The sequence below is a fragment of the Campylobacter sp. MIT 21-1684 genome, assembly GCF_026241315.1.
In the GTDB taxonomy this organism is placed as follows: domain Bacteria; phylum Campylobacterota; class Campylobacteria; order Campylobacterales; family Campylobacteraceae; genus Campylobacter_D.
Map to the genome: position 1 here is coordinate 1 of NZ_JAPHNA010000010.1, position 57501 is coordinate 57501.

The 57501-nt window shown below is 31.8% G+C and carries 60 protein-coding genes and 1 other RNA gene (1 of these 61 only partly in view); 33 read left to right on the plus strand and 28 right to left on the minus strand.

All coding sequences use genetic code 11. The features are described from left to right. Together tilS and rimO are read right to left on the minus strand one after the other, a co-directional pair. A partial coding sequence (gene tilS, locus OQH62_RS05050; RefSeq protein WP_266014711.1) for a tRNA lysidine(34) synthetase TilS occupies positions 1-969 on the minus strand: 969 nt, incomplete at its 3' end. After that, the gene (gene rimO, locus OQH62_RS05055) at positions 962-2275 is read right to left on the minus strand and encodes a 30S ribosomal protein S12 methylthiotransferase RimO (RefSeq protein ID WP_266014714.1); all 1314 of its coding nucleotides are present in this window, start codon (positions 2273-2275) and stop codon (positions 962-964) included. The genes tilS and rimO, both read right to left, overlap by 8 nt. Positions 2276-2340: 65 nt before the next feature. Here rimO and prfB point away from each other — a divergent pair, with 65 nt between their 5' ends. After that, the gene (gene prfB, locus OQH62_RS05060; RefSeq protein ID WP_266014717.1) at positions 2341-3438 is read left to right on the plus strand and encodes a peptide chain release factor 2; all 1098 of its coding nucleotides are present in this window, start codon (positions 2341-2343) and stop codon (positions 3436-3438) included. Between the two features lie 79 nt (positions 3439-3517). Here the strand turns inward: prfB and truD are convergent, their stop codons facing one another. Beyond that, the gene (truD, locus tag OQH62_RS05065) at positions 3518-4630 is read right to left on the minus strand and encodes a tRNA pseudouridine(13) synthase TruD (protein ID WP_266014719.1); all 1113 of its coding nucleotides are present in this window, start codon (positions 4628-4630) and stop codon (positions 3518-3520) included. Then, complete coding sequence (locus tag OQH62_RS05070; protein WP_266014722.1) at positions 4599-5420, minus strand: thiamine-phosphate kinase; 822 nt, start codon at positions 5418-5420, stop codon at positions 4599-4601. Before OQH62_RS05070 ends, truD begins: the two co-directional genes overlap by 32 nt. Positions 5421-5504: 84 nt before the next feature. Between OQH62_RS05070 and OQH62_RS05075 the strand changes: the two genes are divergently transcribed. The 10 genes from OQH62_RS05075 to OQH62_RS05120 all read left to right on the plus strand — a co-directional run bounded on the left by OQH62_RS05075 (position 5505) and on the right by OQH62_RS05120 (position 13306). Continuing rightward, positions 5505-6590, plus strand: a complete 1086-nt coding sequence (locus OQH62_RS05075) for a hypothetical protein (RefSeq protein WP_266014724.1) — start codon at positions 5505-5507, stop codon at positions 6588-6590. Further along, positions 6587-6973: a hypothetical protein gene (locus OQH62_RS05080; RefSeq protein ID WP_266014727.1), complete on the plus strand. Its 387-nt coding sequence runs from the start codon at positions 6587-6589 to the stop codon at positions 6971-6973. The genes OQH62_RS05075 and OQH62_RS05080 overlap by 4 nt, the downstream gene beginning before the upstream one ends. Beyond that, entirely contained in the window at positions 6963-7613 is a 651-nt protein-coding gene (locus OQH62_RS05085) for an RsmD family RNA methyltransferase (RefSeq protein ID WP_266014729.1), read from the plus strand. Before OQH62_RS05080 ends, OQH62_RS05085 begins: the two co-directional genes overlap by 11 nt. Positions 7614-7754: 141 nt before the next feature. Continuing rightward, entirely contained in the window at positions 7755-8801 is a 1047-nt protein-coding gene (locus OQH62_RS05090) for a flagellar basal body P-ring protein FlgI (protein WP_266014731.1), read from the plus strand. A 74-nt stretch (positions 8802-8875) separates the two neighbouring features. After that, a complete protein-coding gene (locus tag OQH62_RS05095) occupies positions 8876-9148 on the plus strand; it encodes a rod-binding protein (RefSeq protein WP_416333346.1) in 273 nt (90 codons plus the stop codon). A gap of 56 nt (positions 9149-9204) precedes the next feature. Further along, a complete protein-coding gene (locus OQH62_RS05100; protein WP_266014737.1) occupies positions 9205-9402 on the plus strand; it encodes a flagellar biosynthesis anti-sigma factor FlgM in 198 nt (65 codons plus the stop codon). 34 nt (positions 9403-9436) lie between these two features. Beyond that, the gene (gene flgN / locus OQH62_RS05105; protein WP_266014739.1) at positions 9437-9871 is read left to right on the plus strand and encodes a flagellar export chaperone FlgN; all 435 of its coding nucleotides are present in this window, start codon (positions 9437-9439) and stop codon (positions 9869-9871) included. 9 nt (positions 9872-9880) lie between these two features. Further along, positions 9881-11707, plus strand: a complete 1827-nt coding sequence (gene flgK, locus OQH62_RS05110; protein ID WP_266014741.1) for a flagellar hook-associated protein FlgK — start codon at positions 9881-9883, stop codon at positions 11705-11707. A gap of 65 nt (positions 11708-11772) precedes the next feature. Continuing rightward, positions 11773-12537: a TIGR02757 family protein gene (locus OQH62_RS05115; RefSeq protein ID WP_266014743.1), complete on the plus strand. Its 765-nt coding sequence runs from the start codon at positions 11773-11775 to the stop codon at positions 12535-12537. Further along, on the plus strand, positions 12524-13306 hold the full coding sequence (locus OQH62_RS05120) for a TSUP family transporter (RefSeq protein WP_266014745.1): 783 nt from the start codon (positions 12524-12526) through the stop codon (positions 13304-13306). Before OQH62_RS05115 ends, OQH62_RS05120 begins: the two co-directional genes overlap by 14 nt. Positions 13307-13309: 3 nt before the next feature. Here the strand turns inward: OQH62_RS05120 and OQH62_RS05125 are convergent, their stop codons facing one another. The 12 genes from OQH62_RS05125 to ruvB form a co-directional block, all read right to left on the minus strand. Next, positions 13310-14494, minus strand: coding sequence for a type II secretion system F family protein (locus tag OQH62_RS05125; protein ID WP_266014747.1), 1185 nt, complete (start codon positions 14492-14494; stop codon positions 13310-13312). Further along, positions 14491-16041, minus strand: coding sequence for a GspE/PulE family protein (locus tag OQH62_RS05130; protein WP_266014749.1), 1551 nt, complete (start codon positions 16039-16041; stop codon positions 14491-14493). The genes OQH62_RS05125 and OQH62_RS05130 overlap by 4 nt, the downstream gene beginning before the upstream one ends. 2 nt (positions 16042-16043) lie before the next feature. Continuing rightward, positions 16044-16598 (minus strand): transformation system protein, encoded by a 555-nt coding sequence (locus OQH62_RS05135; protein WP_266014751.1) that lies wholly within the window; start codon positions 16596-16598, stop codon positions 16044-16046. Positions 16599-16600: 2 nt separating this feature from the next. After that, positions 16601-17206, minus strand: coding sequence for an ATP-binding protein (locus tag OQH62_RS05140; protein ID WP_266014753.1), 606 nt, complete (start codon positions 17204-17206; stop codon positions 16601-16603). Next, a complete protein-coding gene (gene mshL / locus OQH62_RS05145) occupies positions 17203-18615 on the minus strand; it encodes a pilus (MSHA type) biogenesis protein MshL (RefSeq protein WP_266014755.1) in 1413 nt (470 codons plus the stop codon). Before mshL ends, OQH62_RS05140 begins: the two co-directional genes overlap by 4 nt. Next, a complete protein-coding gene (locus OQH62_RS05150; RefSeq protein ID WP_266014757.1) occupies positions 18593-18931 on the minus strand; it encodes a transformation system protein in 339 nt (112 codons plus the stop codon). Before OQH62_RS05150 ends, mshL begins: the two co-directional genes overlap by 23 nt. Continuing rightward, entirely contained in the window at positions 18928-22494 is a 3567-nt protein-coding gene (gene nifJ, locus OQH62_RS05155) for a pyruvate:ferredoxin (flavodoxin) oxidoreductase (protein WP_266014759.1), read from the minus strand. Before nifJ ends, OQH62_RS05150 begins: the two co-directional genes overlap by 4 nt. A gap of 112 nt (positions 22495-22606) precedes the next feature. Beyond that, on the minus strand, positions 22607-23551 hold the full coding sequence (locus OQH62_RS05160; protein ID WP_266014762.1) for an OmpA family protein: 945 nt from the start codon (positions 23549-23551) through the stop codon (positions 22607-22609). Between the two features lie 100 nt (positions 23552-23651). Then, complete coding sequence (gene rpsI, locus OQH62_RS05165) at positions 23652-24041, minus strand: 30S ribosomal protein S9 (RefSeq protein ID WP_266014766.1); 390 nt, start codon at positions 24039-24041, stop codon at positions 23652-23654. Between the two features lie 2 nt (positions 24042-24043). Then, positions 24044-24469, minus strand: coding sequence for a 50S ribosomal protein L13 (rplM, locus tag OQH62_RS05170; RefSeq protein WP_266014769.1), 426 nt, complete (start codon positions 24467-24469; stop codon positions 24044-24046). 171 nt (positions 24470-24640) lie between these two features. After that, complete coding sequence (locus OQH62_RS05175; protein ID WP_266014772.1) at positions 24641-25684, minus strand: AI-2E family transporter; 1044 nt, start codon at positions 25682-25684, stop codon at positions 24641-24643. A 27-nt stretch (positions 25685-25711) separates the two neighbouring features. Continuing rightward, positions 25712-26719, minus strand: a complete 1008-nt coding sequence (gene ruvB / locus OQH62_RS05180; RefSeq protein WP_266014775.1) for a Holliday junction branch migration DNA helicase RuvB — start codon at positions 26717-26719, stop codon at positions 25712-25714. Between the two features lie 151 nt (positions 26720-26870). Between ruvB and OQH62_RS05185 the strand changes: the two genes are divergently transcribed. Further along, a complete protein-coding gene (locus OQH62_RS05185; RefSeq protein ID WP_266014778.1) occupies positions 26871-27281 on the plus strand; it encodes a histidine phosphotransferase in 411 nt (136 codons plus the stop codon). After that, positions 27282-27640: a transfer-messenger RNA gene (ssrA, locus tag OQH62_RS05190) on the plus strand. Positions 27641-27642: 2 nt separating this feature from the next. Here the strand turns inward: ssrA and OQH62_RS05195 are convergent. The 7 genes from OQH62_RS05195 to OQH62_RS05225 all read right to left on the minus strand — a co-directional run bounded on the left by OQH62_RS05195 (position 27643) and on the right by OQH62_RS05225 (position 32481). Then, a complete protein-coding gene (locus OQH62_RS05195) occupies positions 27643-28203 on the minus strand; it encodes a ferric reductase-like transmembrane domain-containing protein (RefSeq protein WP_266014781.1) in 561 nt (186 codons plus the stop codon). Then, the gene (msrP, locus tag OQH62_RS05200) at positions 28203-29096 is read right to left on the minus strand and encodes a protein-methionine-sulfoxide reductase catalytic subunit MsrP (protein ID WP_266014783.1); all 894 of its coding nucleotides are present in this window, start codon (positions 29094-29096) and stop codon (positions 28203-28205) included. The genes OQH62_RS05195 and msrP overlap by 1 nt, the downstream gene beginning before the upstream one ends. 75 nt (positions 29097-29171) lie before the next feature. Further along, a complete protein-coding gene (gene pyrF / locus OQH62_RS05205; protein ID WP_266014785.1) occupies positions 29172-29861 on the minus strand; it encodes an orotidine-5'-phosphate decarboxylase in 690 nt (229 codons plus the stop codon). After that, complete coding sequence (nusB, locus tag OQH62_RS05210; protein ID WP_266014787.1) at positions 29858-30250, minus strand: transcription antitermination factor NusB; 393 nt, start codon at positions 30248-30250, stop codon at positions 29858-29860. Before nusB ends, pyrF begins: the two co-directional genes overlap by 4 nt. A gap of 2 nt (positions 30251-30252) precedes the next feature. Further along, positions 30253-30717: a 6,7-dimethyl-8-ribityllumazine synthase gene (gene ribH / locus OQH62_RS05215; RefSeq protein WP_266014790.1), complete on the minus strand. Its 465-nt coding sequence runs from the start codon at positions 30715-30717 to the stop codon at positions 30253-30255. A gap of 10 nt (positions 30718-30727) precedes the next feature. Further along, a complete protein-coding gene (gene kdsA, locus OQH62_RS05220; protein ID WP_266014793.1) occupies positions 30728-31537 on the minus strand; it encodes a 3-deoxy-8-phosphooctulonate synthase in 810 nt (269 codons plus the stop codon). Further along, complete coding sequence (locus OQH62_RS05225; RefSeq protein WP_266014796.1) at positions 31534-32481, minus strand: DMT family transporter; 948 nt, start codon at positions 32479-32481, stop codon at positions 31534-31536. The genes kdsA and OQH62_RS05225 overlap by 4 nt, the downstream gene beginning before the upstream one ends. Positions 32482-32579: 98 nt before the next feature. Here OQH62_RS05225 and der point away from each other — a divergent pair, with 98 nt between their 5' ends. The 13 genes from der to OQH62_RS05290 all read left to right on the plus strand — a co-directional run bounded on the left by der (position 32580) and on the right by OQH62_RS05290 (position 47526). Further along, entirely contained in the window at positions 32580-33926 is a 1347-nt protein-coding gene (gene der / locus OQH62_RS05230; protein ID WP_266014799.1) for a ribosome biogenesis GTPase Der, read from the plus strand. Continuing rightward, a complete protein-coding gene (locus tag OQH62_RS05235; protein ID WP_266014803.1) occupies positions 33916-34410 on the plus strand; it encodes a shikimate kinase in 495 nt (164 codons plus the stop codon). The genes der and OQH62_RS05235 overlap by 11 nt, the downstream gene beginning before the upstream one ends. Continuing rightward, complete coding sequence (trpS, locus tag OQH62_RS05240) at positions 34407-35366, plus strand: tryptophan--tRNA ligase (protein WP_266014806.1); 960 nt, start codon at positions 34407-34409, stop codon at positions 35364-35366. The genes OQH62_RS05235 and trpS overlap by 4 nt, the downstream gene beginning before the upstream one ends. A gap of 2 nt (positions 35367-35368) precedes the next feature. Further along, a complete protein-coding gene (gene serS / locus OQH62_RS05245) occupies positions 35369-36604 on the plus strand; it encodes a serine--tRNA ligase (RefSeq protein WP_266014809.1) in 1236 nt (411 codons plus the stop codon). A gap of 11 nt (positions 36605-36615) precedes the next feature. Further along, positions 36616-39087: a tetratricopeptide repeat protein gene (locus OQH62_RS05250; RefSeq protein ID WP_266014814.1), complete on the plus strand. Its 2472-nt coding sequence runs from the start codon at positions 36616-36618 to the stop codon at positions 39085-39087. A gap of 400 nt (positions 39088-39487) precedes the next feature. Beyond that, entirely contained in the window at positions 39488-40759 is a 1272-nt protein-coding gene (gene tcuC, locus OQH62_RS05255; RefSeq protein WP_266014817.1) for a tricarballylate/proton symporter TcuC, read from the plus strand. 20 nt (positions 40760-40779) lie between these two features. Further along, positions 40780-42180 carry an FAD-dependent tricarballylate dehydrogenase TcuA gene (tcuA, locus tag OQH62_RS05260; protein ID WP_266014820.1) on the plus strand — a complete coding sequence of 467 codons (1401 nt, stop codon included), beginning with the start codon at positions 40780-40782 and terminating at the stop codon, positions 42178-42180. Then, entirely contained in the window at positions 42177-43247 is a 1071-nt protein-coding gene (tcuB, locus tag OQH62_RS05265) for a tricarballylate utilization 4Fe-4S protein TcuB (RefSeq protein ID WP_266014823.1), read from the plus strand. The genes tcuA and tcuB overlap by 4 nt, the downstream gene beginning before the upstream one ends. Positions 43248-43485: 238 nt before the next feature. Continuing rightward, positions 43486-43800: a DUF2325 domain-containing protein gene (locus OQH62_RS05270; RefSeq protein ID WP_266014826.1), complete on the plus strand. Its 315-nt coding sequence runs from the start codon at positions 43486-43488 to the stop codon at positions 43798-43800. A gap of 216 nt (positions 43801-44016) precedes the next feature. After that, on the plus strand, positions 44017-44508 hold the full coding sequence (fldA, locus tag OQH62_RS05275) for a flavodoxin FldA (RefSeq protein WP_266014829.1): 492 nt from the start codon (positions 44017-44019) through the stop codon (positions 44506-44508). A 688-nt stretch (positions 44509-45196) separates the two neighbouring features. Further along, on the plus strand, positions 45197-46621 hold the full coding sequence (locus tag OQH62_RS05280) for a catalase (RefSeq protein ID WP_266014832.1): 1425 nt from the start codon (positions 45197-45199) through the stop codon (positions 46619-46621). Between the two features lie 23 nt (positions 46622-46644). Next, positions 46645-47121, plus strand: coding sequence for an ankyrin repeat domain-containing protein (locus OQH62_RS05285; protein ID WP_266014835.1), 477 nt, complete (start codon positions 46645-46647; stop codon positions 47119-47121). Between the two features lie 42 nt (positions 47122-47163). Then, positions 47164-47526 (plus strand): RidA family protein, encoded by a 363-nt coding sequence (locus OQH62_RS05290; RefSeq protein ID WP_266014838.1) that lies wholly within the window; start codon positions 47164-47166, stop codon positions 47524-47526. 14 nt (positions 47527-47540) lie between these two features. Here the strand turns inward: OQH62_RS05290 and OQH62_RS05295 are convergent, their stop codons facing one another. Genes OQH62_RS05295 through gap form a run of 3 tightly spaced genes read right to left on the minus strand, consistent with a single transcriptional unit; the run spans position 47541 to position 50407 of the window. Beyond that, complete coding sequence (locus tag OQH62_RS05295) at positions 47541-48215, minus strand: triose-phosphate isomerase (protein WP_266014841.1); 675 nt, start codon at positions 48213-48215, stop codon at positions 47541-47543. Between the two features lies 1 nt (position 48216). Beyond that, positions 48217-49407 carry a phosphoglycerate kinase gene (locus tag OQH62_RS05300; RefSeq protein ID WP_266014844.1) on the minus strand — a complete coding sequence of 397 codons (1191 nt, stop codon included), beginning with the start codon at positions 49405-49407 and terminating at the stop codon, positions 48217-48219. Next, on the minus strand, positions 49400-50407 hold the full coding sequence (gene gap, locus OQH62_RS05305; protein WP_266014849.1) for a type I glyceraldehyde-3-phosphate dehydrogenase: 1008 nt from the start codon (positions 50405-50407) through the stop codon (positions 49400-49402). Before gap ends, OQH62_RS05300 begins: the two co-directional genes overlap by 8 nt. Before the next feature lie 60 nt (positions 50408-50467). Between gap and nadD the strand changes: the two genes are divergently transcribed. Both nadD and rsfS read left to right on the plus strand, forming a co-directional pair. After that, complete coding sequence (nadD, locus tag OQH62_RS05310; RefSeq protein ID WP_266014851.1) at positions 50468-51031, plus strand: nicotinate (nicotinamide) nucleotide adenylyltransferase; 564 nt, start codon at positions 50468-50470, stop codon at positions 51029-51031. 9 nt (positions 51032-51040) lie between these two features. Continuing rightward, positions 51041-51358, plus strand: a complete 318-nt coding sequence (gene rsfS, locus OQH62_RS05315) for a ribosome silencing factor (protein ID WP_266014853.1) — start codon at positions 51041-51043, stop codon at positions 51356-51358. Between the two features lie 3 nt (positions 51359-51361). On the opposite strand, the gene OQH62_RS05320 is transcribed toward rsfS, so the two are convergent. Further along, a complete protein-coding gene (locus tag OQH62_RS05320) occupies positions 51362-52738 on the minus strand; it encodes a phosphomannomutase/phosphoglucomutase (protein ID WP_266014856.1) in 1377 nt (458 codons plus the stop codon). Positions 52739-52847: 109 nt separating this feature from the next. On the opposite strand from OQH62_RS05320, the gene fliL reads away from it, so the two are divergent. Both fliL and acpS read left to right on the plus strand, forming a co-directional pair. Continuing rightward, entirely contained in the window at positions 52848-53381 is a 534-nt protein-coding gene (gene fliL / locus OQH62_RS05325; protein WP_266014859.1) for a flagellar basal body-associated protein FliL, read from the plus strand. A gap of 3 nt (positions 53382-53384) precedes the next feature. Further along, the gene (gene acpS, locus OQH62_RS05330; protein WP_266014863.1) at positions 53385-53732 is read left to right on the plus strand and encodes a holo-ACP synthase; all 348 of its coding nucleotides are present in this window, start codon (positions 53385-53387) and stop codon (positions 53730-53732) included. A 3-nt stretch (positions 53733-53735) separates the two neighbouring features. Here the strand turns inward: acpS and dnaG are convergent, their stop codons facing one another. Further along, positions 53736-55535 carry a DNA primase gene (gene dnaG / locus OQH62_RS05335; RefSeq protein WP_266014868.1) on the minus strand — a complete coding sequence of 600 codons (1800 nt, stop codon included), beginning with the start codon at positions 55533-55535 and terminating at the stop codon, positions 53736-53738. 71 nt (positions 55536-55606) lie between these two features. On the opposite strand from dnaG, the gene OQH62_RS05340 reads away from it, so the two are divergent. The 3 genes in view from OQH62_RS05340 to rnc are tightly spaced (each overlapping or abutting the next) and all read left to right on the plus strand, a layout consistent with a single transcriptional unit that may run on beyond the window. After that, positions 55607-56581 (plus strand): hypothetical protein, encoded by a 975-nt coding sequence (locus tag OQH62_RS05340; protein ID WP_266014872.1) that lies wholly within the window; start codon positions 55607-55609, stop codon positions 56579-56581. Beyond that, on the plus strand, positions 56568-57008 hold the full coding sequence (gene rnhA / locus OQH62_RS05345) for a ribonuclease HI (RefSeq protein ID WP_266014875.1): 441 nt from the start codon (positions 56568-56570) through the stop codon (positions 57006-57008). Before OQH62_RS05340 ends, rnhA begins: the two co-directional genes overlap by 14 nt. Then, on the plus strand, positions 56995-57501 hold the 5' portion of the coding sequence (gene rnc, locus OQH62_RS05350) for a ribonuclease III (RefSeq protein WP_266014879.1). Its footprint extends 168 nt past the window's final position; 507 of the gene's 675 nt are visible here — the first part of the coding sequence; its start codon is at positions 56995-56997; its stop codon lies off the right edge, out of view. Before rnhA ends, rnc begins: the two co-directional genes overlap by 14 nt.

Sequence of the window (57501 nt, forward strand, 5' to 3'; positions counted from 1 at the left end):
CGAGGGAGTTTGAAATACATTCTTAGGTTTGAGCTTGTGATTGTAAAGATAGGCTCGTAAAAGTTTGGGAACTTGTGCTTTTCTGTACAATTCTTTATAAGCTTTTGGAAGTTTTTTACAATGTTCATATTTGAAAATGAAAGCCTGTTGATTTTTATATACTATTGCTATTTTTCCACTAACGACACAATCTCCTTTTCCAAGTTCCTTTCGTTGTTTAGCACTTACAACAATGCCAAATTTCTTTATGCATTTGGCAAGCAAACTTTCCTCATTTCTACAAATAACAATGCCGCCAATTTCTTTAATCTCTGTGCTGCCATAAAGCTTTTCAAAATCTCTATAAAGATAGCAAAAACTCTTCTGTACTCCTTGTGAAAATTGGGTGATAAATTGATTGCTATAATGTTTCCTTATACGATTTCTTAAGAATTTTTCATCAACATTACTCTCATCATCAAAATACAAAACTTTTTTTTGTTTTAAAAAAAACAGAATTTCATCTTTACTTGTGAAAAGTAAAGGACGTATTAGTGTATAATTTTTTCTTTGTTCAACTTCTTTCATTCCTAAAAGTTCAGCCAAACCAGCTCCTTTTGAAAATTGCATTAAGAACCATTCAAACAAATCATTAAGTTGATGTCCCATAAGAAGAGTTGTATAACCTTCTTTTTGACACAATTCTTCAAAGAATTCGTAGCGAAAGAGTCTTGCTTTGTGTTCGAAATTGCTTTCAAAAACAGGAGCTTGTTTGATAAAAATTTGTTTGTTGTATTCTAAGGCAAGTTTTTTTGCCTCAAGCTCTTCTACATCGCTTTCTTTGCGAGTCTTATAATTCACAAAGGCAAGATCAAATTCTATATTTTGAGAATGCAGGAGATAAAAAAGTGTCGTTGAATCACTTCCATATGAAAAAGCAAGAAGGTTCTTGTTTGTTTGTAAAAAGGCGAGAATTTCTTGTTTAATCATCTTTTTTTAAAGCTTTTGCTATGAGCTTTTTATCAAGACTTGCTGTAATTTCACATTCATATATTTCTCCCATTGTCAAAGTACCGCACAAGCTTTCATTAATTAAAATTTCACCATCAATATCCCTATCCCAACGTAAATCTTTACCAGCTATGAAAAACTCACCTTCGCTACTTTGTCCAGTGCATACTACTTTTCTTCTTTTTCCAAGCTCTTTAGTAAAACTTTTTTCTATGCTTTCATCGACAATTTTTTCAAAATTTTTCATTCGCAGATTAAGAGTTTTACGTCCAACTTGCTCCATAGCAAATGCAGCAGTATTTTCTTCTTGAGAATAAGCAAAAACACTTATTCTGTCAAAGTCAAATTCTTTGACAAAATCACAGAGTTCAAAGAAATCTTCATCGCTTTCACCCGGATGTCCTATGATGAAAGCTGTTCGTAAAAAACTATCGGGTGCTTTTTTCATCAAGCCTAAAAGTTTTTTAAGTTTTGCTGCATTTGTTCCTCTTTTCATAATTTTTAACATTTTATCGCTAATGTGTTGCAAGGGCATATCAAAATAATTCATAAAAACTTTTGAGGCAATAATCCTTTCTATCAGTTTTTCACTTACACTTGTTGGATAAAGATATAAAATTCTTGCAGCTCTTATACCTTCAAGCTCTTCTACTCTATCAATGAGTTGCAAAAGTCCATCTTTGACTCCTGTATCAAGAAGATAAGAACTACTATCTTGAGCGATAAAAGAGAAATCTTTATATCCTTTAGCAATGAGTGTTTCGAGTTCATTTATTATACTTGCAAGAGAACGTGAGCGAAGTCTGCCTTTAAAATTTGGAATGGCACAAAAAGAGCAGTTTTGATTGCATCCTTCGCTAATTTTAATGAAAGTATGAAAATTAGAACCTGTAATAAGACGTTGAGTATTTTTATCTTGCAGGTAGGTAGAATCTGAAAAGAGATTCGTTTTTTTTGTTAGAAGTTCATTGATTCTCTCATAATCACCGACTCCTGCAAACAAATCAACTTCGGGCAATTCCCGCAAGAGTTCTTCTTTGTATCTTTGAATAAGACAGCCAACTACCACAAGCAAAGAGTTTTTTTTTCGCTCCTGATTAAGTTCTAAAATGGCATTGATACTTTCTTTTTTTGCACTTCCTATAAAACCACAAGTATTGACTATCATCACATCGGCTTGATTTGCTTGATCTGTAAGCTCATAATGTGCGAGTTGCCCGAGCATAATTTCACTATCGACAAGGTTTTTGTTGCAACCTAGAGATTTAAGATAAAGTTTTGGCATTTTTAAATTTACTCTTTCTTTGTTATAATCTTGCTTTTTCGATCACAATTATAGCAAAGAAAATTATGGATACCTACGAATTTAGCGAACTTCTAAAAAGCTTGAAAAATAAAGTCAATAATATAGCTTCAATTATCAAACCTGATGCAATACAAATGCGACTTAAAGAAATAGAGCAGCTTGAAAATACTCCTGATTTTTGGAGTGATGTAAAACAGGCTAGCATTTTAGGAAAAGAGAAAACAAAAATCACCCATTTACTCAACAGCTATGAAAAGGCTTTGAATGCTTTAAATGATACAAGTGAGCTTTTTGATTTGGCAAATGCAGAAGATGATACTCAAACAGTACAAGCGTTGTTTGATGATGTTTTAAAACTTGAAAATACCATCACAAGTCTTGAAATTTCTATGCTTTTGAGTGGGGAAAATGATAATAAAAACGCCCTTGTTTCTATCCATCCTGGGGCTGGTGGTACCGAAAGTAACGATTGGGCTAGTATGCTTTATAGAATGTATTTAAGATTTTGTGAACGTGAGGGTTTTAAAGTAGAAACTTTGGATTTTCAAGAGGGCGATGAAGCTGGACTTAAAGATGTGAGTTTTTTAGTCAAAGGTGAAAATGCTTATGGCTATCTCAAAGCTGAAAACGGAATACACAGACTTGTGCGAACAAGTCCCTTTGATAGTGCAGGACGCAGGCACACGAGTTTTTCAAGCGTTATGGTAAGCCCTGAACTTGATGATGATATAGAGATTGAAATTGAAGAAAAAGATATACGCATTGATTATTATAGAGCAAGTGGAGCCGGTGGGCAGCATATTAATAAAACAGAATCGGCTGTAAGAATAACTCATATGCCAAGTGGTATAGTGGTGCAATGTCAAAACGACAGAAGCCAACATAAAAATAAAGCTACAGCCTTTAAAATGCTAAAATCCCGATTATATGAGCTTGAGTTTATGAAACAGCAAGATGCTTTAAATGCGACTGAAAAAAGTGAAATAGGCTGGGGACATCAAATCAGATCTTATGTGCTTTTTCCGTATCAGCAAATTAAAGATAATCGTTCTAATGAAGCTTTTTCACAGGTTGAAAGCATTTTAGATGGAGATATTAAAAAGATGATAGAGGGTGTTTTGATTGCTCTTAAAACAGAATGAATTTTTTGTTAAGTTCTTTGTTGTTTTTGAAAGCATTCTTACAAGTAAAAATTCCTAGTGAGTTTGAAAAAGCTTTTATTCAGTTTGTATGCAAAAGCTCTTCTAAAACAACTGTTGCATAGGAGCCTTTTTGCAAAAAAAATTCTATGCAAAAATGTGCTTTTTCTTCATCATAATGAAAATGTAAATTTTCTAAATACGTCCATAAAAAGCGTCTTGATCCTTGCATTTGAGAAGCAAATTTCCAACTTTCTTTAAAAATTTCATTTTCTTGTTGTAAAGCAAAGCCTTTTCCTGTTTCATAAGCTTTATATCCAAGTAAAAGCCCCATAGGACTGAGCTCTCTTTTGAGGAATCTGTCTTCTTCTTTTTGCATATTTTCACACAAGAAGCATTTGCCATAAGGATAATGCCCTAAAACTTCATTAGGTAAAAGTTTAAAAAAATGCTTTTGTTTTTGCAGTGTTTTTGCCTCTTCTTTTGAAAGTTGATACATAGTGGCAAATTCGTAAGGACTAAACTCTGCCGCAAAATGTGAAAGCTCAATTCTTTTACTAAGATATTGATTAAAGAGCTCGCTTTGAAAAGCTGAAAGAAGAAAATTTTTTATCTTTGGATTTTTTATCTTTCTTTTTCCTTGTAAAAGTTCTAATCCTTCTTTATAATTGTCTGCAAATTTCCCAAATCTTTGAATGCCAAAATAATTTGCAAAACCTTGTTTTTCAATGTTTATAAGCACTTGTTCTAATTTGAGTGCATTGAGTTTTGAAACCTTTTTTAATCGGATAAAAAAAGAATTGCCTTTTAAATGGCCTATTTTAAGTTTATTGTTATGGGTAAAACTTTCTAAAATTGTGAGTTTTGGGTGTGAAAAATTGCTTATATCTTTTTCGTATTTCTTAGGCATTGAGAGGTACTGGAAGGTAAGTCCTTGTTTATCTTTGAGTCCTGCATAGCCGAAATCTCGTATTTTTACTCCTGTATGTTCGCTTAAAATTCTTAAAGCGTCATTTGTGTTTAAATCTTTTTTACAAATATGTAAAATTAAATGTTCTCCACCACCGCTAAATTCATATAAAGCTTTTTCACGTACAACAAAATCACTACTATTTTTACTAAAGTGTGCATCAATTTGACTGTGTTTAAGAGTATATAAAAGTTTAGAAGTGGTGTTCTTTTCCATTAAATTCATATTTTCCTTTCACTGCTTTTGCAAAAATAGTTATTGGAGTTTTGTGTTTTGCAGCAATATTTTGTATGAGTTTGATTCTGTCCTGATGAAAAGCAAATAAAATTTCATATTCCTCTCCGCTGTAAAGCTCATACGAATTTAATTTTTTAAGCCATACAATCCCAAGTTTATTCAAAGCCAAAAGTCTTGAGAGATCTTTGCTTAAACCATCTGAAATGTCCATAGCGCAAGAGATATGTTCTGCAAGTTCATAAAAGAAATTTGCACGGAGTTTTGGTCGTATAAAACGGTGTTTTGGAGACAATTTTCCTCCATTTTGTAAGATTTCAAGTCCTTTGAGGCTTTGTCCTAATGTACCTGTATAAGCTAAAAGATCATTTTCACTTAAACCTTTACGATACAGAGGTTTTTTTTGAATTTTTGAAAGCAAACTTATGCTTATAGCCATTGTTTCGTTACTGATAGTATCACCACCTATAATTTTTATATTATAATTTTTAGCAGTTTTTAAAAAACCTTTTTGCAAAGCTTTAATATCCTTCAAGCTCAAGGTTTTTGGCAAAGCAAGTCCTAGAAGTGCAAATCGTGGTTTAGCATTCATAACAATGGCATCTGATATATTGACAAGGAAAGCTTTAGTAGCTATTTGTTCTAAAGTAAGCCATTGTCTTTTAAAATGCACATTTTCAAAAAACAAATCCTTGCTTATACACCATTTACCAAGCACAGCACCATCATCACCATTGTATCGGTTTAAAAAAGCTTTAATAATAAAATCTTCTTTATTCATAGTGAAAGATTTTATAGAATTTCTTTTTAAAAAGAGTGAAATTTTAGAAAATTTTTATATAATTTAAAAAATCAAGGAAAGAGAATGCAAAATTTAGAACTTCGTATTTTTAGATTTGACAGCAGCAAAGATTATGAGAGTTATTATAAACCTTATGTATATAAAGATTATGAAAATTTTTTTACTTTGTATGATGTGTTTTTGAAAATCGCAGATGATGATATTTATTTTAGTTTTGAAGACAATGAAAATAGCTATGTTTTTGTCTCTTCATATGAAAACCCGCGTAAAGAAATTTTAAGACTTAGCACTTCTTTAGACTTTGTACTTGAAAAATTTGGCAAATCTTTGATTATTGAGCCACTTAGTACAAAAAGAGCAGTGAAAGATTTTTGTATCGATAAACAAGATTTTTTAGAGAAATTTAATTGTGTGAAGAATCTTGTTGATTATAATGATGAAATCTTTTATAAGAGTTTGTCTCATTTGTATTATACAAGTGAAGTTTTATCTTTTTATCCTAAGTATTTAGGAGATTCTATGATGTATTTTTTAGCGAAAATGAGTGAAAAATATCCTGAAAAAAAGAAAGAATTTTTGCAAATTGCAAGTGATAGAGAAAAAGGCATACTCTATCATATCAAAGGAGCAAATGTTGAGCTTGAAAAAACGCTGTGTGCTTTCCAAGATGAACTTGTTAAGTCCGGTTTTCTTGATGTTGATTTATTTCAACCAACAATCTCTCTACCTTGTTTTGAAGCACCAAGAGAATTCCAAGAGCTCAAGTATGATTTTACAGGTTTTAACATAGGCTTTTATGGATTTAACTTAGAACACAAATTAAAAACAAAACTTGCAGCAAAATGTATTCATTATGAAAGTGAATATAAAAGTAGTGGTTATGAGTTTTTAGCTTTTAATCCAGATTTAAGTTACGAAATGGCTGCAAATATAGTTTTAGATGCTTATGATAGCGGTTGTGATTTTTTGGTTGTAGCTGAGGCAAAGGATTTTTATCTTTTTGACAGTTGTGCAAGAAAATTAATGCAAAAAAGTGGCAGAGAGTTTGAAGATTTTTATATTTTGCATTCTAGCGAATTTCTTGCTCTTGTTGGTGGTGAGAGAAAGCCAAGTTTGCAAAAACACGCTTTAAAAGTTGGTTTTTTATGAAAATAGCCTTAGAATGTAAGGATATTATCATAGAGAGAGCTTTAGAACTTTTTTTAAAAGAGCACTTAGTAGGAAAAAAGGATTGCGATTTTATTATTAGCGATTCGAAAATTCCAAGTGCAAAACCTTTGTTTATTATAGCTGCTAACTCACCTTTTCTTTCTGTGCCTTTTAGCAAAGAGGCATTATTTGATTCTTTAAATGAATTTAATCAAGCTTTGCAAGCTGCTATGCAAAAGCTCATTGAGGAACAAAGGAGAATGTTAGAAGCGAAAATAGAAAGCATTTCTATTGAATTTCGAAAAGAATATGAGCAAAAGATAGATTTAGCTATTCGCGATTTAAAAGACAAGCTTGTAAAAGCTTTAATGAATGAAGAATAAAATTTTAAGAGTTACAAAATCCGCATCTTCTTCATATAAGAAAAAAAGAGAAAAATACACAAAAAAACTTTTTACTTTTATAGAAAGTGGTATTTATAAGGGTAAAAAACTCCTTTTGCCAAGCTTTGAAACAACGCGAAGTACAAAAAGCATAGTAAGTACTTGTGTGTTTAATGTTTTAAGAGGACATTTGCAAGATGTTATTTTTATAGAAGCTTTTGGTGGAAGTGCTTTAATGGCTGCTCTTGCTTTGAGTAATGGGGCATTAAGAGCTTATGCTATTGAGCTTGATATGAAAGCCTATTTTATAGCCTTGGAAAATGCGAAAATATTTGAAAACACTCTTTTTGTAATAAATGGAAACACTTTTGAAGTATTGCAAAATCTTGTACAAAGCCTCGAAAAAAAGCTTGTGTTATATTTTGATCCGCCTTTTGATATAAGAGAAGGTTTTAAAGATATTTATGAGAGAATTTTTGCTCTTTTGAAAGAACTTGATTGTAATAAGATATTTATGGTTATTATCGAACACCGATCAAATAAAAAAACTCCCGAGTTTTTAGAGAATTTTGTAAGAGTGAAACTTAAAAAATTTGGTTCTAGCAGTCTTAGTTTTTATGAGAATGTAGAAAAAAAATGAATTTTTACTCGTTTATTCAGATTTTTTATTTATAAAATTACAATGCTTTTTTATTTTTTATAACACTATTTTAAAAATATAAAGTCATAGTTGGAACTTTTTTTGCTTAAGTTTGTGTAATTATTCAAAAGGATAGGTATTATGAAAGCAATATGGATATTGTGTATTCTTAATTTCAGTGTTTTAGCTGTGCAGATTAAAGACATTGCAAACACAGTTGGTGTTCGAGATAATCAAATCATAGGATATGGTTTGGTTGTAGGACTCAATGGGAGTGGCGATGGTACAAGTTCTAAATTTACTTTACAATCTATTTCAAATCTTTTGCAAGGTATGAATGTTAAAGTTGATCCCAATGATATTAAATCTAAAAATACAGCCGCAGTTATGGTAACAGCGAAACTTCCAGCTTTTGCGAAAAGTGGAGATAAACTTGATATTGTTGTTTCATCTTTAGGAGATGCAAAATCTTTACAAGGTGGCACACTTTTACTCACGCCTTTAAGGGGAATTGATGGAGAGATTTATGCTATTGCGCAAGGCTCTCTTTCTACTGGTGGTTTATCCCCAAGACCCGGTGGAGCTGGAACGCATACTACTGCAGCTGTTGTAATGTCTGGAGCAAATGTTGAGAGAGAGATTTCGCAGAATTTTAATGAGAATTCAAATTTGAAATTGAGCTTGAGAGTTGCTGATTTTAAAACAGCAAACGATATAGAGAGAGTTTTAAACGCAAATTTTGATGAAACAGTGGCAAAGGCTTTAGATTCTCGTACGATAGAACTGCAAAAGCCAGAAGAAATGTCAAATGTTGAATTTATGGCAAGAGTCTTAGAGCAAGATGTTGCTTATACTCCGCAAAATAAAGTAATTATTGATGAGAGAACAGGTACAGTGATCGCAGGTGTAGATGTTGAAGTTGAGCCTACTTTAATTACTCATAAAGATATTACTATCAAAATTGATCCAAACAACAATGCTGAGGTCCAACAGAATGAACTTGATATGAAAGATGGAGGAGTTATTGATCCTACTTCAAACACTTTAAGAATCACAAATTCCAAAACTACAGTTGCAAATATAGCAAGAATGCTTAATAAACTAGGTGCTACCCCAAATGATATTATAACTATAATGCAAAATTTAAAGAGGGCTGGCGCGATTAATGCGGATTTGGAGGTGATATGATGAAAACAGATGTTTTTTTACAGCTTTATAATACAAAGACTTTCAATGCAGCTACAAATTTTAAAGCGCGTCAAATGAGTCAAGAATTTCGCTCACATACACAAGTAAATCAGGCTTTAGAGGCTAAACAAGAGGATAAGGCTTTAAGGGAACAAACAGATGCTTTCGAAGCTTTTTTTGTGAAACAGATTTTGGATTTGTCTTTGAAAACTCAAAATGCACTTTTTGGTAAAGATGCTAGTGATGAAATCTATACTTCTATGTATAATGATACTATGAGTAAAGCTTTAAGTGGCGGTTTAGGTTTTTCGAAACTTTTATATGATTTTTTAAAGGAAAGGGGTTAAGAAAATTAATTTTTATTCGATATAGTTTGTAGAGGATTATTTTTAAGGAGGCATAAATGATAAATCCTATACAACAAACTTATGTGGCCAATGCTAGTACAAATGTAAATACAAACATTAAAGAAACAAAAACAAGCCAAACTCAAAAAATGGAGAATGAGAAGCTTTCTAAAATTGCAGAGCAGATTAAAAATGGCACCTATAAAATAGACACTCAAGCCACTGCTAAAGCAATTGCAGATTCTTTGATATAAATTTTCTCTCCTTTTTTGAGAAAGAGGAGGGTTTATGATTAAAAAATATTTAGATGAAGTGAATGCTATTCTAGCAAAACTTTTAGAACTTACAATTAAAGATATAGAGAATATTAAGGTAGCTAAACACGAAACTGTTGCAACAAGCGTTGAAGAAAAAAATAAACTTGTTGCTGAATTTACTGTTGCTAAAAAACAGCTTGATGGGGCATTAGTAGAGCTTAATAATAGTTCTGTTAAAGGTTTAAGTGCTTTACTTGATGATGAAGACAAGCAAAAGCTTGATTTGCTCAAGTATAATTTACAAGAGCTCCACAGCAAAAATAAAGAATATGCAAAATTTGTCCTTATAGTGAAAAATTTTTTAGATGGTTTAGTGAATACAATGTTTGCCACTAATGATGGAATAAATAATGCTTATGGAGATATAAAGACTAATCCAGATTCAATTTTTAAGATTAATGTATAAGGACTACAAATGGGTATTTTTTCTAGTTTGCATACAGGAGTAACAGGTTTAAAGGCAAGTGAGCTGCAAATTGCTACCACAGGTAATAATATTTCAAATGCAAATTCAACTTTTTATACAAGACAAAGAGTGGTACAAACAACTAATGGCTACTATAATACAAATTCAGTGCAAGTTGGTACAGGAACGTTCGTTGAAAGCATAGTGCGTTTGCACGATGAACATGCCTATTTTAAACTTAAAAACGCTTCCACAGGACTGGAATATACGAAATATATGGGAGATACTCTTAAAGAGATTGCCCAACGTTTTCCAGATATTCAAACTACAGGAATGCTTAATGATTTAAAAAACTACCATAAAGCTTGGAATGACTTTGCTTCAAATCCAACCGAAAGTGCTATAAAAGTTTCTTTAATTAAAGCAAGCGAAACCTTAACACAGAGTATTAATAATGCCTTTGCAACCTTGAGTCAGATTCAAAAAAAAGTTAATTCGGATATTAAATTAACGGTTGATGAAATTAACCGTATAGGTGGAGAGATTGCTCTTATTAATAAACAAATTTATGGGCAAGAAGCTATTTTCACAGATCACGCTAATGAATTAAGAGACCGTAGAGATGAGCTTGAACTTACTCTTTCAAAACTTATTGATAGTGTAGCAAGTAAAACTGAGATTGTACAGTCTAATCGTCTTGATACTACTCTTAAAAATCCCGGCAAACATTACAATCTTAGTGTAGAAGGCTATACCTTAGTAGATGGTGCTAATTTTCATCCTTTAGTTTTAGATTATGATGATAAAAATGAGGGATATAATATTTATTACAGGACTCCTGATGAAAAGGTTCGTGATATTACAAGTAAGATTACAGGCGGACAGCTCGGTGCACAGCTTGATCTTCGCGGAAGAGATTATACTAAGAGTGAGGGTAAATATAAAGATGGTATAGTGCAATCTTATATGGATTGGCTTGATACTTTTTCTAAGACAATGATTAATGAAACAAACAATCTTTATGCTTCCTCTGCAAAAAGTTCTGTTGTTTCTGATGAGCTTAAATATCTCCAAGGCGATATACCTTTACTCAATTATGACAGAACTTTACAGATAGGGAGTTTTGATATTGTTATTTATGATGAAAAAGGCAATGAGCAAGTAAGAAAAAACATTACTATTGATGTGGATACTACTATGGATGATGTTTTGAGGCAAATTACTTCAAACACTGATGATAACAATGATAACAATACACAAAATGATGTTGATGATCATATTGATGCAAGTTTCTCCTATGATCAAAGAACACAAAGTAGTTTGTTTCAAATCAATGCTAAAAATGGTTTTAAAGTAGCCATAGAAGATAATGGTACAAATTTTAGCGGGGCTTTTAGCATAGGAGGATTTTTTAGTGGTAAAGATGCTAGTACTTTAAGGGTAAAGAATTCTCTTGCTGAAAATTCAAATACATTACGAGCAAGTAAAAGCGGTGTTGATAGTGGTAATGATATGGCAAATGAGATTTTGCAACTTCAGTACGAAAAAGTGAATTTTTATAATACTGATGGTACTATAGATACTCTTACTATGGAAGAGTATTACCGAAAACTTACAGGAAAAATTGCGAGTGATGGGGAAAACAATGAGGTCATTCACGCAAGCAATGAAACTTTATATAATTCTGTCTATGCAGAATATCAGTCTAAAAGTGGAGTGAATACAAACGAAGAGCTTGCCGCACTTATTCAGTATCAAGCCTCTTATGGGGCTGCTGCAAAAGTTGTAACAACTGTTGATAGAATGCTTGATACTTTACTTGGACTTAAAACTTGAAAATATTTTCTTTTTTATTTACAATGAAAATATTTTGTGCATTGTAATCACACGCAAAAAAGAAAATGATACATTTTACTTCTTTAGAGCAAAGACTTGAACAAGAGGTCTTAGAAAAAAATACTCTTGAAAATCTGTTGAGTGCTGATGATCCTTTACAAGTAGCAAGGAGACAAAAAAATCAATTCGCAATTTTACTTTGTGCTTTATTTTCATATGGCAATGCAAAGAATATAGTTAATTTTCTACAAAAACTTGATTTTTCCTTGCTTGATTTAAGCGAAAAGCAAATTCAAAAAGCACTTACACATTTGAAATACCGTTTTCAAAATGAGGAAGATGTGAAGCAAATTTTTATTACCTTGCGTAGAATGCAAAATGAAGATTCTTTAGAGAATTTCTTTACTAAAGCTTACTTGGAAAAAGGTTGTGTGCTTTATGGGATTAAAAATTTTCTTTTTTCTGTGTGGCAAGTCAATAAAAAATACTCAAGTTATGGATATGATTTTTTCTTTGGTAGAGTATGGCGTAATGTACCGAATTCGCCTTTAAAGCGGTATAATATGTTTTTAAGGTGGATGGTGCGAAAAGATAGGCTTGATTTAGGTTTGTTTGAGAGAATTCATACGAAAGATTTGTTTATGCCCTTGGATATACATACACATAGAGTTTCTTTGAAATTAGGACTTCTTAAACGTAAAACTTATGATTTTAAAGCTGTTGTGGAATTAACGAACAATTTAAAAAAATTTGATTCAAATGATCCTCTTAAGTATGATTTTGCTCTTTATAGACTTGGGCAAAGTGGGAGATTAGATGAGTGGATTTGATGATTTGTATGTGTATATAATACTTTTTTTTGTAGCCTTTTTTGCAGGTTTTATAGATTCTATAGTTGGTGGGGGTGGGCTTATTACTCTTCCTGCTTTAATAGCCTGTGGAATTCCGCCACATCTTGCTTTAGCTACCAATAAATTGCAAAGTGTTTTTGGCTCTTTCACTGCTGCATTGACTTATTTTAGATCAACTTCTTTACCTTTTCTTGGTTTGGGTGTATTTTATACTGTATTTGGAGCCGTTTTAGGTTCTTGGACTGTGCTTTTTATAAGAGATGAACATTTAAAGCTTATTATCTTGTTTTTTCTTTGCTTAAGTTTTCTTTATACTGCTCTTAGAAAAAATTTAGGCAAAGAAGAGAGTGAGCCAAAAATAAAAAATATTAAAATTTTTTATTTTTTTTGTGGAATAGGCTTAGGTTTTTATGATGGATTTTTAGGACCAGCAACTGGTTCGTTTTGGATTTTTGCTTGTGTAGTTTTACTTGGATTTACAATGAAGCAAGCAAGTATAAACACTAAGATATTTAATTTTTCAAGTAATGTAGCTGCTCTTGGCGTCTTTCTTTGGCAGTATCAAGTTTTATGGATTCTTGGTTTGCTTATGGGAATAGGACAAATTTTAGGAGCATTTTTGGGCTCAAAACTTGTATTACAAACGAATGGAAAATTCATAAAAACCTTGTTTTTGGTAATTGTTGGTATCACAATTCTTAAGGTTGTTTGGGATTATTTGGATTCTTTTTTATTTTCTTTGAATTGAAAATTATAAATTTGATACAGCTCCAAGTTCCCACATCGGTAGAAAAATTCCTAAGGCTAAAAAGAGTACTAAAATTCCAACAAGCAAAGTCATAAAAGGCTCTATAAGGCTTAAGAATTTTTCCATCAAAGCTTCTTGTTTTTGTTGGTAATATTTAGCAATCTCTTCGCTTAAAAGTTCTAATTTTCCACTCTTCATTGCTAAGGCAAGCATAGACAGCACCACTCCATCAAAAAGTCCTGTTTTTTTAAAAGCTAGACTGAATTCAAGTCCTTGAGTAAGTGAAGAAGAGAGTTTGGAGAATTGTATATATAAAGCTTTGTTTTTTATACTTGCATTTGCTAGTTCAAAAGCTTTCGATAAAGGAATTCCACTTTTCAAAAGTAGGGAAAAAACAAGAAAAAAAGAATGTTTTTGATTGTACAATATGCTTTGTCCAAAAAAAGGTATTTTCAAAAGAATTGAATCCCAAAATAATGCAAAAATATACGATTTTTTGTAGCTTACTATGCAAATGAAAATCAAGGTAAATAGAAACCATACAAGAATGAAAAAATACGCATTTAAAGATTCATAACTTGCAAGCATAATACGAGTTATGAGAGGCAAATCTGCTCCAAAGCTTTCAAACAAATCACTAAAATTTGGTACAACAAAAAGCATTAAAAAACTAAAGGCACAGCAAACACTTACAAATACAATAAGAGGATAACGTAGAGCTTTTTTTAATGCCTTTTCATTTTGCAATCTTTTTGTTCTTAGTGTAGCAATTTGGGTAAAAACTTTGGAGATTTCCCCAGTATTTTCAGCCATTTTGATTAAAGCAAGTTCGCTATAGTGTAAAGACAAATATGAATTTTCAAATGCTTTGCTTAAATTGTGTCCTAAATCAAGATTTTCGTTAAGTCTTATAAGAAAAGAGGAGAATATTGTATGTGTGCTTTGAAGTTCTTTTAATGCTTGTGCAACACTTAAGCCAACTTCGCTTAATAAAGCGAGTTCTTTAAAGAAAAGTATAAAATTTTCATCACTTATTTTTCTTTGACGATTTTTCTTTATTTCTTTAAGGCTTATGATATGTATATTGTGTTTAAAGGCTTTTGCTTGTGCAACATTGATGTTTGGTGCTTTAATGATTTTTGTCAATTTAATGTCTTTTTTTATGTATTCTAGCTCATAAAGTTTCATTGTAAAACCCTTATGATTTCATTGAGACTTGTTACTCCTTCTTTCACTTTTTCAAGACCCATTTCAAACATAGTTTGAAAACCCTGTTTCTTAGCATAATGTAAAAGTTCTGTCCTGTTTTTTCTTTTACGTACTAATTCAGCTAAATTTTCATCAAATGGCAGAAGTTCTACAAGTAATTGTCTGCCTATGAAACCTGTGTGATTACATTCTTCGCAGCCTTTTGGTTCATAGCTTTCTTCTTTGAGTTCTTTGCTGTATATTTTTTGCTTGCATTTTGGGCAAAGTTTTCGCACTAATCTTTGGGCTACAATGAGCTTGAGTGATGAGGCAAGCAAATATGATTTGGCTTTCATATCAAGCAGTCTGTCTATGGTTGAAAGAGCATCATTTGTGTGTAAGGTACTTAAGAGTAAATGTCCTGTTAAAGAGGATTTTAACGCTATGTCAAGACTTTCTTCATCGCGAATTTCACCTACCATAATAATATCTGGATCCTGTCGTAAAATAGCTTTTAAGGTATTTGTAAAATCAAGTCCTGCTTTGGAATTAAGCAGAATTTGTTGCACGAGCGGCATTTTGTATTCTATGGGATCCTCTGCCGTAATAATTTTCTTTTCTAATGATTTAATTTCATTTAAGCAAGCGTATAAACTTGTACTTTTTCCGCTTCCTGTCGGACCTGTAAAGAGTATCATTCCATAAGGAGCTTGTAATATTTTATGGAGTAGAGTGTAATTTTTCTTTCCCAAGCTAAGGTTTTTGAGTTCTAAGAAATCAAAACTACGTTTTAAAATTCTTATCACAACACTTTCGCCATAAATCAGAGGTACAGAAGAAATTCTAAAATCATATTTTTGTTTACACAGTTCAAATTCAAAACTTCCATCTTGGGCTTTTCTGCTTTCTGCTACGTTAAGATGTGCTAAAAATTTAATATGAAACACTAAAGCTTCATAAATATCTTTTTCCAAGAGAGTGAAAAAAGTTAAAACACCATCAATACGAAATCGAATTAAAGAGTTCTCGTTTTGTGCTTCTATATGAATGTCGCTTGCACCAAGTTCTAAAGCTTGTTGAAAGATAAAATCAAAAATTTGACTAATCGAGCTCATTGCTTCTTGTTTTGTATTTTCTTTCCATTCCTGTCTTAGCTGCATACTTAAATTTTTTAATTTCTCTTTAATGCGAAGTTTTTGAAGTTCTTTTGTAATTTTTAATTCATCAGCATACACTGCTTTAATAAAAAAATCTCTACAAAAGCTTTGAATTTCTTCTATAATTTCAAAAGAACACGGCTTTGCTCTTGCAATATAAAGATGATGTTTGTCGCTTTTAATCGGCACAATTTTAAATTTTTCAAGCAGGGCAAAAGGCAGAATTTTACAGAGAGTTTCATCTATTTCTTGAAAATCTAAAAATTCAGTATTTTCATACTTTGCTAAGGCTTTTAAAAATTGCTCACTCTGAAGTCCAAAATGCAAGGAAAGTTCATCAAGGGTTATTTCATCTTTAAGATAAGAACAAAAGAGTTTTTCATCAATCATTCTTATAATTCCTCATCGAGTATTATAATGCCATAATGTTGAATATAAAGTTCTAAAATTTCTTTAGCTTCCTTCTCTTGACCTAAAGCTTTTTTCGCTTTAGCAAAATAAATCCAAGGTTCTTGCAAGCTTGTATCGAATTCATTGGCTTTTAAAGCCCAAAAAAGCGTTTTTTTATAACTTTTTTTATCATAATATATTCTCATTATTATTAAAGCCTTTTCATAGCTTGGGTTTTGGTAAAAGGCATTTTTAAGTGTTTGTACATTTAAATTGTATGAGTTAATTTGAATTTTTGCACTTTCTTCTAAATTTTCTTGGAGAGTGATTTTGTGTTTTTCTTGTTTTATTTTTGCTTCAAAAAGTTGTTTTTCTAAATCGCTTTTTGCTTTGAAAGCTTTATTTAAAATGTCTTGTTGAGTCTTATAGAGTATAAATGTTTTGTATATTGTATATGATGTAATAAGGATGACAAGAAGAAAAAAGAATACTCGGAGGTATTTTTTCTTTTGGTATTTTTTATATTTGTATTCTAATTCTCTTATTCTTTCCTCCATATTTACCTCAATAAATCATTTTCTAAGGCACTGAGTTTGAATATATATTTTTTATTTTTATTTCCTTGAAAATAGTTAGAAAGCTCTAGAAAACTTTTAAGAGTTTTATCTATATTTCTTAGATTACCTTTGGAAATTTTCATTAAAAAAGAAAGATTATTGTGTGAAAGTTCGAGCATAAATTTTTCTTTTATATACTCTTTAAGTTCTGTCTCATTTAAATTTTTAAGTTCGATTTGGGCTTGAAAACGACTTTTAAAATGTTCTTTTTTAAAAAGAGCTATCTTCTTATGGGAGCTTAAAACGAAGCTTAAAGTATCGCTATAAATTCGTATATATTCAAACAAAGGGTGCTTATACATCCCAACTTCATCAAGTAGGATAATATTGATCCCCTGTTCTTTCGCCTTTTCAATGCAGAGTTTGAGATCTTGCTCATTTGTAAAAATTTCGTTGATAAGTACAGCTTTGTGTTGTTTTGCTAGTCTTTGAAGTAAAATGCTTTTTCCACTTCCGCTCTTACCCCAAAGGAAAATTAAGGCTTTGTGCTTTAAAAGTTCGTTTATTTTAGTAAAAATGTGTTCCCTGAGTTTGACAATTTCATTCATAGTTTAAATCCTAAGTCTTTGAGACTTGGAGAATTTGTTGTATCTACTATGCTTGGAGTGATGATAAAGACAATTTCTGTTGCATTTGAATTTTGTTCATCACCTTTAAATAGAATCCCTAAAAGAGGAATTTTGGAGAGAAAATTAACAGAACTTTCATTTTGAGTTTTATTATGAGAGATGAGTCCTCCTAAGATAAGCGTTTGATTGTTTTCCATTTGTACCACTGTTGAAAGCTTTTTTTGCACAGTATCTGGGGCTATGGTTCTTGCTTCCTTTTGTTTTTTGTTGTCTTCTGGGTATTTAAAATCGCTTAAACTAGGGCTAATTCTTAACATAATTTTATTATCATCTGATATTTCTGGTAGTATATTTAATAATATACCGACAAAAATAGAATAATTTGTAAAACTTTCACTTACGACCGACCCATTTTCCGTACCTTTAGAACTTTCTTTAACTTGATAGTTGATAGTATCACCAACTGAAATAATAGCTTGTTGGTTATTTAAAGCCATAAGTTTTGGACTTGATAAAACATTAGTCTTTCCACTTTCAGAAAGAAAATTAAGTAGAGAATTAAAATTTAAATTTGCTCTAAAACCTAAGTTTTTTATAAAAGTTTTTCCATTTTGTAATTCAATAAAAGAATCGCCACCATCTTGGTTTTGCGAATGAGATAGTAGTGTCAAATTCTGCCAATTAATCCCACTTGAATGGCTTTTATTGAGACTTACAGCAAGTATATTTACATCAATAATGACTTGTTTTTTCAATCGAGTTTCAAGTTTTTGTAGATAGTTTTTCACTCTTGAAAGTTGAGAGTGTGTTCCAGTAGCAATGATGATACCGGCATTTGGATTGATAATTGGAGCTTTAGCCTCGTATTCTTCAGCAGAAGAATTTAAAAGTGCAATGAGCTCTTTTTCTATATTTTGCCAAAAGTCAAATTTTTCCATACTCTTAATCATATTGTCTTCGATGTCATCACTGATACTGTAATCAGTCTGTTTGGGTTTAGCATCTACTGAAGCTTTTGTAATGCTTTGTCCTTCGCGTATAGAAGTGATGTAACTCATCTTAAAAATTTTTGTTTCAAGAGCTGAAATTTTTAAAATTTTACCATCAAATTTATAATAGAGATTGTTTTCATTAAGAAAGAATTTAAAAATTTCATCAAGACTTGCTTGTTGTATATGAATGCTGTGCTGATTTTGACCGAGTTTTTCTTTAGCAAATTTATCTTTGACAACTATACTAAAAGAGCAGTAGTTTGCAAGTTCATTAAGGCTTTCTTCTATGCTTAATTTTTCTGAAATACTGTGAATATCAAAAAGCTTGTTTTGGCAGTCAATAGCATAAAGAATTTCAGCGCACAAATAAAAGCTAATGAATAGAAATTTTATCATCGCTTTTAAAGTATAGTATTATAGGAATTTTATCATAATTGAGTGTAACTTCCTTAGTATCGATTTTGGTAATTTGAGCTTGGTGAATTGTATCGCCTTGTTTGTACCATTTGTCATTAATCTTTACTTTCCCAAGCATTAAAGCTTGGATTGTAAGTTTTTGAATTGCGACAAAATTATAATTAAGAAAAGGATTTTCAAGCTTATGTGTTTGAATTTGAAGATTTTGCTCTTCTTTTAATTGAAAGTATTTTTCAAAAGTATCTTGTGCGAGTAAGCTATTACAACATAGTACTACACAAAGAAATTTTTTCAATTAAGACCTTCAATTTCATCGCTAAAATCAGCAATAGCAATGCGTTTAAGCTGTCTGTAACGACGTTGAGCATCTTTTTTATTGCGCTCGAAGAGTTCTTTAGCATGATTCGGATTTGCTTTTTTTAAAGAGCTGTAACGCACCTCATTCATTAAAAATTGTTCATACAGTTCCCAATTAGGCTCTCTTGAAACTATGCTAAGAGGATTTTTTCCTTGTTCTTCGAGACGAGGGTCAAAGGTATAAAGAGGCCAATAGCCACATTTTGTAGCAAGCTCACCTTGTTCTCCAGAATAACCGAGCCCACCTTTGATACCGTGTGCTATACAAGGTGAGTAACAAATAACTAAAGAAGGACCATTGTACGCTTCTGCTGCTAGTAATGTTTTGATTAAATGGGCATAGTTAGCTGTTGAATTAACTTGTGCTACAAAAATATAACCATAAGTCATTGCAATCTGTCCTAAATCTTTCTTTTGTATAGGTTTCCCAGCGGCAGCGAATTGTGCTACAGCACCTGTCCTTGAGGATTTTGAGCTTTGCCCACCTGTATTTGAATATACTTCGGTATCAAGCACTAAAATATTAACATTTTCTCCACTTGCCAATACATGATCAAGTCCGCTATATCCTATATCATAAGCCCAACCATCTCCTCCAAAAATCCAATGAGATTTTTTGCTTAAAAATTGTTTTAAATTTAAAATATCAGATACAGCTTTAATATTTTTATTCTGTTCTAAAATAGGGAGCATTTTATTTTTTATTTCAATAGACTCAGCTCCTTTATCCTTATTGGCTATCCATTCTTTAAATAAAGCTGAAAGAGCATTTGGCACTTTAGAAATATTTTCATTCATAATATTTTCAATGCGGTGTCTTGTATTTTCAGTTGCTATTTTCATTCCAAGTCCAAATTCAGCATTATCTTCAAATAAAGAATTTCCCCAAGCAGGTCCGTGTCCATTTTTTATGCTTTTTCTGTATGGAGTTGAAGGTGCAGAACCTCCATAAATCGAGCTACAACCGGTAGCGTTTGCTATGATCATTCTTTCTCCAAATAAACGTGTAATCAAAGTAATATAAGGTGTTTCACCACAACCAGGACAAGCTCCGTGGAATTCAAAAAGTGGTTGAGCAAATTGAGCTCCTTTGACATTTTCTTTGTTTAAAATATCATCTTTATACGAAATTTCTTTAAACAAGTAATCAGCATTTTCTTGTTCTCCAAAATCTATTTCCTCCTGAAGTGGAACCATAGCCAATGATTTTTCTTTTGTAGGACATTCGTGTACACAGAGCTCACAACCTGTACAATCAAGCGGAGATACTTGAATTTTGAAATTCAATTTTTCTCCTTTTGTGCCTTTAGCTTCTAAATTGTGTTCTTTTACTCCTCTTGGAGCATTGTCAAGTTCTTCGCTGTTTATTAAAAATGGACGAATAACGGCGTGAGGGCATACAGAGGCGCATTGATTACATTGAATACAGTTAGCTTCTATCCAACGTGGCACCATAACTCCAACCCCTCTTTTTTCGTATTCTGTTGTGCCGTGTTCAAAACTTCCATCTTCATAACCTAAAAAAGCTGATACAGGAAGTGTATCTCCTAAAGCTACATTCATAGGTTTAACTATTCTCTCAACAAATTCTGTGCCTTTGTAAGCGTTTGTTTGTTCTTTTTCTTTTTCTTCTAAATCTTTCCATAAAGGATCAATTTCAATTTTGACAAGTCCATCGGCTCCAACGTCAATAGCTTTATAGTTCATTTCAACGATAGCATCGCCTTTTTTGCTGTAAGATTTGTAGGCGAGTTCTTTCATATATCTTTGCGCGTCTTCATAAGGGATTATTTTTGCAAGTTTAAAAAAAGCAGATTGCATAATAGTGTTTGTACGACTTCCTAATCCTATGTCTCTAGCGAGTTTTGTAGCGTTTATGATATAGAAATTGATTTGTTTTTCAGCAAGTATTTTTTTGACTTTTACGGGAAGTTGTCTCACTGTTTCTTGAGCATTCCAAATACTATTTAAAAGAAAAGTTCCACCTTGACGAATTCCTGCTAGAACATCATAAATTTCCAAGTATGCTGCAACAGAACAAGCAACAAAATGCGGTGTAGAAACAAGATAGGTTGAACGAATAGGTTTTTTTGAAAATCTTAAATGGCTTTTTGTATAACCACCGGATTTTTTAGAATCGTAAGCAAAATAAGCTTGAGCATAGTATTCTGTATTATCTCCTATAATTTTAATAGAATTTTTATTTGCTCCAACCGTCCCGTCTGCACCAAGTCCGTAAAAAATGCACTCCACAGTGCTTTCATCTCCAAGTGAAATTTTTTCTCCTGTTTTCAAAGAAGTGTGAGTTACATCATCAACAATTCCAACAGTAAAACCGTCTTTTGGATTTTTAGAATCTAAGTTTTTAAAAACAGCTAGCATTTGAGCAGGATCTACATCTTTTGAGGAAAGTCCGTAACGTCCACCAACGATAATAGGAGTGTGCTCTTTTCCATAAAAAGCAGATTTAATATCTATATAAAGCGGCTCTCCAAGACTACCCGGCTCTTTAGTTCTATCCAAAACAGCAATTTTTTTCACTGTGCTTGGCATAATATCAAAGAAATATTTTAGACTGAAAGGGCGATAGAGATATACTTTTATAACTCCAACTTTTTTACCTTGAGCATTAAGATAATCAACTACTTCTTCAAGAGTTTGCGTTACAGAGCCCATAGCGATAACAATTTTATCAGGCTTTTTATGCCCATAATAGATAAAAGGTTTATATTCCCTACCTGTAATATGAGAAATTTTACTCATATAGTCATTAACTATATCAGGTAAAGCTGTATAAAAACGATTGTTTAATTCTCTTGTTTGAAAATAAATATCATCATTTTGTGCAGTACCTCGAGTTTTGGGATTTTCTGGATTAAGAGATGAATTTCTGAATTTAAGCACAGCTTTTTTGTCTAGAAGTTTCTCAAAATGTGAATAATCTATGAGTTCAATTTTTTGAATTTCGTGGCTTGTTCTAAAGCCATCAAAAAAATGTAAAAAAGGCACACGTCCTTTAATGGCAGCTAAATGTGCTATACCAGCTAAATCCATAGTTTCTTGTACTGAATGAGAACAGAGCATAGCAAAACCAATTTGTCTTGCAGCGTAAATATCTTGATGATCGCCAAAAATAGATAAGGCTTGATAAGCCAGAGAGCGAGCTGCAACGTGTATAACACAAGGAAGAAGTTGTCCTGCTATTTTATACATATTAGGAATTTTAAGAAGAAGTCCTTGTGAAGAGGTGTAAGTAGTTGTCAATGCTCCAGCCTGAAGCGACCCATGTACTGTTCCAGCTGCTCCTGCTTCGCTTTGCATTTCTACTAGTTTTACTGGTACACCAAATAAATTTTTTTTGCCTGAAGCCGCCCACATATCAGTATAGTCGGCCATAGGAGAACTAGGGGTTATAGGATATATTCCTGCAACTTCTGTAAAAGCATATGCTGCATAAGCAGCAGCTTCATTGCCGTCCATAGTTTTCATAATTTTACTCATTAGAGACCCTTAAATTATTAATAACTTTAATGACTATAAATTTACTACAAACCTCTTAAAAGAGGCTTAACATTTATAATTTGTTTATTTTATGTCCGTTTGTATGGAAAGATTATTGTAAGACAAAATGCACTTCCACACGTCTGTTATCAGCTCTACCTTCTTTAGTTGCATTGTTAGAACGAGGATTTTCTGCACCATAACCTTTAATTTGAATTCGTTCGTTTGATATTCCATATTTTTCTAACTCTTTGGCAACATTTGTGGCACGACGTTCAGAAAGTTTTTGGTTATAGGTTTTTGATCCTACATTGTCAGTATGTCCTTCCAAGACAGCGTTGTATCTATCGTTTTCATCTAAAATTTTTGCAATTTCTTTTATATTTTCTTGGAAAGTTGGATTGAGAGTACTTTGATCAAAATCAAAATGTCCTTCTAAATTAATGACTTTTTCACAGCCGTTTTCATCAAGAATAGCTCCTTCTTTAGGTGTTTGTGGACAGATTTGATGCGATGTGTGATTTGGTAAAAAAGTGTTTCTCTCTTTTTTACCTAAACCAAAACTCATTCCTAAAGTTGTAACCCAATTATGATTAGCGTTGTTAAAGGAAATTTGATCTCTTGTTTCAAGTTTTAAAGCTAGCGAATCGCTAAATCTATATTTTAAACCTACTCCATAATGTCCAAACCCGTCACTTTTATTTTCATAAAGTTCTTTAGAGAGGTGTTCATAACCTACACCAGCTAAACCATAAAAATAAAATTTCTCATCTAAATTAATCCCTTTAATAGCGGTAAAATAATTCCTTATCATATTTGTTTTTTGTTTGTCTGTGTAATTCATTTTTTTGTAGTATTCAAAACCAAATTCGAGTTGATCAAGCCAAAAATTATCAAAATGATAACCAAGTCTCAAACCAGGAGAAAAAGTATTTCGCATATTTAAGTTACCTTCGGGATGATTATAATTTAAAGTTGGAGTCAACTCAAATTTAATACTATCATCTGTTGCAAATAAAACACTAGCTAAACCTAAACATAAAAGCATTTTTTTCATAGAAAACCTTTCAAATAAATTACAAATCTTAATCAAACTAAATTGTAGCATATGATTTATATAAATTCCAGAGCATAAATAAAAAAAATATATTCTTTCTTTAACGTTTAGAAAATTGTGGACTTCTTCTTGCTTTTCTGCGTCCGTATTTTTTACGCTCAACACTTCTACTGTCGCGAGTAAGAAGTCCTTGAGGTTTTAATGAAGTTCTAAAAACTGTGTCCATAGCTGCTAAAGCTTTGGAAATGCCGTGTCTTAATGCTTCTGCTTGAGCACTATAACCACCCCCTAAAGTCGTGGCTTTTATATCTATGCGGTCTTGTTGTTTTGTTACAAGCAAGGGTTGTACGACTTTAAGTTTGATGGCTTCGTGCCCTCCAAGCCAAGTATTTAAGTCCATACCATTTACACTCATTTTGCCACTTCCAGGTTTTATCCAAACCTTTGCAATAGCAGTTTTTCTTTTACCTGTTGCGTATGTTGTTGCCATTATTATTTTCCTTTTTTTGGAATTTGTGCAGTGTGTGGATGTTCACTGCCAGCGTAGATTTTCAATTTTTTTAACATCGTTCTTCCTAAATTTGTTTTAGGCAACATGCCTCTAACAGCTAGTTTATAAAGTTTCACAGGATTCTTTTCAAGTAAATCACCAAATTTTTCACTTTTGACACTACCAAAATATCCAGAATGTCTATGATACATTTTATCATTAGCCTTATTTGCTCCTGTAAAAACAGCTTTGGAAGCGTTGATAATGATTACATAATCGCCACAATCAATATTTGGTGTCCAATATGCTTTATTTTTACCTCTTAAAAGAGTTGCCACTTCAGTTAAAAGGCGACCAAAACGTTTGTTTTCCGCATCTAAAACAATCCATTCTCTTTGTATTTCATTGGGCTTTATTGTTCTTGTCATAGTTTTATTGCCTTTGCCAAAAATTTTTTAAAAACTAGAATTATAATCCTTTTTTACTTATTTTTAACTTAATTTAAGAATATTTTAAACTATATTAAATCTATATTTTGAAGGTTTTTTGAAATTATATTGAAAAATAATTTCATAGTGATTGGTAAAATATTTTTTTAATTAAATCAAATTTTTATCTTTTAAGATGATATATAACCGTATGGTTGAGATGAAAAAAGTTAAAATTGCAGGTCCAAGTATAATTCCCCAAAAGCCAAAACTCGAAATTCCTGCTATCATTGCTAAAAAAATTAACAGCTCGTTAATTTTTGTTGGAGTTTTTACAAGTTTTTTGTTAATCCATTTAATAATAAGAGGTTTGATAAGAGTATCAGCCACAAAGGAAATGACAAAGAAAGAATAGGCAAAAATCCAAAGAGCCGGATACAAACCTTTTGTTGCAAATTCATATAAACTTACTGGTACATAAATCAAAGCTCCTCCTACAGCAGGAATGAGTGAGCTTATAGAAAAAATAACACCCATAAGTAAAGCATTGTAGCCGAAGATCATCACAATAATAGCAAACAAAAACCCTTGAAAAATTGCAATGATAACCATAGAGTATAAAACTACAGCCATTACATTCCCTACCTCACTTAAGACTTCATCAAGTTCTTTTTTTTCAATAGGAATTATCGATTTAAGATAAATAATAAGTTCTGTTCCATAGAGATTCACAAAGAAATAGAATATACAAATTAAAACCATATCAACAAAAAATTTAGCACTCGATTTTGTGAAGCTTGAGGCATATGTTAAGATTTGTCTTGAAAGATCATTAATATCAAGACTTGTTAGAATTTCTTTAATTTTAGGTTCTAAAAAAGCAAGAGATTGGGGTAAAGTGAATTGGTAATTCTTTAGCGAATCAATAGTTTGAGTAATAAGAACAGTATCAAAATTTTTTAAAGTTTTAAAAAGTTCTATAACTCCATATACAAATGGAGCGAAGAATAAAAGTACTATGCAAGCTGTTGTTAAACTGGCTGCAAACACTTTTTTTCCTTGAGTAAGCTGAAGGAATTTTGCATTGATATTTGCTGTAGCAACTGCCATCAAAATAGCGATGGAAATAACAAGTAAAAAATCTTTAAAAAGATAGAGCAATAAGCATAATACAATTAAAACAAAGCTTATAAAAAAGAATTTTCCATTTTTCACGATTTTCTAACTCCCAATTTTTTTATTTTATTCATCAAATAAGGTTTTTTCATAAGCAATTTTTAAAACACGGTAACTCTTCTCACTTGCAATACGTCCTTTCGCAGTACGTTCTATGTAACCATTTGCAAGTAGATAAGGTTCAATTACATCTTCTATTGTGTTTTCATCTTCGCTTAAAGCAGCAGCTATGCTTGCTAGTCCTACAGCCTTTTGTTTAGCCGCTGTTAAAAGCTCAAGATATTTTAAATCCATTGAATCAAAGCCAAGCTCATTTACTCCAAGAGAATTTAAGGCTTGTAAAGCCCTAGCTTGAGTAATGTTTTTTTCATCATTTACATCTGCAAAATCACGAACTCTCTTTAAAAGTCTCAAGGCGATTCTTGGTGTTGAACGTGAACGTTTTGCTATCTCTAATGCTGCTTGTTCATCGCAAGTTTTATCAAGTTTTTTTGCTGCCTTTTGTAAGATAAGAGCAAGTTCTTCATCCTTATAAAATTCTAAACGAAACTGCATACCAAAACGGTCTCTAAGAGGGTTGCTAAGCATACCAGCTCGAGTAGTTGCTCCAATGAGAGTAAATTTTGGCAAATCGATTTTAATAGTTTGTGCAGCAGGTCCGCTTCCTATGATAATATCAAGTCGGAAATCTTCCATTGCAGGATATAGTACTTCTTCGATAGCAGGACTGAGTCGGTGAATTTCATCGATAAATAATACATCAGCCTCATTTAAATTTGTTAAAATAGCTGCCAGATCACCGCTTTTTTCTATCATTGGTGCAGCTGTTGTTTTGATATTTGCTCCCATTTCATATGATATGATGTTTGCTAAAGTAGTTTTGCCAAGTCCAGCAGGACCGCTAAAAAGTATATGATCTAAGCATTCACCCCTTTTTTTTGCTGCATTGATAAAAATATTCAAATTTTTTTTAAGAGTTTCTTGTCCTATATAGCCTTGAAAATTTGAAGGTCGCAAGGAGCTTTCATACTGTTCATCGAAGGCAAATTTTTCTATTTCTACTATCCTATCCATTGGACAATTTTAGCTAAATTTTTGTTTAATTTTTATAAAGTTTGAAAAAAGCTTTATTTTTTATTTTAAAAAATATGGTTTATAATACAAATTGATTCGTAGCCAAGATTTGGTACAATACTCTAATAAACTATATGGAATAAACATAAATATGGGAATTTTAACTCAATTAGAATGTGAATACGACATTGATGATGTGGAAAAATTTTTAGAGTTTTTTAGAAAGATGTGTGATAGTTTTGAACCTTTAATTATTAAATTGGGTGCAAATGCATTAAAATATAAAGAAGCTGTTAATGAACTAGAAAATTTAATACATAACACAGCTTGGGCAGCCAGAAGACTTCATTTGAATGAAATAACTGATTTTTGTGTGTTTTGTGAGGAAATGATGATTCAGGCAAAACGTTTTGAAGGTCCTGCAAGTGAAGAATTTACCGATTGGATGCTTTTAGTGAGCGATCAGTTTGAAAAATATTGCCGTTCTTATGAAAATGATTCCTCTGTTTTAGCTGCTTTTAATCCTTTAATTGTTAATGTTCCAAACATTGTTTCTTTGTAAGGGGACGATTTGGCTTCGACAGGAGTAGGTCTGTTTTGATGGCATACCGCTTTGGGCAAAGCGTAAAAAGCCTGAATAAAATTAAACGCAAACAACGTTAAATTTGCTCCTGCCTACGCTAAAGTAGCATAGGTTCAGTTGAGCCTTAATTTCAAGCAATGCTATCTAGTTTGGAATTGAGTTATCTTTGATAGTGTAGTTTAAGAATTGACACATCTTAAACGAAATCTTTGTCTTAGCAAAATCAAGTAGTTTTGGAAGATGAGCTGGGTTTTGTGAATTTTTCATCTTTTCTAAGTATGTAGAGGTCTTTATAGGCTTATTTTTGGACAGGGGTTCAATTCCCCTCGTCTCCACCATATCAAATATTTTTCATTTTTTTGGTAATAAAGAGGTGTTTAAGAAAGCCAAAAGTGCAGTATCCAATTGCTACAATTATAGCACTCCATTGCCAAAACATTGGTACCTTTGCTGATAAAAAATAATGATAACTCCCAAGAAACAATGAAAGATAACTTAATTTGCGTATTTTCTCAATTTTTCTAAAAGTTTTAAAAGAGCTGATAAAAAGTATGGTCATTATTATAAAAGCTATAAAACCGCTTGCTTCAAATGTTCTTGTGCTTATACTTTGGGTGAGTCTTAAAAAACTTATATTTTGTGTAAAAACAAAATAATTTGCAAAATGCAAAATGCTCCAAAAAAATGCACAAAAACCTAAAATTTTAGGATAATTTTTACTCCATTTACAACTCCATAAAGAGAAAAAAAGGCTTAAATTTAAAAAAAGTAAAGAAAAGATGCCCGTGTAAAGAGAAGCTTCTTTGACAAAATCAAAAGCTTGAAAAACACAGTATAAGCTATAAATAAGACTCAAATAAAACAGACAATAAGCTATATCATCATAAGGATTTTTAAGCATTAAAAATTCACTTTTAAATCCATATTTGTATATAAAGATTCAACCTCTTTTTCATATCCATTAAAAAGTAATGTCGGTTTGGTAAAAAATTCTCCCAAAGCCCTTTCATTTGCTTGTGACCAACGAGGATGATGAACATTTGGATTGACGTTAGCATAAAAGCCGTATTCTCTAGGTGCGTAGTCTTGCCAAGTGCTAATTGGTTGTTTATCAACAAATTCAATTTTGACTATAGATTTAATACTTTTAAAGCCATATTTCCAAGGCACAACCAATCGTAGCGGTGCTCCATTTTGTGCTAATAGAGGTTTTTTATACATTCCAACTGCTATAAGTGTTAAAGGATGTAAGGCTTCATCCATTCTTAATCCTTCAGTGTAAGGGTAATTAAGAGTTGGGAAAAAAGCATCTTGATCGGGAAATTGTGTCTTGTCAAATAAAGTGGTAAATTTCACAAATTTTGCTTGACTTGTGGGTTTAACTTTTTCAATTAAATGTCTTAGTTCAAAACCTATCCAAGGTACTACCATAGACCAAGTTTCAACGCAACGAAAGCGGTATATTCTTTCTTCTAAAGGAAAATGAAGTAAATCTTGCATACTTAACTGAATATTTTGTTCTACTTCTCCCTCAATTTCAATTTGCCAATTACTTGTGTCAAAATTTTGTGCAAGAGCAACTGCTCTTTTTTTGTCCGTAGAAAATTCATAAAAATTTACATAATTTGTTGCTAATTCTTTATCAGTGATTTCAAGTTTGTTTTTATTTGTATCGCTTCTAAAGTTAAGTGCTTGGAGTTTAGAATGAATTAAAGTCGAGCTAAGTAAAGCTCCAACTCCAAGTTTCATAAAACTTCTTCTGTTTTTAAATAAAAATTCCGGAGTAGTTTTCATATTCTTCCTTGAATAAAAATAATGCTATTAAATCATAGAAAAATAAATAAAAAAATATTTTATAAACATCTAATTTTAGAATGAATTGAGATTTTTTAAGATTTTTTCGCATAATTCTCTGGGATTTGGATTTTCATAAATAGGACGTCCTATAACTAAGAAATCACTTTTATTTTCTTTTGCAAGATTTAAGTTTGCAACCCTTTTTTGATCGTTATTCTCTTCATTAAAAGGACGAATTCCCGGTGTAAGAGTGAGGAAATTTTCATTGGTACATTTTTTTACCATTATGCTTTCAAAAACAGAACATACCATACCATCAAGCCCACTTTCATAAGCCATTTTTGAAAATGTTTTGACTGCTTGATTAATATTTTGGTGATAGACAGATTGAAAATGTTTCTCATCAAAACTTGTAAGCGCTGAAACTCCAAGTACTAAAGGACGATTTGACAAAGAATTGAGACGTTTCATTACATATTCCATTGCTTTTTTGCCAGCACTCGCATGCAAATTTATCATTTGTACTTCAAGTTTGGCAAGCTCTTCGCACGCATCTGCCATAGTATTAGGAATATCGTAAATTTTTAAATCTAAAAAAATCTTAAAATTATCTATTTTTCTCACTTTTTCTATGAGTTGAGGTCCAGTTCGTAAGTAAGCCCTTAGCCCTATTTTTAACCATAATTCTAAGCCTTGCAACGAAGATGCAAGTTTTAAGCATTCTTCATCATTTGCTTGATCTAAGGCTACACAAAGCTTCATTTTTTAGCCTTTATAAGCGAATCTAAAACACCATTGATAAATTGAGGGGAATTTGTCAATTCCTTTCCGAGTTCAACAGCCTCATTAATGATAATAGCATCGCTTGTATCTGTGAAAAGGAGTTCATAAGTTCCAAGTCTCAATACAGCCCTTTCTAAATGTCCTAATTTTTCGACGCTGTTTTCATTTAAATGTGAATTGATTGTTTCATCAATGCGGTTCATATTTTCATAAATTCCTCGATAGAGGCTTAAGGTAAATTTTTTCTGTTCATTGCGTATTTTTTTTTGCTCTAAAAACTCATCAATGAATTCACAATTTTCTTCGTTAAATTCTAAAGCATAAAGCAAAGAAATAACAGTTTGTCTTACTTGATGTCTGGTTGCCATAATTAAAGTTGCTTGGTTACATTGAGGATTTCGATTAAAGTTGCCATCGCTTCAAAGCCTTTATTTCCAGCTTTACTTCCAGCTCTTTCTATAGCTTGTTCTATTGTATCTGTGGTAAGTACGCCAAAGCTTACCGGTGTATTATGTGCTAAACTAACGTTTGCGATACCCTTTGTTGTTTCGGCTGAAACATAATCAAAATGAGGAGTAGAACCTCTAATAACTGCTCCTAAGCAGCACACAGCATTAAATTTTTCACTTTCAAGTACTTTTTTGAGAATAAAAGGCAATTCAAAAGCACCCGGAACAAGAATAAGATGTAAATTTTCTTCTCTTCCTCCGTGTCTTAAAAAAGCGTCTTTTGCTCCTTCAATAAGTCTGTCTGTGATGATATGATTGAATCTTGCATTCAAAATAGCGATTTTTTCATCACCTTTTAAGTGTAATTTTCCTTCAATGATTTTCATTATTTCCCTTTCATAATTCTGTAATTTGTTGAATTTTTTGTAGTGTTTTTATGCATTCTTTTAATCTCTCTAAAGTAAGCATATTTTTCCCATCACATAGCGCTTGAGAAGGATTGATGTGTGTTTCAAAAAAGAAACCATCAACACCGGTAGCAGCAGCAGCTCTTGCTAAGGGCTCTATAAATTCACTTTTGCCGCTACTACTACCTTCGGCCATTCCGGGCATTTGCACACTATGTGTGGCATCGAAAATAACAGGGGCAAATTCACGCATAATAACTAAAGAACGCATATCTACCACTAAATTTCCATATCCAAAACTTGAGCCTCTTTCAGCTACAAAAACTCCATTTTTTTCTGCTACTTCTTTGCCGGTTTCATATACACCTTTGGTTTGAAGTACTTTTGCTATGCTGTATTGAATATCATTTGGAGATAGAAACTGACCTTTTTTAATATTAATTTTAGATTGTGTTTTAGCTGCTGCAACAAGTAAGTCTGTTTGTCTGCATAAAAAAGCCGGAATTTGAAGCACGTCAGCAACTTCGCTTACAGGTTGTGCTTGATGGCTTTCGTGAATATCAGTGAGAATTTTCATACCGAATTCATTTTTAATGTTTTGTAGAATTTTTAATCCCTCATCAAGACCAGGTCCCCTAAAAGAAGTAATACTTGTTCGATTTGCTTTATCAAAGCTTGATTTGAAATAAAACTCAAAAGCATTGTTGTTTGCAAATTCTTGTAAAGATTGGGCTACTTGAAAAAGGAGTTCTTTGTTTTCTATAACGCACGGCCCTGCTATGAGAATAGTTTTTTTCATCTGTGTCCTTCATTTTTTTTAGCACTAGAATTGTTTTGTGTGATGGTTAAGAGAAGCCCTCCCAAAATTATGCCCATTATACCTAAAAAAACCATAGCACTTGGTAAATTATCACCTAAAAGTATTCCAATGATAAGTGAGAAAATTACATCTAGATAACTTATTCCAGCGACAATTCCAGCTTGTTTTGCCATTTTGTAAGCTTTTGTAATATGGAGTTGAAAGACAGCACCTATGATACCCATTAGAGCGATAAAAAACCAAGCGTGTAGGCTTGGAAAAACAAAAGGAGCGAAGAGAAAATCTAAGTTTGTTGTAGAAGGAAAATATTGGGCTATTATCATAGAAAACAGAGGCAAAACTGCTCCAAAAAAGACAAAAGAAAAAGCAATTTGTTCTGAGTCGTAAAATTTTCTTAATCCTCTTACACTCACATAGGCTAAAGCTGCTAGCAGACCACTTAAAAGACCCAAAAGAGAATTTTTTAAATCAAAACCAGAATGTGAAAGGGCATTAGCCCAAGGTTGTATGATTAAAAGCACACCACAAAAAGCAAGGATTATCCCAAAAAATCCCTTAAAACCTATATTTTCTTTAAAAAGAAAAAAAGCAAGAATTGAAACAAAAATAGGTGAAATTTTTTGAAAGGCAAAAGCTCCTCCGAGTGTGATGTTTGAAACATTATAAAAGAAGAGATAGAGTGAAAGTGTACCTGCAAGACCACGAAAAAATAAAATCCAAAAATGTCCCCCTTCTTTATGGACCTTACTTTTTTTTAATAAATACAATATGAAAATAACACCTATAAGATTACGAAAAAACATAATTTCAATAGAGCTTAATTCTGTGCTTAAAATTTTTGCACAAGCTCCTATAATTGCAAAGTCCAAAGAAGCTAAAATCATAAAATACACGCCGAGATTTTGTCTGATGATTTTAAGCATTATGAATGTCCTTTATAATTTTTTTTTTATTGTAGTCTTTTTTTGTTTAATATTAAGCCAAATTTTATATAATGTTTTTTTAAACTTTGAGGAAATAAATGCAGAGCATACTACTTATAGGCAAACCAAATGTAGGCAAATCAAGTCTTTTTAACCGAATGGCAAGACAAAGGATAGCCATCACAAGTACAGTTTCAGGTACAACTAGAGATAGCAATAAAAAAGAAATACAAATTCAAAACAAGAAAGCCTTACTTATCGATAGTGGAGGACTTGATGAAAGCAATGAATTGTTTAAGGCTGTTAAAAAAAACACTTTAAAAATGGCAAAGCAAAGTGATATTTTGCTTTATATTGTCGATGGAAAATTTGCTCCTAATGATGAAGACAGACAATTTTTTTATACACTCAAGAAATTAAAAAAACCTATGGCTTTACTCGTTAATAAAATTGATAGTAAAAAAGATGAAGAAAGGGCTTGGGAATTTGTCAATTTTGGAGTTAAAGAGTTTTTTACTCTTTCTGTAACACATAATACAGGCTTGGATGAATTGTATTCTTGGCTAGAGAAACTACTAGAGAGTGATTTATTAGTTGAGAACAATTTTTCATATAATCAAAAAACTGCTTTTCATAATGCAGATGAAAAACATATACGAGTTGGTATAGTTGGACGAGTGAATGTGGGTAAATCAAGTCTTTTAAATGCTTTAGTTAAAGAACAAAGAAGTGTGGTGAGTGAATTTGCCGGAACAACCGTAGATCCTGTTAATGAAACACTCTTGTATAGAGATAAAATTATAGAATTTGTTGATACAGCAGGAATTAGAAAAAGGGGCAAAATAGTTGGACTTGAAAAATTTGCTCTCAATCGTACTGAAAAGATTTTGGAACAAGCCCAAATTGCTCTTTTGGTTTTAGATTCAAATGAAGGATTTAATGAGCTTGATGAACGCATAGCTGGACTTATAGCAAAGCATTATTTGGGTGTTATTATAGTATTAAATAAATGGGATAAAAGTTTGTATGAATTTGATAAAGTTCTTAAAGAATTAAAGCTTGACCGTTTTAAATTTTTTGCTTATGCTCCAGTTGTAAGTGTAAGTGCATTGACCGGAAAAAGAGTGCCTATGCTTTTAGACAAAATTGTGGAGGTTTTTGAAAATTATATCCAAAAAATTCCTACTGCAAAACTTAATGAATTGATTCAAGAAGCTCTTACGACCCATCCTTTACCACATCAGCGTGGAAAAGGAGTGAAGATTTATTATGCTGTTCAATATGATTTTTCACCTCCTAAGATTGCTTTGATTATGAATAGACCAAAAGCTTTACACTTTAGTTATAAAAGGTATTTACAAAATAAACTTCGCACCGTTTTTCAACTTCAAGGAGTACCTTTAATTCTCTCTTCTCGTAAGAAAGGAGAGAAAGATGAAGGTTAAAAATGTTGTTTTTATAGGTTTTATGGGATGTGGAAAAAGTACTCTTGCAAGGAGGGTTGCAAGGGAACTTGACCTTGTATTTTTAGATAGTGATGATTTAATTGAAGCAAAATTTCAGAAGTCTATTCATACTCTTTTTTGTGATTTTGGTGAGGAGTTTTTTCGAAAAGAAGAGCAAAAAATGGCAAATTTTTTTAGCACTATACAAGGAGCAAGTATAGCCACAGGTGGAGGATTTATCTATACTTTGAATTTAGAAAAAATAGGTTTTTGTATCTATTTGAAGGCTGATTTTGAATCTCTTAAAGAGAGACTTTGTTTGCAAGAAATAGCCAAAAGACCTCTTTTTAATGATACAAATAAAGCAAAAAAATTATATAATGAGAGAGTACAAGTTTATGAAAAAAAGGCAAGTATGGTGATAGATATTAAAGAAAAAACTATACAGCAGCTTGTAGATGAAGTGAAAGAGGCGATAGAGTGAGAATTTTAACCGGACTCCAACCAAGCGGGGATTTGCATGTAGGAAATTATTTTGGAGCAATAAAACCTATGGTAGAAGCCCAAAATGAAAATGAAATGTTTCTTTTTATTGCAAATTATCACGCAATGACTTCATCACAAGATGGTGAATTTTTAAAGCAAAATACTCTCAAAGCTATTGCTGCTTTTTTAAGTTTGGGTATAGATCCAAATAAAAGTGTTTTTTGGCTTCAAAGCGATGTAAAAGAAGTAATGGAATTGTATTGGATTTTATCTCAATTTACGACTATGGGCTTGCTTGAACGTGCTCATAGCTATAAGGATAAAATTGCTAAAGGTTTTAATGCTTCACACGGACTTTTTTCCTATCCTGTTTTAATGAGTGCTGATATTTTACTTTTTGATGCACAAGTTGTACCTGTTGGAAAAGATCAGATACAGCATATTGAAATCGCAAGAGATATTGCTTTAAAAGTTAATAATGTGTGGGGAGAGATTTTTACTTTGCCTGAAGCTAGAATTAATGAGAAAATTTCGCTTATACGAGGTATTGATGGACAAAAGATGAGTAAATCTTATAAGAATACTCTTGATATTTTTGCTAGTGAAAAAGATCTCAAAAAACAAGTTGCATCAATAGTAACTGACAGCACTCCACTTGAGCAGCCTAAAGATTGGCGTAAATGTAATGTTTTCAATATAGCAGAACTCTTTTTAGATGAGAGAGGCAAGCAAGAACTTCAGCACAGATATGAAAAAGGTGGCGAAGGCTATGGGCATTTTAAAAATTATCTTTATGATATTTTTCTTGCATATTTTGAAGAAGCAAGGCAAAAATATAATGAATTTTTAAATAAACCCCAGTTTTTAAAAGAAATTTTGAGTTTTGGAAGTGAAAAAGCACGAAAAATTGCCCAAGCTAAAATACTGCAGATTTATGAAAAAATAGGAGTATAGATATGCTTAATCTAAAAAATTTACAAAAAGATTTTGATAAGGTATCCAAAAAGCTTGAAAGTAAAAAGGTGTCTAAAAAATTGCTTGAAAAATTGGCTGATCTTTTTACGCAATTAAAAGAAGAAAAGAATCTTTTGGAAGATTTACAAGCGTTTCAAAATAAATTTAGCAAAGAACTTTCTCAAAGTAATGAAAAAGAGGTATTAAAAAAAAGATTAGATGAAAATAAAGTTAAAATTCTTGCTCAAAACCAAAAAGTTATAGAATTGGAACAAGAGCTTGAAAATCTAGCTTTTTCGATACCTAATATTCCAGATGAGAGTGTTCCTATTGGGAATGATGAAGATGACAATGTTGTAGTTAAAAACGTACTTACACCTTCACAATTTCCATTTAAACCAAAGCAGCATTTTGAGCTTAATGAAAAACTTCAATGGCTTGATTTTGTACGAGGGGTGAAAATTTCAGGAAGTCGTTTTTCTGTGTTGAAAAACGAAGGAGCTTTGCTCAATAGAGCCTTGATACAGTATATGATAGATTTTAATAGGGCAAGAGGTTTTGAACTTGTTAATGTACCTTATTTGGTCAATTCTACTGCAATGTTTGGTACAGGACAATTTCCCAAATTCAAAGATGATGTGTATAAGGCAGAAGATGAGGATTTGTATCTTATTTCCACTTCTGAAATTCCTGTAACAAATCTTTATAGCGGAGAGATACTTGAAAATGATATTTTGCCTCTTAAAATGACTTGTTATAGTGCGTGTTTTCGTAAAGAAGCTGGAAGTGCTGGACGTGATACAAAAGGTATAATACGACAGCACCAATTTGAAAAAGTTGAGCTTGTGAGTATAACAAAACCTGAACAAAGCGAAGCTGTTTTTGATGAAATGTTAGAATGTGCAAGTGATTTGTTGAGCTCTTTAGGTTTAGCACACAGACAAGTTGTACTTTGCACAGGAGATTTAGGTTTTAGCGCATCAAAGACTATTGACTTAGAAGTGTGGCTTGCAGGACAAAATAGATATAGAGAAATTAGCTCTGTTTCAAATTGTGGAGATTTTCAAGCAAGAAGGGCAAAAATTCGCTATAAAAATAAAGAAGGAAAAAATGAATTGGTGCATACTTTAAATGGCTCATCTTTAGCCGTTGGGAGAACTTTAGTTGCTTTAATGGAGAATTACCAAAATGAAAATGGTACAATTGCTATCCCTGATGTGTTACGAAAATATTTATAAAAGAAAATAAAATGGCTCAAGAACAAGAAGATATAGTACTGCAATCCCAAAATGAAGGTTTGGAACAAGAAAGACTCGATGAAAGTTTAGGAGAATTTCAAGGGCAAGCTGGTCAAGCACCAGAAGATGATGAAATTACCTCTTTACCTGAAGAATTATCTGAACAAGAAAAGAGTAACGAGGGCTTTAAATTTACACGTGAGGGTATGCAAGAAGAAACAAGTACTCCTGAAGAGCCACTTGAAGAACAAAAAGCTTGGTATAAAGATCGTAAATTTATGTCTCTTATTGGACTTTCTTTGAGTATCATTTGTATCTTGACTTTTACATTATTTTATCTTAGTTTTACTCAAGACAATATACAAGTCGATATTGTAGCAACAAAACCTAAAGAGCAGGTTGTAAGTTTGCCTGATGAGTCATATCAATATAATGATGACACAAGTAAGATTGATGCAATGATAAAAAAAGCAAACACTTTATATTTGAAAGGTGAGGTAGAACAAGCCTTAAAAGTTTATCAGCAAATTGCTGTGTATAATGAGTCTTTATCAAATTACAATCTTGGTGTTTCACAGATGGAAGAAGGGAGTTTTAAAGAGGCTTTAGAGAGTTTTAGAAAGGCTATTGTTAATGGAGAAAATCAAAGTGTTTCTGCTATTAATGCTGCTGTGTGTTCATTAAAGCTCAATGATTATGAAAAATTTAAATATTATATCGACTTAGCAAGTGTATATCTTCCAAAGGAAGGTAAATCAAAGCTTTATGAATATTACTTAAGCCTTATAAATTATTATAAAGGGTATTATCCTGAAGCTTTGCAAATGTTTCAAAAAACAAATATAAAGCCTTATGCTGATACAGCAAAATATCTTTCTGCTAAGATTTATGCGAAGATGGGTTTTGATTCCAAAGCTGTTGAGCAACTTCGTAAGCAAGGGAGTTTTGAATCAAGTTTAAGTTTGGGACTTTTGTATGCTAGAATGGGACAGTATGATGAAGCAAAAACAGCATTAAACACAGCAATAAAAATCGACAGAGATTTTAATAAAAGTCTTGCCGCCTTGACTTTGATTGATATGAAAACAGGGCAGTATCAAGATATGATGGCACGTTTAAACGGTTTTTACAAAGCAGATAAAGACAAATATCAGATTTTAGATATGCACAAAATCAAAGTCGGATTAAACAAAAATTTGTTTAATATACAAATTGCTCAAGATAATTTTTTAAAAGATATATTAAAAAAACAAAAAAACCAATTTGACATACTTTTTTATTTTGCTCCTTATGAAGTTTTTGATTCCAAACAAGCTTTGCTTTATATTAAAAAGGCGAATGTAACTGACTTTGTTGATGATAGTGTAGATACTGGAAATTATTTGTCTATAAGTAAAGCTCTATCATCAGCTAATGTGAAAATGGCTCAAATCATTAATCAAGCTTTAAACCAAAAACTTAAACTTGCTAATAAGGAATTCCAAAAACTTCTCAAAGAGTATCCAGAACACAGTATTTTACATTATAATCTCGCCCTGACCTACGCGCAGCTTCAAAATTATAATCTCGCATACAGACATTTTTCAAGTGCGTATCATCTTAATCCTAAAAATTATCTTGCTGCGGCATTTGCAATGCTCTGTGCTAAATTAAGCGACATTGACACAAACAAATTTTACAATGAAATTTTGGAAAATATTGTTGCTGATACCAATTTTAAAGCTCCTCTTCAAAAGGCTATGATTTTTTTGGCTAATGGAGATTATAGTTCTACTTTACCGTATTTAGATGAGAGTAAAAGAGATACTCCCTTAAGTCTTATTTTTGAGGCTATTATTGCAAAAAACAATGGCTTAAATAATCAAGTTGATTCTAAAATTGCTAAATTAAAAGAGCAACTTCCTCAAGATGTTGTAACAAATATCTTGTATTTTAATTCTCTTAATTCCCACCTTGACATTAAAGAATATGCTAAAAATGTTCAAATTTACTTTCAAAGTTTCACATTTGATTATCGTTCTGTTTTTGGAGGAGCAAATATAGCAAAAGAATTTTATGTTTCTATAATGAATATTGCAGGTTTGCTTCATTTAGAAAGACAAAAATTTAAAGAACTTTTAAATACTACTGATGTAAAAAATGAGGATATAGTGCAAACTTTAGCTTATATGGATATTTTTGCCCAACAGTACGAAGAAGCTTATGCTTTGTATAATTCCTTAATAGATGATTATAAAAATGAAGATTCAAAAACACTTTTTTTAGCAGCAGTAGCTGCTATAGGTGCGAAGAATCCAAATTCTGCAATAGCACTTTTGCAGCTTTCTCGAGTGAGCGATCCGAGCAATAAAGAAAGCAAAGCGGCATTAGGATTACTTTACCACGAAGTGCAAAATTATGAACCGGCTTTAGTTCAATACAAAGCTTTACCAAATGATTTTAAAAGCGAGTTTTTTAGCTTTGATATAAAGAATGAACTTTAAATCTCTTTTTCAATGTCTTAATCAATAATCCATTACACGAGTTTATTGCACAGTATTTGTAATACCTAAGTAAGCAATACAGTTTATTAGACTGTCAAATATTCTTTAAGGATTGAAAATTATTCTATTTGGTTGTGAAAAGGTTCTTGTCGGATTGACATTAAAAGATATTTAATTTTTTATCTGTTAAATTCAGTCATCCTTTTGTCTATAAGATATGTAGTAGCAGTCAATTGCACTGTCTCTTATGTTTTTTATTTTCTTGAGTTTAATTTTATAACTAAATATTAATTAGAGTTTTAAATATGCAATTTAAAAAATGCTTTAAGGATATAAAAAACATTTTGGAGTAAAATATTTAAAAAATATTTTAGGATAAAACAGTCCAAAAGGATTTGAGATGAAATTCCGCACAAATAAAGATGTTAAAATTATTTTTAGCGTAACAAGCGGAAATTTTTTAGAAATGTATGATTTTGCAATATATGGTTTTTATGCTGTTTTTATAGCAAGAATTTTCTTTCCTGCTGAAAATGAATTTATTTCATTGATGCAAAGTTTTATTGTTTTTGGTGCAGGATTTTTGATGAGGCCGTTTGGAGCTGTTGTACTCGGAGCCTATATGGACAAGTATGGGAGGAGAAATGGTTTGATTGTAACGCTTGCTATTATGGCAATTGGAACCGTGAGCATTGCGCTTTGTCCTGGATATGAAAGTATAGGTATTTTGGCACCTGTCATTGTGTTGTTAGGACGTTTGCTGCAAGGTTTTGCTGCAGGAGCTGAAATAGGCGGTGTGAGCGTCTATTTAGCCGAGATTGCACCTAAGAATTTACGCGGTTTTTATGTATCTTGGCAAAGTGGTTCTCAACAAATTGCTACTATTTTTGCTGGAATGGTTGGTGTAGCTTTGCATTATTTAGTTGGAGATTTTATAATGCAAGAATGGGGTTGGAGAATACCGTTTATTTTAGGCTGTTTGATTGTGCCTTATTTTTTTTATATTCGTCGCATTTTAGATGAGACCCCTCAATTTAAACACGCAAACAAATACAATCAGCTAACTTTTTCGAGTATTTTTGAAAGCATTCGAGAGAACATTACTACTGTCATTTTTAGCATTATGTTTGTGATGATGACAACAGTTACTTTCTATTTCCTTACTTCTTTCACTCCAACATATGTCAATCAATTTTTACATTTTTCCCAGCTTGAAAGTTTTTTAATAACTGTTATCATAGGTCTTAGCTCTCTTTTTTGGCTTCCTATTTCTGGGTATTTGAGTGATAGAATAGGCAGAAAACCAATTGCGCTTTTAATGACTGTTTTGGGTGTGATAAGTGCGTATCCTGTGCTTGTTTTTCTTGCTCATAATATTTCTTTTAAGAATTTAGTTTTTACAGAACTTTGGTTTAGCTTTCTTTTTGGAGCTTATAATGGAGTAATGGTAGTGTCTTTAAGTGAAATAATGCCACCAAATGTTAAGGCTTTAGGTTTTTCTTTTTCTTACTCTATTACAGTAGCTATTTTTGGCGGTTTTACTCCGGCAATTTCAACTTTTCTAACTCAGAAATTGAACAATCCAGCTGCACCGGGATTTTGGCTTACTTTTGCTGCATTTTGTTCTTTTGTCTCTGCTTTAATACTTTTTAAAAAAAAATGGAATTTATGAAAAAACAGAAAGGAAAATAGATGAATTTTGATGTAGTAGTTATAGGGGGTGGCAATGCAGCTTTGTGTGCAGCCATTGCGGCAGCGAGTGAGGATAGAGCTTTAAAAATAGCTCTTTTAGAAAGTGCGCCTAAAGAGTGGCGAGGTGGAAATTCTCAACATACAAGAAATTTGCGTTCTATGCACGATGCACCTACTGATGTCTTAGTAGAAAATTATAGTGAAGATGAGTTTTTTGAAGATGTTTTTAAAGTAACTAAAGGACAGACTAACGAAGAGTATGCCCGTTTTGTTATTTCGCGTACGCCACAAGCTGTAGAATTTGCTAAGAAACACGGGGTTCGTTTTCAACCTTCTATGCGTGGGACTTTGCATTTAGGACGCACAAACGCTTTCTTTTTAGGAGGTGGAAAATCTTTAGTTAATGCGTATTTTACTGCCGCGCACAATTTAGGGGTGCAAATTTTTTATGAATTTGAAGCTTTGGATTTAGTTATGGAAAATGGATTTTGTAAAGAAATTGTAGTTCTTGACAAGAAACAAAATCAAAAAGTACAAATTAAAGCTAAAGCTTTTATAGTCGCAAGTGGTGGGTTTGAATCGAATTTAGAATGGCTTGAAAGTGCTTGGGGTGAAAAGGCAAGGAATTTTATTATTCGCGGAACACGTTTTAATGAGGGCAAAATGCTTAAAGCTTTGCAAAATGCTAAAGCTCAGATTATAGGCGATCCTACTCAAGGACATATGGTGGCTATTGATGCACGTACACCAAAATACGACGGCGGTATTGCTTCGCGTGTAGATTGCGTTTCTTTAGGCATAGTAGTTAATAAAAGTGCGCAAAGATTTTATGATGAAGGTGAAGATTTTTGGCCTAAACGTTATGCTATTTGGGGTCGTTTAGTGGCAAATGAAGAAGATCAAATTGCTTATTCTATTACTGACTCTAAGGTGCAAAAATGTTATATGCCTTCTTTATTTGAACCTATTGTTGCAAATTCTATCGAAGAATTAGCAGTGAAAATAGGCTTAGATGAAAAAGCCTTATGTAAAACTTTAGAAGAATACAATAAAAGTGTTGTAGATGGTGAGTTTAACCATACTATACAAGATAATTGCCATACCAAGGGTTTAAAAATAGAAAAAACACATTGGGCTTTAAGGATTGACACTCCACCTTTTTACTGTTATCCCTTGCGTCCCGGAGTAACTTTTACTTATATGGGGGTGAAAGTAGATAAAAATGCTCGAATTTATCGAGACAATGGAGAGCTTTTTGAGAATCTTTTTGCTGCAGGAGAGATAATGGCTGGAAATATATTAACTCAAGGATATGTAGCTGGATTTGGTATGAGTATAGGAAGCGTTTTTGGACGTTTAGCAGGGGAAAATGCTGTGAATTTATTAAAGGAGAAAAAATGAAAATCACAAAAATTTATGAAGAAGCAAAAAAATCCTGTATAATATGCAATTCTTGTCGCTACTGCGAAGGTCTTTGTGCCGTTTTTCCAGCTATGGAGAAAAAACGCGAATTTTCTTTTAATGACTTGGATTATTTGGCAAATTTATGCCATCAGTGTTCAGAATGTTATTATGACTGCCAATATGCCCCACCGCACGAATTTAATGTATCTATTCCTAAGCAGTTTGCAGCCTTAAGACAGCAAAGCTATGAGAAATATGCTTTTCCAAGTTTTCTTGGCTGGGCTTTTCAAAGGAATGCTTTTTTAACTAGTCTTGTTTTAGTGCTTTGTTTGTTCTTAGGTTTTTGGTTTGCAAATTCTTCTACCGATTCTTTGGAGGCGAATGGAAATTTCTTTGCTATCGTTTCTTATGAATATATGGTGAGTGTTTTTAGTATAGTATCATTTTTGGTTGTTTTGGCTCTTGCTGGAGCTGTGTTGAAATTTAGTCGTAGTATAGGACTTAGTTGTTTTAGTTTAAGAGTTTTTTTGCAAAGCGTTAAAGATGTTCTAACCCTTAAATACCTTGGCGGACATAAAAATGAAGGTTGTACTTATCCTAATGAAAAACGTTCTCTTATGAGAAAAGTTTATCATCATTGTACAGCATATGGTTTTGCTTTGTGTTTTATTGCTACAACTTTAGGAGCAATATACCATCATTTTCTAGGTATTGTAGCTCCTTATGATATTACACAGCTTCCTAAGATTTTCGGTGTTCTTGGTGGTATTATGCTTTGTATTGGTACTTTAGGACTTTTTGTTTTAAAACTTATAAGTGATAAAAATTTAGTAGATAAAGAAAGTGTAGGAATGGACTATGCTTTTATTTTTATGCTTTTTTTAGTAAGTTTTACAGGCTTTGTTTTAATGTTTTTAAAAGAAAGTGCCTATCTTGCTTTTGTACTTTGGTTTCATCTTAGTTGTGTTTTAGCCTTTTTTGTGATGATGCCTTATTCTAAATTTGTGCATATGTTTTATCGCTTTATAGCTCTTTTAAAATATAATACTGAAGAAGAAAATTAACAGAAAAAATTTCAAAGTCATTCTTTGAAATTTTCTTTCTCAATACTAACAGTTCTTATTAATCTCTCTAAATACAGCTTTGTTTGTTTTTTATTTTTTTAGTTTTATGGCATACGACTCTTTATATATTGCACAAGAAGAAGTGAAAAATTTATTTTTTTATTATTGATAATAAATTTCAAAATAAATTTATTTTTTTTTATTATAATCCTCATATATTTTTTTGAAAGGAAGACTTATGTCGGTTTTAGTTATCGGTGCAGATGAGATTACTCCTATTAGAGCTGTGTTACAAAATTTAGGAGCAAATAAAATAGAACATTGGGATGCAAGAAATGAAAATCGTGTGAACCGTAAACCTATCCCAAATGATACAGAATGTATAGTAATGCTTACAAGCTTTCTTAATCATAATACAATGAAAAAGATTAAAAGTGAAGCAAAAAAACGTAAGATCCCTCTTGTGTGTGCAAAAAGAAGTGTGAGTTGTGTTTATTGTGAGTATTGTAAAGTATTTAATTTGGACAAAGAATTTTCGTGTCCTAAGATTTGATAGTATTTTGAAGGATTCTATTCAATGAATTTTTATAATTTGATACTTTAAAATCATTTTTTAATTTGCTAATTTTAGATTTTAAAGTCTTACAATTTTTCGAGAATACATCAAAGATAAAAATTTATAGAATTAAAAATTTTTCATATTATTTAAACAAAATTGTGCTAGAATCAGTTTTTGTAATCTAAATATTAAAGTTATAAGGAGGATTAGATGTCAGTAGCGGTTATTTATGGAAGTGCTATGGGCAATACCGAAGGTGCAGCAAATACAATAGCTTCAAAACTTGGAATTGATGATGTATTTAATATTGCAGATATTGATGCAAATAAGATTAATTCTTATGATAAAATTATTTGCGGAACTTCAACTTGGGGTAGTGGCGATTTACAAGATGATTGGGATGGCTTTGATTTTTCTGCTTTGAATTTAAGTGGAAAAACAGTTGCTGTTTTTGGAATGGGAGATAGTGAAAGTTATTCTGATACTTTTTGTGGAGGTATGGGAAAGCTTGCTCAAAATCTTAAGAATGCAGGAGCTTCTTTAATCGGTCAGGTTTCAACTGATGGATATAATTTTGAATCAAGTGATGCTGTTGTAGATGGTAAATTTGTTGGTTTAGCACTTGATAATGACAATCAAGAGGATCAAACTGAAAGCAGAATAGATGCTTGGGTAAATCAAATTAAAGCTCAGTTCTCTTAAAAAATTCTTTAACTAAAATGCTAGAAAATTGTTCTGGCATTTCGTATTCACTATATTTCATTTGTACATTTTCCTGCTGAAAAATAGAAAGATTTTTGTTTTAGAATGTTAGAAAAAAAGAATTCTTGTATATCTATGGAACATTTTTCAAAGAAATTGATTAAAAAGATTCTCTCGCAATTATATAATCAGTTTTTATGTAAGATTTTATAATATCATTGTATCTTTAACAAAAAAGCAAATAAAATTAAGAATTGTAAATTTAAGATATCACCGAGATATTTTTTATCTATGATAGTAATGAAAAATAAATCAATAGATTCAAATTGAGTACAGTTTATAAAATTTATAGATAATAAAGAATTAATTCAAATTAATAAACATTTTTAAATTTTTCTTTTCAAACAGCTGATAGAGACTGTAGATATTTTTAATTTTACAAAGTGATCACAAGAATATATTAAAATGTACTTTAACTAAATAGAAATTGCAATTTCAGAATTCTCTAAATAATTTTAGTCTAGAATTATAAATTTAAATTAAAAATAGATTCCATAGTAAAAAATTAAATGAAATATTATATTTGAGAAGAATAATATTATATAATAATATTTATTTTTTAATAAATTTTTTATTATTTTAATAATATAATTTTTATCAATAAAAATTTACCATTAAGGGGAAAATTATGAAAAAATTGACAAATGATTTTGGTAATATCGTTGCTGATAATCAAAACTCTTTAAGTGCTGGTGCAAAAGGACCGCTTTTGCTTCAAGATTATATCTTACTTGAAAAACTTGCTCGTCAAAATAGAGAAAGAATTCCAGAAAGGACAGTTCATGCTAAAGGCAGTGCCGCTTATGGAGAACTTAGAATCACACACGATATATCGCGATATACTAAGGCAAAAGTTTTGCAAAAAGGAGAGACGACACCATTGATTATGCGATTTTCAACTGTTGCAGGTGAAGCTGGTGCTGCTGATGCTGAAAGAGATGTTCGTGGTTTTGCGATTAAATTTTATACTAAAGAAGGAAACTGGGATTTAGTAGGTAATAATACCCCAACTTTTTTTATCAGAGATCCGTATAAATTTCCTGATTTTATTCACACTCAAAAAAGAGATCCAAAAACACATTTAAGGAGTAATAATGCTGCTTGGGATTTTTGGTCATTGTGTCCTGAAAGTCTGCATCAAGTAACCATTTTGATGAGCGACAGAGGAATTCCTGCAAGTTACCGTCATATGCACGGATTTGGTAGTCATACTTACAGTCTTCTTAATACAAAAGGGGAGAGATTCTGGGTAAAATTTCATTTTAAAACACAACAAGGCATTAAAAATTTAAGCAATAAAGAAGCTGAAAATATAATTGCTAAGGATAGAGAAAGTCATCAAAGAGATTTGATAGAAGCTATTGATAGAGGCGATTTTCCAAAATGGACTTTTCAAATTCAGGTTTTAGCAGAAGATGAGGTTGATAAGTTAGGTTTTAACCCTTTTGATTTAACAAAAGTTTGGCCACATAGTATTGTACCTTTGATTGATGTTGGTGAAATAGTTTTAAATAAAAATGTAGAAAATTATTTTAACGAAGTGGAACAAGCCGCTTTTGCACCAAGCAATATAGTTCCTGGTATTGGTTTTAGTCCTGATAAAATGTTGCAAGGGAGAATTTTTTCTTATGCAGATGCTCAAAGGTATCGTATAGGGACAAATTATCACTTACTTCCTGTCAACCGTGCCAAGAGCGAGGTAAATACTTACAATGTTGCAGGTGCTATGAATTTTGATGAATATAAAAATGCTAAAGCATATTATGAACCAAATTCTTATAGTGAGAGTCCAAAAGAAGAAAAAAGTTTTCTTGAGCCTGATTTGGCGATAGAAAATAAAGCACAAAGATATGCTCCACTTGATGAGGATTTTTATACTCAACCAAGAGCTCTGTTTGATTTAATGAAACCAGAACAAAAGCAACAGCTTTTTGAGAATTTAGCAACGTCTATGGAAGGAGTGGAGCAGCAAATTATTGATAGAGCTTTGTCTCATTTTGAGAAAATTTCATCAGAGTATTCAAATGGGGTTAAAAAAGCTTTAAATAAATAGGTTATAAAAATGAAGGAGAATAGATGAACTCTATAGGTTTCAGCAAGGAAGAAGAAAAAAGAGTTTTAGAGCTTGGACAAATGGCTTTTAATTTTGCAAGAAATGATGAATGTGAAAATTTAAAGATAATGATTAAAACAGGGCTTAATGTCAATCTAAAAACTCATAAAGGTGACACTCTTTTAATGCTTGCAGCTTATCATAACTCCTTGAAAACAGCTGCAATGCTTTTGGAAAATGGGGCAAGGGTTGATGAAAAAAACGATAGAGGTCAAACTCCTTTAGCTGGAGTTTGTTTCAAGGGTTATATAGATATGGCAAAACTCTTGATCGAAAATGGTGCAAATATCGACGAAAATAATGGTTTAGGAATGACACCTTTTGCTTTTGCTGTGATGTTTAGACGTAAAGAACTTGTTGAATATTTACTTCAATGTTCGAATAAAAGCTTTATGAAAAGTTTGTCTTATAGGATTTTAAATCTTTTTAAGACTCACTAATATTCTTTTGGTTATAATGATTAAAAAACAAAAGGAGATGCCGTGTCAAACTATCCAAAACCTATAGGTCCTTATTCAGCTTATCGTCAGGGAGAGGGATTGTTATTTGTTTCTGGACAAATTCCAATTAATCCACAAACAGGTGAAATTGAAAGCAAGGATATAAAAGAGCAAACACGACAGGTTTTAAAGAATATCGAAGCTATCTTAAAAGAAAACAAACTTTCTTTGAGCGAAGTTCTTAAAAGCACTTGTTTTTTAACTGATATGAAAGATTTTTCGGCTTTTAATGAAGTCTATGCTGAATTTTTTACTCCTCCCTATCCAGCACGTTCAGCTTTTGCTGTAAAAGACTTACCAAAAGATGCAAAGATTGAAATAGAAATTATAGCTTGTAAAAGCTGATTTCATTTAATGTATTAAAAATGAGCTTTAGAGAGTAATGCTAAAAAATTCTCTGCTTTTAATGCTGCAGAACCTACTAAAACTCCATTGCAATGTTTGATACCAAGAATTTCTTTTATATTGTTTTCATTGACACTTCCGCCGTATAGAAGTTTTGCTTTACTTAAAGAAGCTATAAATTCTAGTATTTTTTCAATATCTTTTAGATCTGCACTCATACCAGTACCAATAGAATAAATCGGTTCATAAGCGATAATGAGTTTTTCATAATTGCTTTCTATCTTTTGAATTTGTTTTTGTAAAAACGATTCTGTTTGTTTAGAATTTTTTACTTCTAAACTTTCTCCTATGCAAAGAATAATAGTATAGCCTTGCTTCGCAGCAAAATCAAATTTAGCTTCTACATTTTCACCTAAGACTCTTCTTTCAGAGTGTCCAATTAAAACACTTTTTATTCCAAATTCATCTAGCTGCTCTTTACCTATTTCTCCTGTGAAAGCTCCATTGACACAAGGATAAAAATTTTGTGCCCCTTGTGTGAAATACAGTTCGTCTTCTAAGAAAGCCACACTAGGCGGGAAGACGAAAATTTCTTCATTTTTTTTCTTTAAAGCTTGGTTTAAAATTCGTGAGTAAAGTCTAAAACTAGCTCTTGTATGATTGCATTTTAAATTGGCTGCAAAAATCATTTTATTCCTTTATTCTTAGAGGTTTTACACCCGGAAGTTCTTTGCCTTCTATAAGTTCTAAGGAAGCTCCACCACCTGTTGATATAAAAGTCATTTCATCAGCATCTCCTGCCCTTGCAACAACATCAGCCGTATCGCCTCCGCCAACAACAGTGGTAGCTTGACTTTCGCTGATATAATGACTCATTTTAATACTTCCTTTACTGAATTTGTCAAGCTCAAAAACACCCATAGGACCATTCCACCAAATTGTTTGGGCATCTGCTAAGGCTTCGCGAAAAAGTCTCACGCTTGCAGGACCAATATCTAAACCCATCCAGTCTCTTGGAATTTCTTGCGCAGGGACAAATTTCATTACGGCTTCTTGTGAGCAGGAAGTTGCAACAGCTACATCTACAGGAAGATAAATTTTCACTCCCAAATTTTTTCCTTTAACAAGGATTTTATTCGCTTCTTCTAAAAGCTCTTCTTCTAAAAGTGAATTGCCTATATCATATCCTAAAGCTTTAAGAAAAGTAAAAGCCATACCCCCACCGATAATAAGTTTATCAACTTTTGGAAGTAAATTTGTTAATGCTTGAAGTTTGCCACTAACTTTAGATCCGCCAACAACAGCAACAAAAGGACGAATCGGTCTTTTTATGAGGTTGTTAGCAAAGTCAATTTCTTTTTGGAGTAAAAATCCAGCTCCTTTTTGAGAGAAAAATTCCGTAATAGCTTGAACGCTAGCGTGCGCCCTATGGCATACTCCAAAGGCATCATTAATATAAATTTCGGCTAATGAGGAGAGTTCTTTTGCTAGATTTCTATCATTTTTTGTTTCACCTTTTTCAAAGCGTAAATTTTCTAGCATAAGTATTTCGCTTGCTTGGAGATTTTTAGCTTGTTTTTTTGTTTCCTCCCCTATTACATCTTTTGCCATAATGATTTCTTTATTCATCAATCGTGCTAACCTCTTAGCAATAGGCTCTAATGAATAACGCGTACTTATTTCTTTAGGACGACCCAAATGGGAAGCTAGAATAACGCTACAACCATTGTCAAGGCAGTAACGTATCGTAGGAATAGCAGAACGTATCCTTCTGTCATCTGTAATATTTAAAAAATCATCTTGAGGGACATTAAAATCACATCGTATGAAAACTTTTTTTTTTGTTAAGTCCAAATCTTTAATTGAAATTATATCACTCATTATTACCTTCTTTTGTGATATATAAAGCCATATCAACAAGACGGTTTGAGTAACCCCATTCATTATCATACCACGCTATGATTTTTATAAAATCATCTTGTATAACTTGTGTTAAATCACTTGCTACTATAGCCCCATAAGAACAGGTAATAAAATCAGAGGAAACCCTTTGTTCATCATCAACAAGTAAAATTCCTTTCAAATTTTCCATAGCCGCTTTTCTAAAAGCTTGATTGAGTTCTTCTTGATTTACTTTTTTGTAAAGCTTTGCTGTTAAATCCACGCTAGAAACATCAATCACAGGTACACGCATACTTTGCCCGTGAAGTTTGCCATCAAGCTCTGGCATAATAAGCTTCATCGCTTTAGCTGCCCCTGTTGATGTGGGAATAATGTTTTGTGCTGCTGCACGACTTCTTCTTTTTTCTTTTGCTTTTGCATCAATGAGACTTTGCCCGTTTGTATAAGCGTGTATCGTTGTCATTAACCCTTTTTCTATGCCAAAATTATCTTGTAAAACTCTGCATATTGGACCAAGACAATTTGTGGTACAACTTGCGTTTGAAATAATAGGCTCATTTTTATAAAGATGAGAATTGACACCTAAAACATAAGTTGGCGTACTGTCTTTTGCTGGCGCACTCATAATAACTTTTTGTATGCCTTTTTTTAAAAATCCTTCACATTTTTCTTGTGTGAGATTAGCTCCTGTACATTCTAATACAACAGTTGCACCATATTTAGCAAAATCAAGATCTTGTATCTCTCTACTTTTAAACATTTTGATTTTTTTTTCATTAAGAAATAAATTTTCACCATCGTTACTTATTTTGCCTTGAAATTCTCGATGTACTGAATCATATTGAAAAAGATATTGAGTAAGCTCTATGTCAGTTGTGTCGTTAATAGCTACAAGTTCTATGTCTGTCCTTTCAGAGAGAATCCTTGCAACACATCTTCCTATACGTCCAAAACCATTGATAGCAACTTTTATAGCCATTTAATTTCCTTTTGAAAATAAAATGCTACTATTTTACAAAAAAAAGGTTAAAAAATTTCAATGAAAATCGCGCTTTTTGGCGGGAGTTTTGACCCGCCACATAAAGGACACAATGCCGTTATCAAGGAGGCTTTAAATTCTCTTGATATAGATAAACTCATTATTATGCCGAGTTTTCTTAGTCCTTTTAAGAAAGGATTTTGTGCAGATGAGCAACGTAGATTTACTTGGGTAAAAACACTTTGGGGGAATTTAGAAAAGATTGAAATTTCAGATTATGAAATCCAGCAAAAAAGAGCGGTGCCCAGTTTTGAAACTGTTAAATATCTTTATAGAGTTTATAAGCCCGGTGCGGTGTATTTGATTGTTGGTGCTGACCATTTACAGACGCTTCATTTATGGCAGAACTTTGAAGAACTCAATTCTTTAGTTGAATTTGTTATTGCTAATCGTGATGGTATCGTAATTCCAAAAGTTTTTCGTAGTTTAAGCACAAAAATCAACATTTCTTCATCATTTATCCGCACTGCTTTAGATTCTAATGAAGTGTGTGAAGAGATTAAAGATGAGGTGAGGGATTATTATACAAAATTACAAAAGAATAATATAATTTCTTCAATTTAAAGGGAAGATATGGAAGAGCGAGTACAGACAATAGTTGCCATTTTAGATGAAAAAAAGGCTGAAGAGATTCAAGTTTTTGATATGAGCGAGCAAGAGTATTTTGTAGAATGTGTTATTATCGCTACCACTTTAGGAGAAAAACACGGTTTGGCTTTAGTTGATGAATTGAAAGTGCAGCTTAAAGCACGTGGTGAGGAATTTTTACATACAGAGGTAAGTGAGGAGTGGGTAGTGCTTGATTTAGGAGATATTTTAATCCACCTCATAACCTCAGAATATAGAGAGCTTTATAATTTAGAAGAACTGTTAGAAAATCTCAAAAGATGAGAGCTAATTTGTATGATATTTTTTTGTCTTGATTTCATCAAAGAGAGCCAGTATTTTTGTTTCAAGTTCTTTTGCTTGTTCTAAAGTTTGTGCTTCAAAACGTGTAATGAGATATGCACTTGTGTTTGAAGCTCTTAATAAAGCCCATCCATAATCAAATTCTATTCTTACCCCGTCTATTTCACATAAGGCTTTTATTCCTTTTAAAGCACCTTGTTGTATCGCTTGTTTGAATTCCTCTACAAGTTCAAATTTTTCATCTTCTTTAACAGGAATTTTTATTTCAGGAGTTGTGTATAATTTTGGTAAAGATTCGATTAAGCTTTGTAAGTCAAACCCCTTATGAAGAAGTTCTAAAGTTCTTAAGAAAGCATAGATTCCATCATCATATCCAAAATATCTGTGTTTAAAAAAGATATGTCCACTCACTTCAGCCGCAAGGTCAATATTTTTTTCTTTCATCATTTGTTTGATATTTGAATGTCCTGTTTTTCCCATAAAAATAGTGCCAAATTTTGCTACCTCATCAAAGAGATTCTTTGAACATTTTACTTCGCCAAGTACTCTTGGATTTGGAATATTTTTTGCAAAAAGATAACAAAGTTCATCTCCGCAAAAAATATGATTTCTTGTCAAAGCAACCATTCTATCAGCATCTCCATCGAAAGCAAATCCCATACTTAAATGAGGATTTTCACTAAGCAGTGTTTGCAAGGCATACAAATTTTCTTTTTCAGTAGGATCAGGGGCGTGGTTTGGAAACCGGCCATCAGGCTCACTAAAAAGAACAGAGGCTCTTAAATTGAGAGCTTTCATTAGAGGTGCAATAACAACACCAGCTGCTCCATTTGAACAGTCAATACCAAATTCATATTTGCAATTTTTTAATTCTTGAAACTGCTCACTCATAAAATCAACATAAAGACTTAAAATATCATATTTTTGTGCTTCTGTTTTTTGAGGAATGTCATCATTAAGATGTTTTTCTACTTCTTTTGCTAATTTTTTAAGTTCTGTCCCAAAAAAACTTTCTTTTGCTATTGTAATTTTAAAACCATTGTAATCCTTTGGATTATGAGAACCTGTGATCATAATATTTGCATCAAATTTTTTTCCTACATAGAGACTAAAATATCCAAGCGGAGTTGGTACAAGCCCTATATCATACACTTTGATTCCTGCTTTGTTAAGACCACTGAGCAGATATGTAAAAAGCTCCTGTGCACTGTAACGTGCATCATAGCCTACGCTTACATTTTTACATTCTTTCTCAAGCATTTTCATTCCCAAGCAATAGCCAATAGCTTTTACGCTTTTTTCATTGAGTTCTTTTCCATAAAGTCCTCTTATATCATACTCTCTAAAAATCACATCAAACATTGTATATCCTTATGTATATAAAATCTGTCAATTTATTAAAAACAAAAATCCAGTTAAAGAAAACTTGCTATAATTTTACTCTAAATTCACCAAATTATAAGGAAAATTTATGGACGAAGAATTAGAAAAAGAAGAAAAAAAGAAAAAAGGTGGCGGTTCTTTAGTTATTATTATAGTTGTTTTACTTTTTGTTTTACTCCTTGCTATGATGGGAGTGATAGCTTGGCTTATCAGTTCTTCTGGAGATGAAAGTGAGGTTAAAGAGGCAACAAAAGAAGAGAGCAAACACGAAAAACCAAAAAATTCAGTCCCTAATCAAAGAGGAAGTGATTTTGCAAATATAGGACCTATGTATTCTCTTGATCCTTTTACATTAAATTTATTAAGTGATAGTGGTTCAAGATATGTAAAATGTACTATAGACCTTGAACAAAATACTGAACTTTTAACGCCAGAGCTTGATAAAAAAGTTGCCATAATACGTGATATTATCATTCGTACACTTACAGCTAAAACCTTTGAAGAAGTAAGTACAGCAACAGGTAAAGAAAGACTTAAAGATGAACTTGTTGGTAAGATTAATGAAATTCTTACTGATGGTTTTATTAAAAATGTGTATTTTACAGATTTTGTTGTTTCATAGCTAATGCGTGTTGGTTGTGATATTGTTGCTATTTCTCGAATAGAAAAAATTTATAACCGACACGGTACAGCTTTTTTAGATAGATTCTTACATCCTGCTGAACAAAAATTCTCACAATCTATTCCTACTTTGGCAGGACTTTGGGCAGCTAAAGAAGCTGCAAGTAAAGCTTTAGGTTTGGGTATTAGTCAAGAGTGTACTTTTTTTGATATACGAATTGCTAAGAATCAACGCAATGCCCCCCAACTTGAATTTTCTCCTCATCTTATACAAAAATTTGCAATACATTCTGCTTCATTAAGCATCTCTCACGATGGGGGTTTTGCCATTGCGGTGGTTGTTTTAGTTTAAATATCAAAAAGGCTCGTTTGAATTTTCAAATAAGCTTTTACATTCTTGAATTTTGAAATTCTTTCTGTTAAAAATTGAATGGAATTTTTTAAGAAAAAATTCAAGTTGTTTTTCATCCCTTTCGTTTTTAAGTACAAGCAAGAGTTGTATTAAAAATTCTTTTAATTCATTATTGTTGAGATTTTTTTTTAAAATCATTTCATTTTGATTTATACAGGCAAAAAGTTGTTTTTTAAGGGCTAAAGACGAAGTTTTAAGTTCTATGGTGTTAAGAAAAGCTAAATTGATTTTAGAAATTCCAAATAAGAATTCATTTTCGCTTAAAATTTTTTGCAATTTTTTGTTTTCAAATTCTCGAATTTCGCTGTCTTCAAAACCATAGTTAAGCAAGATTTTTTCTAATAAATTTTTGTGTTTAAAACACATTGTATCACTAATTTTTTTAAAGAGTTCTCTTGCCTGACTTGAAGTTTGTAAAAATGCAAAAATTTCAAATTCAGCAAGATGATTTGTTTCTTTAAAAGGGACATTGGAAGTTACAACAGTTCTTTTTCTTTCATTTTTCGATAAAGTAACGAAAATCTCATCAACTCCTAAGAGTTTTGCAACCAAATTTTTGTAAGAATTTGCAACGAGCGGTTCTAATAAAAAGGTATAAGCTTGCACCTTTTCTAAGGCTTTTTGCTTTTCAAGAGCTGATTTTATAGGTTCTTTTAACAGATTTCGTATGTAGAATTCACCAAGTTCAATACCTTTGTCTAAAAAGTCAAAGAGTCTCTTCTCTTCGCCACAAGCAACAAGTTCAGCAGGGTCTTTTCCACCTTGTAAAAGTACCACTTTTCCATCAAATTTATGAGTGCTTAACAAAAAAGATGATTTTATAGCTGCCTTTAATCCTGCTTCATCATTGTCGAAACATAAAATGACTTTAGCTTCATACCGTCTTATAAGAGGTAAATGACTCTGTGTTAATGCAGTTCCAAGAATAGCAATAGCATTATTAAATCCGGCTTTATGAAAAGCGATAACATCAAGATAACCTTCACAGATTATCATTTCTTTCTTTGTCATTATGTTTTCTTTCGCCAAATGCAGACCATAAAAAATGCGACTTTTATCAAAAAGTATGTTTTGTGGAGAATTAATGTATTTTGCCATATTATTTGGATTAAGAGTTCTGCCTCCAAAACCTACAAGCAAACCTTTATGATCATAAATAGGAAAGATTATACGTGCAATAAAACTTGCATACAGTTCATTTTTTTCGTCTTTTTTTAAAGCTCCAACCGTTAAAGCATCTTCATATGAAATGTTTTCATTTCTTAAAAGCCTCATACTTTCTTCACTTGTACCAGCAAAACCGAGTTCAAATTTTAAAATGTCAGCATCATTAAGTTTTCGTGAATAAAGGTATGACAGAGCTTCTTTGTGCTGTATGAGACTGTGTTTATAAAAAGCATTAAGTATGGGCAGTATATGTTTTAATTCTTTTTTGTTTTCTTGTTTTTCTTGTGTATAGCTAAGTGAAAAATTACTTAAGCTTGCTACTTTTTCTACAGCTTCTGCGAAACTTAATTTTTCATAATCCATTACAAATTTAAAAGCATCCCCACCTGCCTTACAAGCAAAACAATGATAAAAGCTTTTTTGCGAATTAATATGCATAGAAGGATTTTTATCTGGGTGAAAAGGACAAACACATACATAAGATGCCCCTTGTTTTTTCACTTCTATAAAATGTGAGATAATATCGACAATGTCAAGTTTTTGACTTAAACTTTCTATGCTTGCTCGGGCTATCATTTGTACAAACCTTTAATTATAATTATACAAAGATTTGGCTATAATTTGATAAAAATGATAAAAGTGATTTTATGGATTTTTTCTTTGTAGAGTATAGGGATCCTTTGACAGGACTTATTTTTTTAACTATTTTGATTTTCATCGTTGCAGTAGCAAATTATGCTTGGGAGTTTTTTTCTAAAAAAGACAAAAAACAAAAATTAGAGCAATTTATTAAAAAATTTGAAAAAGATACCATTTATAAAGGTTTATTTGTAAATGAGAGATTGAGTTTAAGCAATCTGTATTTTTTAGCTGAAATTTTTACAAAAAGTGGAGAATTTGAAAAGGCGGTTCAGATTTATTTAATTGCTTTGGAAAAGACTAAGAAAAAAGATGAACAAGAGTTTTTATTCCTAGCCTTAGCCCAAGTGTATTTTAAAGCGGGATTTTTAGAGCGTACCCGTGAAGTTTTATTCAATGTCTTAAAAATTTCTCCGCGAAACAAACAAGCCTTAAAAATTCTTAAAATAGTTCATTTTAAACTTAAAAATCATAAAGAAAATTTGGAAATTTTAGAATGTCTTTTTGAGCTTGGAGAAAAAGTTGACGAGGAAAAAGAATTTATTAAAGCTTTACAAATACTTGAGTGTAATATGAACGATGAGGAAAAAAAACAAAAACTTGTAAGACTTCAATTACAAGAGAATTCTATGCTTAAACGTTTGCTTTTTGAAAGATACCATCTCTTTTTTGAACAAGAATTCTCAAATATTATTGATTTGCTTTATCAAGAAACACAACCTTTGAATATACATAATCAAGAGTATAGAGAATTTTTTTATGCTTTGGGTAAAATACAAGACAAGGTTATGAATTTTCACAATTCACATTGCAAAATGTTTTCTATTTTATGTCAGAATGGCTTTAAAGCGAGTTTTGAATTTTCTTATTCTTGCACTGAATGTAAAAGTACTATGCCTTTATTTTTTTATCATTGTCCTGTATGCTATGAATTTAATACTTGTAAAATTCTTTATGAAGTGAAAAATAATGAAAACTATTGAACTTTATACAGATGGTTCGTGTTTAAATAATCCGGGTTTTGGAGGTTGGGCGTATATTTTACGTTTTGGCGAATACGAAAAGACAGAGAGTGGGGCTGAAGAAAATACGACAAATAATAGAATGGAGCTCTTAGCTATTATAAAAGCTTTAGAAGTTTTAAAAGAGCCTTGTGAGATTTTACTTTTTACTGATTCAAAATTGATGGTACAAAGTATCAATGAATGGCTAGATTCTTGGATACAAAAAGATTTTAAAGGAAAAAAGAATGTTGATCTGTGGAAGCAGTACTTGCATAAAGCTCAAATTCATAAAATGAAAGCTTTTTGGATAAAAGCACACAATGGGCATAAATACAATGAGAGATGTGATTTTTTAGCCCGCACAGCAGCAAGGAAGTTGGCAAAGGAAAAGAATGAAAAAAATTGAGTTTTTGGAGAAGAAATTAGGTTACACTTTTAAAGACAAGCAACTTGTCTTAAAGGCTTTGACGCATAAAAGTTTTAAAAAGCCTTACAACAATGAAAGACTTGAATTTTTAGGCGATGCTGTGCTTGATTTGATCGTTGGAGAATTTTTATTTCATAAGTTTGATACTCAAGCAGAAGGTGATCTCTCTAAACTTAGAGCCGCTTTGGTGAATGAGAAATCCTTTGCTAAAATTGCTGCAAATTTGGATTTAGGAGCTTTTCTTTTTTTGTCTCTTGCTGAAGAAAATAATGGTGGTAAAACAAAACCATCTATACTTTCTGATGCTTTTGAGGCTTTAATTGGGGCTGTGCATTTAGAAGCTGGATATGAAAAAGCACGGCAAATTGCTCTTGTTTTAATAGAACAGAATTATCCGCAAATTGATGCACAAAATCTTATCAAGGATTATAAGACTAAACTTCAAGAGCTTACTCAAGAACAGTTAGGACAA

Coding starts and splice junctions, on each gene's coding strand:
- rimO (WP_266014714.1), bottom strand. CDS start 2,275: ATGCCAAAACTTTATCTTAAATCTCTAGGTTGCAACAAAAACCTTGTC.
- prfB (WP_266014717.1), top strand. CDS start 2,341: ATGGATACCTACGAATTTAGCGAACTTCTAAAAAGCTTGAAAAATAAA.
- truD (WP_266014719.1), bottom strand. CDS start 4,630: ATGAATTTAATGGAAAAGAACACCACTTCTAAACTTTTATATACTCTT.
- OQH62_RS05070 (WP_266014722.1), bottom strand. CDS start 5,420: ATGAATAAAGAAGATTTTATTATTAAAGCTTTTTTAAACCGATACAAT.
- OQH62_RS05075 (WP_266014724.1), top strand. CDS start 5,505: ATGCAAAATTTAGAACTTCGTATTTTTAGATTTGACAGCAGCAAAGAT.
- OQH62_RS05080 (WP_266014727.1), top strand. CDS start 6,587: ATGAAAATAGCCTTAGAATGTAAGGATATTATCATAGAGAGAGCTTTA.
- OQH62_RS05085 (WP_266014729.1), top strand. CDS start 6,963: ATGAAGAATAAAATTTTAAGAGTTACAAAATCCGCATCTTCTTCATAT.
- OQH62_RS05090 (WP_266014731.1), top strand. CDS start 7,755: ATGAAAGCAATATGGATATTGTGTATTCTTAATTTCAGTGTTTTAGCT.
- OQH62_RS05095 (WP_416333346.1), top strand. CDS start 8,876: ATGAGTCAAGAATTTCGCTCACATACACAAGTAAATCAGGCTTTAGAG.
- OQH62_RS05100 (WP_266014737.1), top strand. CDS start 9,205: ATGATAAATCCTATACAACAAACTTATGTGGCCAATGCTAGTACAAAT.
- flgN (WP_266014739.1), top strand. CDS start 9,437: ATGATTAAAAAATATTTAGATGAAGTGAATGCTATTCTAGCAAAACTT.
- flgK (WP_266014741.1), top strand. CDS start 9,881: ATGGGTATTTTTTCTAGTTTGCATACAGGAGTAACAGGTTTAAAGGCA.
- OQH62_RS05115 (WP_266014743.1), top strand. CDS start 11,773: ATGATACATTTTACTTCTTTAGAGCAAAGACTTGAACAAGAGGTCTTA.
- OQH62_RS05120 (WP_266014745.1), top strand. CDS start 12,524: ATGAGTGGATTTGATGATTTGTATGTGTATATAATACTTTTTTTTGTA.
- OQH62_RS05125 (WP_266014747.1), bottom strand. CDS start 14,494: ATGAAACTTTATGAGCTAGAATACATAAAAAAAGACATTAAATTGACA.
- OQH62_RS05130 (WP_266014749.1), bottom strand. CDS start 16,041: ATGATTGATGAAAAACTCTTTTGTTCTTATCTTAAAGATGAAATAACC.
- OQH62_RS05135 (WP_266014751.1), bottom strand. CDS start 16,598: ATGGAGGAAAGAATAAGAGAATTAGAATACAAATATAAAAAATACCAA.
- OQH62_RS05140 (WP_266014753.1), bottom strand. CDS start 17,206: ATGAATGAAATTGTCAAACTCAGGGAACACATTTTTACTAAAATAAAC.
- mshL (WP_266014755.1), bottom strand. CDS start 18,615: ATGATAAAATTTCTATTCATTAGCTTTTATTTGTGCGCTGAAATTCTT.
- nifJ (WP_266014759.1), bottom strand. CDS start 22,494: ATGAGTAAAATTATGAAAACTATGGACGGCAATGAAGCTGCTGCTTAT.
- OQH62_RS05160 (WP_266014762.1), bottom strand. CDS start 23,551: ATGAAAAAAATGCTTTTATGTTTAGGTTTAGCTAGTGTTTTATTTGCA.
- rpsI (WP_266014766.1), bottom strand. CDS start 24,041: ATGGCAACAACATACGCAACAGGTAAAAGAAAAACTGCTATTGCAAAG.
- rplM (WP_266014769.1), bottom strand. CDS start 24,469: ATGACAAGAACAATAAAGCCCAATGAAATACAAAGAGAATGGATTGTT.
- ruvB (WP_266014775.1), bottom strand. CDS start 26,719: ATGGATAGGATAGTAGAAATAGAAAAATTTGCCTTCGATGAACAGTAT.
- OQH62_RS05185 (WP_266014778.1), top strand. CDS start 26,871: ATGGGAATTTTAACTCAATTAGAATGTGAATACGACATTGATGATGTG.
- OQH62_RS05195 (WP_266014781.1), bottom strand. CDS start 28,203: ATGCTTAAAAATCCTTATGATGATATAGCTTATTGTCTGTTTTATTTG.
- msrP (WP_266014783.1), bottom strand. CDS start 29,096: ATGAAAACTACTCCGGAATTTTTATTTAAAAACAGAAGAAGTTTTATG.
- pyrF (WP_266014785.1), bottom strand. CDS start 29,861: ATGAAGCTTTGTGTAGCCTTAGATCAAGCAAATGATGAAGAATGCTTA.
- nusB (WP_266014787.1), bottom strand. CDS start 30,250: ATGGCAACCAGACATCAAGTAAGACAAACTGTTATTTCTTTGCTTTAT.
- ribH (WP_266014790.1), bottom strand. CDS start 30,717: ATGAAAATCATTGAAGGAAAATTACACTTAAAAGGTGATGAAAAAATC.
- kdsA (WP_266014793.1), bottom strand. CDS start 31,537: ATGAAAAAAACTATTCTCATAGCAGGGCCGTGCGTTATAGAAAACAAA.
- OQH62_RS05225 (WP_266014796.1), bottom strand. CDS start 32,481: ATGCTTAAAATCATCAGACAAAATCTCGGCGTGTATTTTATGATTTTA.
- der (WP_266014799.1), top strand. CDS start 32,580: ATGCAGAGCATACTACTTATAGGCAAACCAAATGTAGGCAAATCAAGT.
- OQH62_RS05235 (WP_266014803.1), top strand. CDS start 33,916: ATGAAGGTTAAAAATGTTGTTTTTATAGGTTTTATGGGATGTGGAAAA.
- serS (WP_266014809.1), top strand. CDS start 35,369: ATGCTTAATCTAAAAAATTTACAAAAAGATTTTGATAAGGTATCCAAA.
- OQH62_RS05250 (WP_266014814.1), top strand. CDS start 36,616: ATGGCTCAAGAACAAGAAGATATAGTACTGCAATCCCAAAATGAAGGT.
- tcuC (WP_266014817.1), top strand. CDS start 39,488: ATGAAATTCCGCACAAATAAAGATGTTAAAATTATTTTTAGCGTAACA.
- tcuA (WP_266014820.1), top strand. CDS start 40,780: ATGAATTTTGATGTAGTAGTTATAGGGGGTGGCAATGCAGCTTTGTGT.
- tcuB (WP_266014823.1), top strand. CDS start 42,177: ATGAAAATCACAAAAATTTATGAAGAAGCAAAAAAATCCTGTATAATA.
- OQH62_RS05270 (WP_266014826.1), top strand. CDS start 43,486: ATGTCGGTTTTAGTTATCGGTGCAGATGAGATTACTCCTATTAGAGCT.
- fldA (WP_266014829.1), top strand. CDS start 44,017: ATGTCAGTAGCGGTTATTTATGGAAGTGCTATGGGCAATACCGAAGGT.
- OQH62_RS05280 (WP_266014832.1), top strand. CDS start 45,197: ATGAAAAAATTGACAAATGATTTTGGTAATATCGTTGCTGATAATCAA.
- OQH62_RS05285 (WP_266014835.1), top strand. CDS start 46,645: ATGAACTCTATAGGTTTCAGCAAGGAAGAAGAAAAAAGAGTTTTAGAG.
- OQH62_RS05295 (WP_266014841.1), bottom strand. CDS start 48,215: ATGATTTTTGCAGCCAATTTAAAATGCAATCATACAAGAGCTAGTTTT.
- OQH62_RS05300 (WP_266014844.1), bottom strand. CDS start 49,407: ATGAGTGATATAATTTCAATTAAAGATTTGGACTTAACAAAAAAAAAA.
- gap (WP_266014849.1), bottom strand. CDS start 50,407: ATGGCTATAAAAGTTGCTATCAATGGTTTTGGACGTATAGGAAGATGT.
- nadD (WP_266014851.1), top strand. CDS start 50,468: ATGAAAATCGCGCTTTTTGGCGGGAGTTTTGACCCGCCACATAAAGGA.
- rsfS (WP_266014853.1), top strand. CDS start 51,041: ATGGAAGAGCGAGTACAGACAATAGTTGCCATTTTAGATGAAAAAAAG.
- OQH62_RS05320 (WP_266014856.1), bottom strand. CDS start 52,738: ATGTTTGATGTGATTTTTAGAGAGTATGATATAAGAGGACTTTATGGA.
- fliL (WP_266014859.1), top strand. CDS start 52,848: ATGGACGAAGAATTAGAAAAAGAAGAAAAAAAGAAAAAAGGTGGCGGT.
- acpS (WP_266014863.1), top strand. CDS start 53,385: ATGCGTGTTGGTTGTGATATTGTTGCTATTTCTCGAATAGAAAAAATT.
- dnaG (WP_266014868.1), bottom strand. CDS start 55,535: ATGATAGCCCGAGCAAGCATAGAAAGTTTAAGTCAAAAACTTGACATT.
- OQH62_RS05340 (WP_266014872.1), top strand. CDS start 55,607: ATGGATTTTTTCTTTGTAGAGTATAGGGATCCTTTGACAGGACTTATT.
- rnhA (WP_266014875.1), top strand. CDS start 56,568: ATGAAAACTATTGAACTTTATACAGATGGTTCGTGTTTAAATAATCCG.